54 protein-coding genes and 4 tRNA genes (1 of these 58 running past the window's edge) are annotated in these 56348 nt (G+C 70.8%); 26 read left to right on the top strand and 32 right to left on the bottom strand.

Annotated features, from left to right (window positions below; translation table 11 throughout):
- Positions 1 to 825, top strand: the 3' portion of a protein-coding gene (locus ACFHWE_RS17420) for an ArsA family ATPase (RefSeq protein WP_416602706.1). It extends 324 nt beyond the left edge of the window; the window shows 825 of its 1149 coding nt (coding positions 325-1149); the start codon falls outside the window, past its left edge; the stop codon is at positions 823 to 825.
- A gap of 3 nt (positions 826 to 828) precedes the next feature.
- On the opposite strand, the gene ACFHWE_RS17415 is transcribed toward ACFHWE_RS17420, so the two are convergent.
- Entirely contained in the window at positions 829 to 1146 is a 318-nt protein-coding gene (locus tag ACFHWE_RS17415; RefSeq protein ID WP_416602705.1) for a WhiB family transcriptional regulator, read from the bottom strand.
- 422 nt (positions 1147 to 1568) lie between these two features.
- Here ACFHWE_RS17415 and ACFHWE_RS17410 point away from each other — a divergent pair, with 422 nt between their 5' ends.
- Positions 1569 to 3941 carry a transglycosylase domain-containing protein gene (locus ACFHWE_RS17410; RefSeq protein ID WP_416602704.1) on the top strand — a complete coding sequence of 791 codons (2373 nt, stop codon included), beginning with the start codon at positions 1569 to 1571 and terminating at the stop codon, positions 3939 to 3941.
- Between the two features lie 54 nt (positions 3942 to 3995).
- Here ACFHWE_RS17410 and ACFHWE_RS17405 read toward each other — a convergent pair whose 3' ends face one another.
- The gene (locus ACFHWE_RS17405) at positions 3996 to 4448 is read right to left on the bottom strand and encodes a GatB/YqeY domain-containing protein (protein WP_416602702.1); all 453 of its coding nucleotides are present in this window, start codon (positions 4446 to 4448) and stop codon (positions 3996 to 3998) included.
- 98 nt (positions 4449 to 4546) lie between these two features.
- Here ACFHWE_RS17405 and ACFHWE_RS17400 point away from each other — a divergent pair, with 98 nt between their 5' ends.
- Positions 4547 to 5467: a metallophosphoesterase gene (locus tag ACFHWE_RS17400; RefSeq protein ID WP_416602701.1), complete on the top strand. Its 921-nt coding sequence runs from the start codon at positions 4547 to 4549 to the stop codon at positions 5465 to 5467.
- A gap of 90 nt (positions 5468 to 5557) precedes the next feature.
- Positions 5558 to 5634, top strand: a tRNA-Pro gene (locus ACFHWE_RS17395).
- 178 nt (positions 5635 to 5812) lie between these two features.
- Here ACFHWE_RS17395 and ACFHWE_RS17390 read toward each other — a convergent pair.
- Positions 5813 to 6754 (bottom strand): ATP-grasp fold amidoligase family protein, encoded by a 942-nt coding sequence (locus ACFHWE_RS17390; RefSeq protein WP_416602700.1) that lies wholly within the window; start codon positions 6752 to 6754, stop codon positions 5813 to 5815.
- A gap of 136 nt (positions 6755 to 6890) precedes the next feature.
- On the bottom strand, positions 6891 to 8129 hold the full coding sequence (locus ACFHWE_RS17385) for a PucR family transcriptional regulator (RefSeq protein ID WP_416602699.1): 1239 nt from the start codon (positions 8127 to 8129) through the stop codon (positions 6891 to 6893).
- Between the two features lie 94 nt (positions 8130 to 8223).
- Between ACFHWE_RS17385 and ACFHWE_RS17380 the strand changes: the two genes are divergently transcribed.
- Positions 8224 to 9720, top strand: a complete 1497-nt coding sequence (locus ACFHWE_RS17380) for a flavin-containing monooxygenase (protein ID WP_416602698.1) — start codon at positions 8224 to 8226, stop codon at positions 9718 to 9720.
- On the opposite strand, the gene ACFHWE_RS17375 is transcribed toward ACFHWE_RS17380, so the two are convergent.
- From ACFHWE_RS17375 to ACFHWE_RS17365, 3 genes are read right to left on the bottom strand one after another with little or no spacing between them, the layout of a single operon-like run.
- Positions 9717 to 10103 (bottom strand): RidA family protein, encoded by a 387-nt coding sequence (locus ACFHWE_RS17375; RefSeq protein ID WP_416602697.1) that lies wholly within the window; start codon positions 10101 to 10103, stop codon positions 9717 to 9719. The two genes, ACFHWE_RS17380 and ACFHWE_RS17375, sit on opposite strands and share 4 nt — an antisense overlap.
- 42 nt (positions 10104 to 10145) lie before the next feature.
- Positions 10146 to 11444: an alanine racemase gene (locus ACFHWE_RS17370; RefSeq protein ID WP_416602696.1), complete on the bottom strand. Its 1299-nt coding sequence runs from the start codon at positions 11442 to 11444 to the stop codon at positions 10146 to 10148.
- Positions 11441 to 12727 carry an amidohydrolase family protein gene (locus ACFHWE_RS17365; RefSeq protein WP_416602719.1) on the bottom strand — a complete coding sequence of 429 codons (1287 nt, stop codon included), beginning with the start codon at positions 12725 to 12727 and terminating at the stop codon, positions 11441 to 11443. Before ACFHWE_RS17365 ends, ACFHWE_RS17370 begins: the two co-directional genes overlap by 4 nt.
- Positions 12728 to 12838: 111 nt before the next feature.
- Between ACFHWE_RS17365 and ACFHWE_RS17360 the strand changes: the two genes are divergently transcribed.
- From ACFHWE_RS17360 to ACFHWE_RS17350, 3 genes are all read left to right on the top strand, one after another.
- Positions 12839 to 13804, top strand: coding sequence for a sugar kinase (locus ACFHWE_RS17360; RefSeq protein WP_416602695.1), 966 nt, complete (start codon positions 12839 to 12841; stop codon positions 13802 to 13804).
- A 2-nt stretch (positions 13805 to 13806) separates the two neighbouring features.
- A complete protein-coding gene (locus ACFHWE_RS17355) occupies positions 13807 to 14553 on the top strand; it encodes an IclR family transcriptional regulator (RefSeq protein WP_416602694.1) in 747 nt (248 codons plus the stop codon).
- Between the two features lie 203 nt (positions 14554 to 14756).
- Positions 14757 to 15533 (top strand): oxygenase MpaB family protein, encoded by a 777-nt coding sequence (locus tag ACFHWE_RS17350; protein WP_416602718.1) that lies wholly within the window; start codon positions 14757 to 14759, stop codon positions 15531 to 15533.
- A gap of 6 nt (positions 15534 to 15539) precedes the next feature.
- On the opposite strand, the gene ACFHWE_RS17345 is transcribed toward ACFHWE_RS17350, so the two are convergent.
- Complete coding sequence (locus tag ACFHWE_RS17345; RefSeq protein ID WP_416602717.1) at positions 15540 to 18455, bottom strand: AfsR/SARP family transcriptional regulator; 2916 nt, start codon at positions 18453 to 18455, stop codon at positions 15540 to 15542.
- A gap of 166 nt (positions 18456 to 18621) precedes the next feature.
- On the bottom strand, positions 18622 to 18822 hold the full coding sequence (locus tag ACFHWE_RS17340; protein ID WP_416602693.1) for a hypothetical protein: 201 nt from the start codon (positions 18820 to 18822) through the stop codon (positions 18622 to 18624).
- A 427-nt stretch (positions 18823 to 19249) separates the two neighbouring features.
- Here ACFHWE_RS17340 and ACFHWE_RS17335 point away from each other — a divergent pair, with 427 nt between their 5' ends.
- From ACFHWE_RS17335 to ACFHWE_RS17325, 3 genes are all read left to right on the top strand, one after another.
- A complete protein-coding gene (locus ACFHWE_RS17335; RefSeq protein ID WP_416602692.1) occupies positions 19250 to 19756 on the top strand; it encodes an NUDIX hydrolase in 507 nt (168 codons plus the stop codon).
- 168 nt (positions 19757 to 19924) lie between these two features.
- The gene (locus tag ACFHWE_RS17330) at positions 19925 to 20362 is read left to right on the top strand and encodes a hypothetical protein (RefSeq protein WP_028648554.1); all 438 of its coding nucleotides are present in this window, start codon (positions 19925 to 19927) and stop codon (positions 20360 to 20362) included.
- A 136-nt stretch (positions 20363 to 20498) separates the two neighbouring features.
- Positions 20499 to 21317 (top strand): DUF2786 domain-containing protein, encoded by an 819-nt coding sequence (locus ACFHWE_RS17325; protein WP_416602716.1) that lies wholly within the window; start codon positions 20499 to 20501, stop codon positions 21315 to 21317.
- 208 nt (positions 21318 to 21525) lie between these two features.
- Here the strand turns inward: ACFHWE_RS17325 and dnaN are convergent, their stop codons facing one another.
- Entirely contained in the window at positions 21526 to 22671 is a 1146-nt protein-coding gene (gene dnaN / locus ACFHWE_RS17320) for a DNA polymerase III subunit beta (protein WP_416602691.1), read from the bottom strand.
- A 137-nt stretch (positions 22672 to 22808) separates the two neighbouring features.
- Here dnaN and alc point away from each other — a divergent pair, with 137 nt between their 5' ends.
- Positions 22809 to 23933, top strand: a complete 1125-nt coding sequence (alc, locus tag ACFHWE_RS17315) for an allantoicase (protein ID WP_416602690.1) — start codon at positions 22809 to 22811, stop codon at positions 23931 to 23933.
- Between the two features lie 85 nt (positions 23934 to 24018).
- Positions 24019 to 24107, top strand: a tRNA-Ser gene (locus ACFHWE_RS17310).
- A gap of 157 nt (positions 24108 to 24264) precedes the next feature.
- Here ACFHWE_RS17310 and ACFHWE_RS17305 read toward each other — a convergent pair.
- The 5 genes from ACFHWE_RS17305 to ACFHWE_RS17285 form a co-directional block, all read right to left on the bottom strand.
- Positions 24265 to 24942 (bottom strand): GAP family protein, encoded by a 678-nt coding sequence (locus tag ACFHWE_RS17305; protein WP_416602689.1) that lies wholly within the window; start codon positions 24940 to 24942, stop codon positions 24265 to 24267.
- Between the two features lie 66 nt (positions 24943 to 25008).
- Entirely contained in the window at positions 25009 to 25491 is a 483-nt protein-coding gene (locus ACFHWE_RS17300) for a DUF1269 domain-containing protein (protein WP_416602688.1), read from the bottom strand.
- Positions 25492 to 25619: 128 nt separating this feature from the next.
- Positions 25620 to 26549, bottom strand: a complete 930-nt coding sequence (locus tag ACFHWE_RS17295; protein ID WP_416602687.1) for a universal stress protein — start codon at positions 26547 to 26549, stop codon at positions 25620 to 25622.
- 85 nt (positions 26550 to 26634) lie between these two features.
- On the bottom strand, positions 26635 to 27564 hold the full coding sequence (locus tag ACFHWE_RS17290) for a universal stress protein (RefSeq protein WP_416602686.1): 930 nt from the start codon (positions 27562 to 27564) through the stop codon (positions 26635 to 26637).
- 85 nt (positions 27565 to 27649) lie between these two features.
- A complete protein-coding gene (locus tag ACFHWE_RS17285; RefSeq protein WP_416602685.1) occupies positions 27650 to 29227 on the bottom strand; it encodes an AAA family ATPase in 1578 nt (525 codons plus the stop codon).
- Between the two features lie 178 nt (positions 29228 to 29405).
- On the opposite strand from ACFHWE_RS17285, the gene ACFHWE_RS17280 reads away from it, so the two are divergent.
- On the top strand, positions 29406 to 30380 hold the full coding sequence (locus ACFHWE_RS17280; protein ID WP_416602684.1) for an NAD(P)H-quinone oxidoreductase: 975 nt from the start codon (positions 29406 to 29408) through the stop codon (positions 30378 to 30380).
- A gap of 33 nt (positions 30381 to 30413) precedes the next feature.
- A complete protein-coding gene (locus ACFHWE_RS17275) occupies positions 30414 to 30950 on the top strand; it encodes a bacterial proteasome activator family protein (protein ID WP_416602683.1) in 537 nt (178 codons plus the stop codon).
- Between the two features lie 66 nt (positions 30951 to 31016).
- Here the strand turns inward: ACFHWE_RS17275 and serS are convergent, their stop codons facing one another.
- Positions 31017 to 32297, bottom strand: coding sequence for a serine--tRNA ligase (serS, locus tag ACFHWE_RS17270; RefSeq protein WP_416602682.1), 1281 nt, complete (start codon positions 32295 to 32297; stop codon positions 31017 to 31019).
- 141 nt (positions 32298 to 32438) lie between these two features.
- Between serS and ACFHWE_RS17265 the strand changes: the two genes are divergently transcribed.
- Positions 32439 to 32618, top strand: a complete 180-nt coding sequence (locus tag ACFHWE_RS17265) for a hypothetical protein (RefSeq protein WP_416602680.1) — start codon at positions 32439 to 32441, stop codon at positions 32616 to 32618.
- Between the two features lie 139 nt (positions 32619 to 32757).
- Here ACFHWE_RS17265 and pheA read toward each other — a convergent pair whose 3' ends face one another.
- The 9 genes from pheA to ACFHWE_RS17220 form a co-directional block, all read right to left on the bottom strand.
- Positions 32758 to 33705, bottom strand: coding sequence for a prephenate dehydratase (gene pheA, locus ACFHWE_RS17260; RefSeq protein ID WP_416602679.1), 948 nt, complete (start codon positions 33703 to 33705; stop codon positions 32758 to 32760).
- Between the two features lie 10 nt (positions 33706 to 33715).
- Positions 33716 to 34222 (bottom strand): DUF4446 family protein, encoded by a 507-nt coding sequence (locus ACFHWE_RS17255; protein WP_416602678.1) that lies wholly within the window; start codon positions 34220 to 34222, stop codon positions 33716 to 33718.
- A gap of 36 nt (positions 34223 to 34258) precedes the next feature.
- On the bottom strand, positions 34259 to 35086 hold the full coding sequence (locus tag ACFHWE_RS17250; protein ID WP_416602677.1) for a glycosyltransferase family 2 protein: 828 nt from the start codon (positions 35084 to 35086) through the stop codon (positions 34259 to 34261).
- Positions 35087 to 35095: 9 nt separating this feature from the next.
- Positions 35096 to 35449, bottom strand: a complete 354-nt coding sequence (locus ACFHWE_RS17245) for an STAS domain-containing protein (RefSeq protein WP_416602676.1) — start codon at positions 35447 to 35449, stop codon at positions 35096 to 35098.
- Positions 35450 to 35544: 95 nt separating this feature from the next.
- A complete protein-coding gene (locus ACFHWE_RS17240) occupies positions 35545 to 36138 on the bottom strand; it encodes an ATP-binding protein (RefSeq protein WP_416602675.1) in 594 nt (197 codons plus the stop codon).
- A gap of 122 nt (positions 36139 to 36260) precedes the next feature.
- Positions 36261 to 38306: a PAS domain S-box protein gene (locus tag ACFHWE_RS17235; protein ID WP_416602674.1), complete on the bottom strand. Its 2046-nt coding sequence runs from the start codon at positions 38304 to 38306 to the stop codon at positions 36261 to 36263.
- Between the two features lie 88 nt (positions 38307 to 38394).
- Entirely contained in the window at positions 38395 to 38724 is a 330-nt protein-coding gene (locus tag ACFHWE_RS17230; RefSeq protein WP_416602673.1) for a rhodanese-like domain-containing protein, read from the bottom strand.
- Positions 38725 to 38907: 183 nt separating this feature from the next.
- Positions 38908 to 39525, bottom strand: a complete 618-nt coding sequence (locus tag ACFHWE_RS17225) for a TenA family protein (RefSeq protein ID WP_416602672.1) — start codon at positions 39523 to 39525, stop codon at positions 38908 to 38910.
- Between the two features lie 112 nt (positions 39526 to 39637).
- A tRNA-Leu gene (locus ACFHWE_RS17220) sits at positions 39638 to 39720 on the bottom strand.
- A 255-nt stretch (positions 39721 to 39975) separates the two neighbouring features.
- On the opposite strand from ACFHWE_RS17220, the gene ACFHWE_RS17215 reads away from it, so the two are divergent.
- The 8 genes from ACFHWE_RS17215 (at position 39976) to ACFHWE_RS17180 (ending at position 49552) form a co-directional block, all read left to right on the top strand.
- The gene (locus ACFHWE_RS17215; protein ID WP_416602671.1) at positions 39976 to 40701 is read left to right on the top strand and encodes an FhaA domain-containing protein; all 726 of its coding nucleotides are present in this window, start codon (positions 39976 to 39978) and stop codon (positions 40699 to 40701) included.
- Positions 40702 to 40994: 293 nt separating this feature from the next.
- Entirely contained in the window at positions 40995 to 41492 is a 498-nt protein-coding gene (locus ACFHWE_RS17210; protein ID WP_081748757.1) for an FHA domain-containing protein FhaB/FipA, read from the top strand.
- Complete coding sequence (locus ACFHWE_RS17205; RefSeq protein WP_416602670.1) at positions 41489 to 42883, top strand: Stp1/IreP family PP2C-type Ser/Thr phosphatase; 1395 nt, start codon at positions 41489 to 41491, stop codon at positions 42881 to 42883. The genes ACFHWE_RS17210 and ACFHWE_RS17205 overlap by 4 nt, the downstream gene beginning before the upstream one ends.
- A gap of 4 nt (positions 42884 to 42887) precedes the next feature.
- Positions 42888 to 44294, top strand: a complete 1407-nt coding sequence (locus ACFHWE_RS17200; RefSeq protein WP_416602669.1) for an FtsW/RodA/SpoVE family cell cycle protein — start codon at positions 42888 to 42890, stop codon at positions 44292 to 44294.
- 2 nt (positions 44295 to 44296) lie between these two features.
- Positions 44297 to 45763, top strand: coding sequence for a peptidoglycan D,D-transpeptidase FtsI family protein (locus tag ACFHWE_RS17195; protein WP_416602715.1), 1467 nt, complete (start codon positions 44297 to 44299; stop codon positions 45761 to 45763).
- A complete protein-coding gene (locus ACFHWE_RS17190) occupies positions 45763 to 47217 on the top strand; it encodes a protein kinase domain-containing protein (protein ID WP_416602668.1) in 1455 nt (484 codons plus the stop codon). The genes ACFHWE_RS17195 and ACFHWE_RS17190 overlap by 1 nt, the downstream gene beginning before the upstream one ends.
- Positions 47218 to 47306: 89 nt before the next feature.
- Entirely contained in the window at positions 47307 to 49139 is a 1833-nt protein-coding gene (pknB, locus tag ACFHWE_RS17185) for a Stk1 family PASTA domain-containing Ser/Thr kinase (RefSeq protein ID WP_416602667.1), read from the top strand.
- A 158-nt stretch (positions 49140 to 49297) separates the two neighbouring features.
- The gene (locus ACFHWE_RS17180) at positions 49298 to 49552 is read left to right on the top strand and encodes a cell division protein CrgA (protein ID WP_416602666.1); all 255 of its coding nucleotides are present in this window, start codon (positions 49298 to 49300) and stop codon (positions 49550 to 49552) included.
- Between the two features lie 150 nt (positions 49553 to 49702).
- On the opposite strand, the gene ACFHWE_RS17175 is transcribed toward ACFHWE_RS17180, so the two are convergent.
- Positions 49703 to 50617: a rhomboid family intramembrane serine protease gene (locus ACFHWE_RS17175; protein ID WP_416602665.1), complete on the bottom strand. Its 915-nt coding sequence runs from the start codon at positions 50615 to 50617 to the stop codon at positions 49703 to 49705.
- Positions 50618 to 50658: 41 nt separating this feature from the next.
- Entirely contained in the window at positions 50659 to 51183 is a 525-nt protein-coding gene (locus tag ACFHWE_RS17170; RefSeq protein ID WP_416602664.1) for a peptidylprolyl isomerase, read from the bottom strand.
- Positions 51184 to 51424: 241 nt separating this feature from the next.
- On the opposite strand from ACFHWE_RS17170, the gene ACFHWE_RS17165 reads away from it, so the two are divergent.
- Entirely contained in the window at positions 51425 to 52027 is a 603-nt protein-coding gene (locus ACFHWE_RS17165; RefSeq protein WP_416602663.1) for a hypothetical protein, read from the top strand.
- Between the two features lie 78 nt (positions 52028 to 52105).
- Here ACFHWE_RS17165 and ACFHWE_RS17160 read toward each other — a convergent pair whose 3' ends face one another.
- The 5 genes from ACFHWE_RS17160 to ACFHWE_RS17140 all read right to left on the bottom strand — a co-directional run bounded on the left by ACFHWE_RS17160 (position 52106) and on the right by ACFHWE_RS17140 (position 55253).
- The gene (locus ACFHWE_RS17160) at positions 52106 to 52690 is read right to left on the bottom strand and encodes a DUF1707 and DUF4870 domain-containing protein (protein WP_416602714.1); all 585 of its coding nucleotides are present in this window, start codon (positions 52688 to 52690) and stop codon (positions 52106 to 52108) included.
- 178 nt (positions 52691 to 52868) lie between these two features.
- Positions 52869 to 53195, bottom strand: coding sequence for a WhiB family transcriptional regulator (locus ACFHWE_RS17155; protein WP_416602662.1), 327 nt, complete (start codon positions 53193 to 53195; stop codon positions 52869 to 52871).
- A 721-nt stretch (positions 53196 to 53916) separates the two neighbouring features.
- Positions 53917 to 53989, bottom strand: a tRNA-Ala gene (locus ACFHWE_RS17150).
- Between the two features lie 165 nt (positions 53990 to 54154).
- A complete protein-coding gene (locus ACFHWE_RS17145; protein ID WP_014912962.1) occupies positions 54155 to 54277 on the bottom strand; it encodes a DLW-39 family protein in 123 nt (40 codons plus the stop codon).
- Between the two features lie 145 nt (positions 54278 to 54422).
- A complete protein-coding gene (locus tag ACFHWE_RS17140; protein ID WP_416602661.1) occupies positions 54423 to 55253 on the bottom strand; it encodes a helix-turn-helix domain-containing protein in 831 nt (276 codons plus the stop codon).
- A gap of 258 nt (positions 55254 to 55511) precedes the next feature.
- Between ACFHWE_RS17140 and ACFHWE_RS17135 the strand changes: the two genes are divergently transcribed.
- Positions 55512 to 55820 (top strand): hypothetical protein, encoded by a 309-nt coding sequence (locus tag ACFHWE_RS17135; RefSeq protein WP_416602660.1) that lies wholly within the window; start codon positions 55512 to 55514, stop codon positions 55818 to 55820.
- Positions 55821 to 56348 lie beyond the last annotated feature (528 nt).

The raw sequence follows: 56348 nt of genomic DNA, 5'->3' as shown, positions 1-56348 counted from the left end.
CACGCCGACCCCGAGCGGGCGCGGCAGATCCTGGACAACCCGTTCTACAAGACGCTCTCCACCGGCTTCTCCGGCACACAGGAGTACATGGCGATGGAGAAGCTGGGCCAGCTCCGCCGGTCCGGCGACTGGGACCTGATCGTGGTGGACACCCCTCCCAGCCGGTCGGCCCTGGACTTCCTGGACGCGCCCAAGAGGCTGGGCCGGTTCCTCGACGGCAAGCTGATCACGTTCCTGAGTGCCCCGGCGGGCAAGGGCGCGTTCCGGGTGCTGGGTTCGGGGTTCGGCCTGGTGGCCTCGGTGGTTGGCAAGCTGGTCGGCGCCCGGTTCCTCGACGACCTGAGGTCGTTCGTCTCCGCCTTCGACACGGTGTTCGGCGGGTTCCAGAAGCGTGCGGAGCAGACCTACAGGCTGCTCCAGGAGCCGGGGGCGGCGTTCGTGGTGGTGGCCGCCCCGGACACCGACGCGCTCCGGGAGGCGTCCTACTTCGCCGACCGCCTGGCCGCCGACTCGATGCCTCTGGCCGGGCTGGTGGTCAACCGTGTCCATCCCCTTCCCGACGGCGGGCGCCTGTCGGCCGCGGAGGCCGAGCGGGCCGCGGAGGCTCTGGGCGGCGGCGAGGGCCACACCCTGGCCGCGGCCGCGCTGCGCCTGCACGCGGAGCGGGTGCGGCTGCGGGCACGGGAGCGGCGGCTGTGCCAGGAGGCGCTGTCCGCGCATCCGGGGCTGCCCGTGGCGGAGGTGGCCGCGCTCGCGGAGGACGTGCACGACCTCGACGGGCTGCGCTCCATCGGCGCCGCGCTGGCCGACCCCGTACGGGCCTGACCCTCAGAGGGCGGCGACCCCGCGGTCACCCACGTAGCGGCCCAGGTCGGTGTAGCCGCCGCGGCGGGCTTCCTCCAGCACGGCCGCCCAGTCCCGGACCCCGGGGTGCTTGCGCAGGAGCGCGCGGCGCTCGCGTTCGGTCATCCCGCCCCACACCCCGAACTCGACCCGGTTGTCTAGCGCGTCGGACAGGCACTCCGTACGCACCGGGCAGCCCCCGCAGATGAGCTTGGCGCGGTTCTGTGCCGCGCCCTGGACGAACAGCGCGTCGGGGTCGATACCCCTGCACCGTGCTCTGGAGGTCCACTGTTCGGTCCGCATGTGCCTACTCCCAATACACGTACGCCGGGCCTGGGGATTCGTGTGACATGAGCGTGTCCGGAAGGCGGTATGCTCCCGCTGCCGTGGGGGATGGCCGCTGAGAGAACCGGTCTCCTTCCGTTCATCGAACGTACGGATCCGAACGCCCCGCCACCAGAACCCGACCGACCCCCTCGACGTCTCACCGGTATGGCCCGCTCGAACCATGGCGGAGGGCCCGGTGGGCCATCGGCCCAGGTCTCCGGACGGTGAAGGTCGCGTCCGTGATCGTGTTCGAGTGCGATAACCATGAAAAGATGATCTGTGGGCAACCGTCCGCTCCCCCAGTGGACGATTCGTCACGCTTACGCACGCTCCGTTCCACATTGCACTGTTTTTAGATGCTCGTGGTCACTTAGTCTGGTGGGGTGGGTCAGGGGACATTGCTTCAAAGAATCAGCCAACTCGTCGTCGTCAGCTCCCTAGCGGGTCTCCTGGTCGCCCTGCTGGTCCTGCCGGCACTCGGCGGCATCGGAATCACCGCGCGGGACGTCGCCAGTGGATTCCTCGATATGCCGAGTGACCTGGAGACACCGCCTCCTCCCCAACGCTCCACGATCTACGACGCCGAGGGCGGCGTCATCGCGGAGATCTTCGACCAGAACCGGGAACTCGTCGCCCTCGACGACGTCTCGCCGGTCATGGTCGACGCGATCCTCGCCATCGAGGACGCCAGCTTCTACGAACACGGCGGCATCGACCTCAGCGGCACCCTCCGCGCGGCCGTCCGCACCCTGGGGGGCGACACCGAGGGCGCCTCCTCCATCACCCAGCAGTACGTGAAGAACGTCCTCATCGAGGCCGCCACCTCCCAGGAGGAGCTGGAGGAGGCCCGTGAGACGACCATCGCCCGCAAGATCCGGGAGCTGCGCTACGCCGTGGCCCTGGAACAGAGGATGACCAAGGACGAGATCCTTGAGGGCTACCTGAACATCGCCTACTTCAGCGACGGCGCCTACGGGGTCGAGTCGGCCGCCCAGCACTTCTTCCACAAGCCCGCCAGCGACCTGGAACTGCACGAGGCCGCCACGATCGCGGGCCTGGTCCGCTACCCCTACCTGTACAACCCCCGCTTCTTCCCCGAGCAGACCGAGGACCGCCGCAACGTGGTGCTCGACCGCATGGTCGCCAGCGGTGCCATCACCCGGGCCGAGGCCGACGAGGCCAAGGCCGTCGAGACGGACTGGAGCGACCTGGACACGGCCCCCAACGGCTGCGTACCCAGCGACCAGCCGTTCTTCTGCGACTACATCGTCCGCGAGATCGAGGCCGATCCACAGTTCGGCGAGAGCGAGACCGAGCGGGCCCGCTGGCTGCGCACCGCCGGGCTGGAGATCCACACCACCCTGGACCCGCAGACGCAGCAGGCCGGCCAGGAGGCCGTCGACGAGTGGGTGCCCCGGGAGAACGAGGCCCGCAAGGTCGCCGCACAGGTGGTCATCGAACCGGGGACCGGCCACATCCTCGGCATGATGCAGAGCCGCAACTACGGCCCCGACGAGAGCCGCCTCGGCGAGACCTCCATCAACTTCACCACCGACGCCTCCCAGGGCGGCAGCACCGGCTTCCAGGCCGGGTCGACCTTCAAGGCCATCACGCTGGCCGCCGCCCTCGACGAGGGGCTGCCGTTCAACACCAGCTTCTCCGCCCCGGGATCGCTGACGGTGACCGGCCAGCGCTCCTGCAACGGCGGCAGGCTCCAGAACTGGCCCGTGAGCAACGCGGGCGACAGCAACGCGGGCACGCTCAACATGATCGGCGGTGCCAAGGCCTCCTCCAACACCTATTTCGCGCAGTTGCAGGCACGGGTCGGCCTGTGCGACGTGATGCAGATGGCGGAGACCCTCGGCCTGCAACGCGCTGACGGCACCAGGTTCACGGAGAACCCCAACACCCTGGCCAACAACAGCTTCACGCTGGGCAGTGAGGAGGTCTCCCCGCTCCGGGTGTCCAACGCCTACGCCACCTTCGCCTCCGGCGGAATGTACTGCGAGCCGCAGGCCATCACCCAGATCGTCGACCACCAGGCGGACGCGACGCTTGAGTTCGCACCCGAGTGCGAGCGGCGTCTGGACCAGAGCGTGGCCGACGGGGTGGCCTACATCCTGTCGCAGACCTTCAACGGCGGCACCACCACCAACGTGCCCATCAGCCATCCCGCGGCCGCCAAGACCGGCACCACCGACGGTTCGGCCGCGGCCTGGTTCGCCGGATTCACCAGGCACATGGCCAGCGCGGTCTTCGTCGGCGACCCGCGCGGACCCCAACAGTACCCGCTGCGCAACATCGAGATCGGCGACCGCTACTTCCCGGTGGTGTACGGGGCGACGATCCCCGGCCCCATCTGGCAGCAGACCATGGAGAACGCCCACGAGGGCCTGCCCGTCGAGCCACTGCCCGGCCCTCCTGCGGAGTTCGGCTCCACACGGCCGCCCCAGCAGCCCACGACGACCAACGAGGCCACCGACACCGGCGGGGTGCCCGACGTCGTGGGTATGGAACAGGCCGCCGCGGTCAGCGCCCTGGAGGCGGCCGGCTACCGGGTGAACGTGTCCGGGAACCCGATCCGCTCACCCGAGCCGGAGGGCTCGGTCGCCGCGGTCAACCCCGACCCGGGCACCCGGCTGCCCGAGGGCGCCACGGTGAACGTGTTCCTGAGCAGCGGCGGCGGGGTCGCCTCCGAGGACTCCGACCCCGAGACGTGGTTCCCGGTGCAGCCGGCCGGGCTCGGCACGACACGGGAGGACAGGGAGTAGGACGGCGGGCGGGGCGCGGAGGCGGCGGGCAGCCGCCCCCGCGCCCCGCGCGTGTCAGGACAGTTGGCGCTTGACCTCGGCGGCCACCCGCTTGCCCTCGGCCCGTCCGGCGATACGCGGGTTGACCACCTTCATGACCTGGCCCATCGCCCGCGGTCCCTCCGCGCCGGTCTCCTCGACCGCGTCGGAGACCAGCGCGGCGAGTTCGTCGTCGGTGAGTTGCTCGGGCAGGTAGTCGGAGATGACCTCGCTCTCGGCGCGCTCGGCCGCGGCCTGCTCTTCACGCCCGCCCTTGTCGAACGCCTCGGCGGCCTCACGGCGCTTCTTGGCCTCGCGGGTGAGCAGCTTGACGATCTCGTCGTCACCGAGGGAGCGCTGGGAGGAACCGGCGGCCTCCTCGGTGGAGATGGCGGCGAGCACCATGCGCAGGGTCGCGGTGCGGACCTGGTCACGCGCCTTCATGGCGGTGGTCAAGTCGCTCTTGAGGCGGTCTTTGAGTTCGGACATGGCCCGATCCTACGGCGGAGCGTCCCGGGGCCACCAACGGTTTGCGCGCGTCGCCCCGCGGTTCTGGGACCATGGAACGGGCCGACGGAAGGGAACCGATGGGTACGGACAGCAGGCGGATCCTACGCGGAATCGGACGCGTGGCCGCCGCCACAACGGCGATCGGCGTGGCGGGCGTGGCCTACGCGTCGGTGATCGAGCGTAACTGGTTCCGGTTGCGCCGGTACGAGCTTCCACTGCTGCCGCCGGGCGCCGACCGGCTACGCGTCCTGCACCTGGCCGACGCGCACCTGACGCCCGGCAGGAGGATGCTCATCGAGTGGATCCGTGGGCTGGCCGAGCACGAACCAGACCTGGTCGTCAACACCGGCGACTCCCTGGGGCACCGGGACGCCGTCGACCCGTTCATCGACGCCCTGGGCCCGCTCCTGGACCGGCCCGGCGCGTTCGTGTACGGCTCCAACGACATGTTCTCCCCGCAACTGAAGAACCCCGCCCGGTACCTGTGGCGCACGAGCCGCGCCGACTACAAGAAGCGCCGGGTCCCGGACCTGCCCTGGCGTGAGCTGGGCGAGCGGATGTCCTCGGCGGGCTGGCTGGACCTGAACAACCGCAAGGGCTCACTCAAGGCCGCCGGTTCCGGCATCGCCCTGGCCGGGGTGCACGACTCCCACATCGGGCTGGACCGCTACGACAAGGTGGCCGGCCCCGCCGACCCCGACGCCGACCTGCGGATCGGGCTGCTGCACTCCCCGGAGCCCGCCAACCTGGACCGGTTCGCCGCCGACGGCTACCAACTGCTGCTGGCGGGCCACACCCACGGCGGTCAGTTGTGCCTGCCGTTCTACGGAACCCTCGTCACCAACTGCGGCATCGACCGCCGCCGCGCGTGGGGCCTGCACCGGTACGACAGCGCGTGGCTGCACGTGTCCGGCGGCCTGGGCACCTCGCCGACCGCGCCGGTGCGGTTCTGCTGCCGCCCGGAGGCGACCCTGCTGGACCTGGTCGCCTCCTCCTGACCCCGGTCGGCCCGCGCCCGGCCGGCCCCACGCCGAGAAAAAGGCGTACCCGAGCACTCCCCATGTCCGTTAGACTTGGGGGCGTTGCTTCGGGGTGTAGCGCAGCTTGGCAGCGCGCTTCGTTCGGGACGAAGAGGTCGTGGGTTCAAATCCCGCCACCCCGACCAGCCAGAACGCCGGTCCTACGGGACCGGCGTTTTGCGTGTAGGAAGCCAGAATGGTCGTTCACCCACACGCTGCAGATGGTCCGCCCTGCCGTCGAGGTTCGCCCCAGGGAGAACCCGGGACCCGAGGTTCGCCTTGAGGCGAACCTCGGGCCGTCGCCGCGCGCCATGGCGGGGCCCCTCAGCGGCGCCACCACGGCGGCGGATACGCGCCCATCGTGACGGCCTCCGGGATCGGCCTCCGGCGGGTGGGGACACGCAGTTCGGCCGCCTCCCAGGCCGCCCCCAGTCGCAGGTCCCACTCCTCACTGAAGTGGTCGTAACCGCCCACCCAGGCGTTGACCTCGCCGACCTGCGGTCCCTGGTCGGTCGCGAACAGGTCGACCCGGGTGAAGGCGTACGGGGAGGCCGTCGAGACGCGCCGGGCCGCCTCCTCCAAGGCCTTCCGGTCCGTCGGCGGTTCCAGCGAGTCATCGATCTTGTCCGTGTGCTTGCCGGTCTCCACCGGGTTCCACTCCGCGTCGTACCACCGGTAGGAGGCACGCACCCCCCGATTGTCCGGGCGAGGGCGTCCGCGCCGCTGGAGGATGAGGGCGATGTCGCCCTGGAACGTGTAGAACTTGAGATCGTCGGGCACCCCGGTTCCCGCGGTGAAGGGCTCTTCGAGAAGCCACACGTCGGAGATCTCACGGCGAAGAGCGACCTTTCCGGCCCGCAGCCTGATCTCATCCAGGCTGCGGCTCCTGTCGGTCAACCGGTCGTAGTAGCTCTTACCGTCCGGTTCGAGGACCATGACACCTGCGGCGCTGCACCCCTCCAGCGGCTTGAGCACCACGGGGCGCCGAAGGTGTTCCTCGGTCAGGTTGTCGATTCCTTCGAGGACCGTGTGCACACGGGCGTGCCCAACGCCGATCCGGTCCAGGAGGAGATACGCCCCGAGCTTGGTGGTGGCCCGGTAGTACTCGGCGTCCGGAGCCAAGTCCCGTTTCTGGAGGAGCTCACGGCACTTGTAGGCGAAACTGGCCGCGCTGCGGTTGTGGTCGAGTTTGGCTTCGGACGGCACTGCACCGGTATCGGTGGCGCGTAGGGCCTTCGTCCCTGCGTGGCTGGTCGGGGCGCTCAAGGCGGTCTCCAGAGCATGGGGGATATGAGCATGTATGGGCGGATCGACTTCCGCAAGCAGATCCTATGTGTGACACACAACATCGCGGGCTCCGTTCCCATACGGTACTGCGGCCATCAGCAGGGGACGGGGGCCCTCACGCCTCCCCTCGCCAGCGGAGCACCTCCAGGGCGGCGGCCACCGCCACCACGTTGTCGGCGAGCGGGCGCGGCAGCAGCTCGTCGGCCCTGGCCAGCCGCCGCAGCACCGTGTTGCGGTGGGTGTAGAGCCGCCGCGCCGCCGCCGTGGTGCTGCACCGCTCGCGCACGTAGACCTCCACCGCCTCCCGAACCTGCGGGTCGGCCGTGACCAGGTCCCCCAGGGTGTCGGCGACGAACTCCTCCGCCTGCGCGGTGTCGGCGGTGAGCAGTGCGGCGAGCTGGACGTCCTCGTACCGGGCGATCCGCCGGGGCGAGCGGGCCAGCATCCGCTGGGTGGCGGCGGCGTCGAGGTGGCTGCGCCGGAAACCGTCGACACCGGGTCCGGGCCGCCCAAGCGCCACCCGGACCCCGGTCCGGTCGGCGAGGCGTTCGGCCAGCGGCCCCGTCTCGGGCACGGTGGCGACGGGCAGCCACATCCACAGCGAGGCCGCACCGGCCACCACCGTCAGCCGACCCGCCGCACCGGTCGCGTTCGCCAGGGCCTCGGCCACCTCACCCAGCCGCTCCGGAGCCGTCGCCGACCCGCCCCAGACGATCGCGGCGGTGTGCGGACCGGTGAGCCGGTAGCCGAGCCGGGCCTCGGCCCTGGCGCGGCCGATGGGTGCCCCCTCCAGCAGCAGGGCGACGGTCTCCCGGCGCTCGGCGTGCGTGCCCCGGGTGAGCTCGGCGCGCTCACTCTCCATCCGCGCGGAGATCGCGGCGACGGTGTCGTCGATGAAGGTGGAGATCGACAGCGCGGACACGTCCAGCAGCTCACGCAGCTCATCCGGGTCCGAGGTCAGCCCGAAGCAGATCTCCGTCCACCTGCGCCAGACCACCCCCTGTGCGGTCCGGTATCCCCCCAGGGCGTTCTGGTCCAGTCCCCGGCGGACCAGGTCGCGGGCGGCCTCGACGGTCTCCGGCGCGAGGTTGGCGGGCACCCGGCACCCCGGTTCGCGCACGTTGGCCGCCGCCCAGTGCAGGAGGTTGGAGCGGTTGGTGCGGCGCACCCCCTCGGCCAGCACGGGGTCCTCGGTGATGGGCCGCATGCGCTCGCCGCGCAGGGACGCGGCGACGATCTGGTCGACCCACTCCTGGCGCGGGGCCAGCACGCTCTCCGCGCCCCTGCGCATGAGTTCGGCCACCCGGGGGGACACCCGCGGCCACGGCTCCTCGGACACAGCGCTCTGCACCATGGTCTGATCATCCCAGAGCAAAGTGCTGTGGCGTGATCGGGGCCACACCACCGATCCTGGGAGCCCGGCCACCCCCGTCGGAGCGGAGAGGGACATGACCACACACACGCCGACCGAGCACCTGGACGTCGTCGTCATCGGGGCGGGGATCTCCGGGATCGGGGCCGCGCGCTATCTGGCGACCCACGCGCTGTCGAAGAGCTTCACGATCTTGGAGGCCCGGGAGGACCTGGGCGGCACGTGGGACCTGTTCCGCTACCCCGGCATCCGGTCGGACTCGGACCTGTACACCTTCGGCTACGAGTTCAAGCCGTGGCGGGACGAGGACGCGATCGCCGACGCGCCCAAGATCCTCGACTACCTGCGCGAGACGGCACACGAGAACGGTGTGGACGCCCGCATCCGCTACCGGCACAGGGTGCTGAGCGCCTCGTGGTCGTCTGAGCGGGCGCGGTGGACCGTCGAGGCCGAGCGCACCGACACCGGCGACCGGGTCAGGCTGACCTGCGGGTGGATCTTCTGCGGCAGCGGCTACTACGACTACGACGCGGGCTTCACCCCGCGGTTCGAGGGCAGGGAGCGCTTCCGCGGCGAGATCGTGCACCCTCAGCACTGGCCGGAGGACTTCGACTACGCGGGCAGGCGGGTCCTGGTGATCGGCAGCGGGGCCACGGCCGTCACCCTGGTGCCGGCGATGGCCGAGACCGCCGCGCACGTCACGATGCTCCAGCGCACCCCCACCTACGTCATGCCGGTGCCCAAGCGGGACCGGCTCTCCAGCCGTCTGAAGAAGGTGTTCGGGCCGAAGCTGGGCTACGCCCTGGCACGGCGCAAGGGCATCGCCCAGCAGCGCGCCGTCTACGCCTTCTGCCAGAGGTACCCGCAGGCGGCGCGGAAGCTGATCCGCCGGGTCAACACCCGGCTGCTGCCCGAGGGCTTCCCGGTGGACGAGCACTTCAACCCGCCGTACGACCCGTGGGACCAGCGGCTGTGCGCGGTCCCCGACGGCGACCTGTTCCGGGCCATCCACCGGAAGCGGGCCTCGGTGGTCACCGACCGGATCAGCACCTTCACCGAGAACGGGGTGCTGCTGGAGTCCGGCCGGGAGCTGGAGGCCGACGTCATCATCACCGCCACCGGCCTGAACCTGAAGGTGTTCGGGGGGATCGCTCTCACGGTCGACGGCCGGCCCGTGCACCTGCCCGACACGGTCGCCTACAAGGGCATGATGCTCTCCGGGGTACCGAACTTCGCCTACGCCATCGGATACACGAATTCGTCGTGGACGCTGAAGGTCGGGCTGCTGTGCGAGCATTTCTGCCGCCTGCTCGGCCACATGGACGCCCGCGGATACGATGTCTGCCGCCCGGAGGTGTCGGGGCCGGAGATGGCTACGCGGCCGCTCCTGGACTTCTCCGCCGGGTACGTCCAGCGCTCCATCGACGCGCTGCCGCGCCAGGGCGACCGCATGCCGTGGCTGACCTCGTTCTCCTACCACTCCGACGTCAAACTGCTGCGCGCGGACAGCGTCACCGACCCCGAACTGCACTTCTCCCGGGCCGAGGCCGCGCGTCCCTCGGCGGCTCTCTAGCCCTTCGGGGTGTAGAGCACCGCGTCGATCTCGACGGCGAACCCCGGCAGGTCCGCCTGGATGGTGGTGCGCACCGGCGGCTCGTCGCCGAAGAACTCGGCGAAGAGCCCGTTCATCTCCTGGAAGTCGTCCAGGTCGCGCAGGTAGACGCGGGCCTGGACGGCGTCGGCCAGGGTCGCCCCCGCCGCGTGGGCGATGGCGGCGAGGTTGGCGAACGTGGCGCGCGTCTGCTCCTCGAACGTACCCTCCAGGAGGGAGCCGTCCGTCAGGTGCGGGGTGCATCCGGCGACGTAGACGAAGTCCCCGGCGACGACGCCCTGCGAGTAGGGGCCGCCGGGCGGGGCAGCGTCGGGGGTGGAGACGGTCAGCTTCCTCTGGGCCACGGGTCTTCCTTCTCTCCGTTGCGGTGGACGGGCTTCGGGGGGTCAGAACAGGGTGCGGACGGCGTCCACGACGCGCAGTCCGGGGTCGAGCACGGGGATCAGCGGCCACTTGTCGAACACCGTGCACGGGTGGGACAGCCCCAGTTCAACGGTGTCACCGACCCGTGGCGCGCGCTCGTCGTCGGCGTCGAAGTCGCAGAACGCGTGGTGGTCGTTGAGCTTGGCGATGCGCGCCGTGCCCTCCAGCGGGACGCGCTCCCCGCCGCGGAGCAGGGCGCGCGGCAGGGGGAGGTCGATGTCGAAGGACACGTCGCGCTTGCCCGCGCCCAGGATCGCCCGTCCGGGTTCGGGGCGGGAGAGCACACGCGCGTAGCAGGTGAGCGCGGGGACCAGCGGATCGTCGTCGGCCGCCGAGCGCAGTGGTGAGACGCGCTCCATGAACACGTCGTCGTGGGTGACGTAGCAGCCCGAGCGCAGGATCCGGCGGACCGGCAGTGAGAGGTCGAGCTCCCCCGCCAAGGCCTGGTCTGCCAGGTCGGGGAAGGCGCTGCCGCCAGCGGTGACGATGATTTCGTCGGCTTCCGAGAACAGCCCCTCGGCGTCGGCGCCGCGCACGAACTCGGGCAGGCGGTCCAGCCAGGCACGCACCCGGGCGGGGGAGCCGTCGTCGCGGCGCTGGGGGAACACGCCCTCGAAGGCCTCCACCCCGGCCAGGGTGAGGGACGGGATCGCCGCCACCGTCCGGGCCAGGGCCAGCGCGCCGTCCGCCTCGCGCACGCCCGCGCGTCCGCCCTCGGGTCCCAGTTCCACGAGCACCCGCAGGGGGCGCGCCGCCCCGGCCAGGGCCGCCCCCATGGCTTCGGCCCCCTCCGCGGAATCCACCAGGCACAGGACCTCGAAGGCGGGGTCGGCGAGGGCGTCGGCGATCCAGGCGAGCTGGTTCCGTTCGACGACCTCGTTGGCGATGAGGACTCGGGGGGCACCGTGTGCGCGCATGGTGCGGGCCTGGGCGACGGTGGCGGCGGTGAGACCCCAGGCTCCGCGCTCCAACTGGGCCGACCACAGGCGCGGGGCCATGGTGGTCTTGGCGTGCGGGGCCAGGTCGACGCCGCGTGCGGCGCACCAGCGCGCGAAGCGGTAGAGGTTGTGCTCCAGCGCCCTCTGGTCGAGGGTGACGGCGGGCAGCCACAGGTCGTGCAGGGTCAGACCGGCCGCACGGACCTGGGCGGGGCTGAGGGGGCTGGTGGGCAGGGAGCGAGCGTCCACCGGCAGGGCGTCGAGGGCGGCCAGCCGGTCGGCGGGCAACGCGGGCCCGGCGGGGGCCGGGGCGTGGTCGGTCATCGGCGCGCTCCTCCATCGGTGTGCTCCCCGTCTGCGGGGCGCGGGAAGGGTTCGTCGAAGTCCTCGGGGCGGTCCAGGTGCCGCACGGAGTGGCGGACCCGTGATCGGCGCTCGGCCTCGGCGCGTTCCTGGGCCGCGCTGAGCGGCACCCACTCGGGCGGGGACGGTGCGGCGCGTGGCGGCAGTTCCCGGCCGGAGACGTAGGTGGCGGTGTTGGTCAGCCGCAGCGGCGCCTCACGGATCCCGCCGTGCACGTCCACCACGGGGAAGGCGCCGTGTTCGACGTCGAAGACGGCGATGTCGGCGTCCGCCCCGACCGTTAGTGTGCCGCCCGCGAGGCCGAGCGCGCGGGCGGGCCGGACCGTGGCGGAGCGCACCGCCTCGGCCAGGTCCATCCCGGCGGCCACGGCCTTGCCCATGACCGTCGGCAGGTCGAAGGCGGGGCCGTGCACGGAACGGACGTGCAGGTCGGTGGAGACGACGGGGGTGATCCCGGCGGCGAGCTCGGCCTCCAGTACGTCGAAGTCGAACGCGCCCGAGCCGTGGCCGAGGTCGAAGACCACCCCGGTGTCGCGGAGCCGGGACAGGGTGTCGGTGGGCCTGCCCTCGGTAACGAGTCCGGCGGCGACCCCGGTGGCACAGTGGGTGAGGATGTCGCCTTCGGTGAGCAGCGGCGCGATGTCGTCGATCGAGGGCGGTCCATAGCCTATGTGCACCATGAGCGGCCGTTCCAGCCGCCGGGCGAGTTCCACCGCGCGGCGCAGCGGTTCCAGCCCGTGCGCTCCGACGGTGTGGCGGTCGATGCGGGCCTTGACGCCGCGGACCAGGTCGCCGTGGCGGGCGGCCGCGGCCGCGGCGGCGTCCACGTCGAGGTTCTCCAGGACGTGGTGCTCGCCGGTACGGCCGACCAGTCCGAGCCCGGAGACGTTGATCAGCGCGTGGACGCGCAGCGGTGTGGCGTCGGCGACCCAGCGGCGCAGCCCGTCCATCGAGTAGGCGCCGGCGGACCCGGCGTCGACCCAGGTGGTCACACCGGTCCGCCAGGCGAGGGCGTCGGCGTCCAGCCCCCAGTAGGTGGCGCCGTGCCACAGGTGCGTGTGCAGGTCGACCAGTCCCGGCAGGACGAGGCGGCCGGAGGCGTCGGCCGTCCGGACGGCCCGGGAGGCGGGCAGGCAGGGGGCGACGGCGGCGACGCGGCCCGCACGCACGGCGACGTCGGCGGTCCCGTCAAGCCCCGAGGCGGGGTCGATGACCCGGCCGCCGCGCAGCACCAGGTCCCACACACCGACCACCCCCGCACTTTTGTTGCACTATAAGCAACACTGTTGCGTATTTTCCACCGTCAGGAATAGCATTCGGCCGTCGGGCGGGTCAAGCTCCCGCGTGGACCGGGCATGTGGGAGGCCGGAGTGGACGCGCAGCAGCTCGACGCGGTGTGTGTGGGCGAGACCATGGCCCTGCTCGTCCCCGACGGCGACTCACGGGACGGCGCGCCCCTGCTGCGCGCCGAGATCGGCGGCGCCGAGTCCAACGTGGCCGTGCACCTGGCCCGCGCCGGGCACCGCGCCGCCTGGCTCGGCGCCGTGGGCGACGACGCGTTCGGGCGGCTGGTCCGCGATCGGCTGACCGCCTCCGGGGTGCGCTGCCTCGCGCGCACCGACCCCGAACGCCCCACCGGGCTGTACACGAAGGAGCCCGGCCCGGGCGGGGTCCGGGCGCGCTACTGGCGGCGGGGGTCGGCCGCCTCCGCACTCGGTCCCGAGACGGCGGCCGAGGTCCGGCGGCTGCGGCCCCGCATCGTGCACACCACCGGCATCACCGCGGCCCTGTCCGACACCTGCCTCGCGCTGGTCGGGGACCTGCTGTCCGCTCCCTCCGACGGCACCCTGCGCAGCTTCGACGTGAACTACCGCCCCGCGCTGCACGGGGACCACAACGCCGACACCCTGCTCGGCCTGGCACGGCGCTGCGACATCGTCTTCTGCGGCACGGACGAGGCGGCGTCGCTGTGGGGCACCTCCGGCCCGGGCGAGTTGGCCGGCCTCCTGCACGGCCCCGACCTGCTCGTCCTCAAGCAGGGGGCCGAGGGCGCCATGGCCGTCCGGCACGACCGGTCCTGGTTCCAGCCCGCGCCCCGGGTGTCGGTCGTCGACCCCGTCGGCGCGGGCGACGCCTTCGCCGCCGGGTTCCTGGGGCGGCTGCTTGAGGGGGCGGCGGTCCCCGACTGCCTGGCCCAGGGCGCCCGGACCGCTGGGAGGGTCCTGGGGATCACCGGTGACGCACCCGCCCCCGAACCGGGGTACGCGGCGGCCTGGGAGACTGGGCACCGACCCGGCCGCGACCCGCGAGGGAGGGACTGACGGTGTCCACCAGTGTCGAACGGGCCATGCGCATCCTCGTGGAACTCGCGGACGGCCCCACCACGATCAGCGAACTGGCGCGGCGCCTGGACGTGCACCGCACGACCTCCCTGCGGCTGCTGCGGACCCTGGAGGAGCAGCGGTTCGTCCTGCGCACCGACGACGGCGGGTACCGGCTGGGTCCGCGGATGGCCACCCTGGCCGCGGCCGCGCTGGAGGGGTTCGACGTGCGCGGCCTGGCCGCCCGGCACCTGCGGGACCTGGGGGAGGCCACCGGGCAGACCGTCCACCTGGGCGCGCTGGAGGACGGCCGGGTGGTGTACCTGGACAAGGTGGAGTCGCGTCACGCGGTGCGCATGTACTCGCGGGTGGGCGCGCTCGCCCCGGTGCACGCCACAGCCATCGGCAAGGCGATCCTGTCCCGCCTGCCCGAGGACGGGCGCGACGCCCTGCTCGGCCCGCCGCCGTTCGCGCGCTGCACGCCCGCCACCCTGACCGACCGGGCCGCGCTCGACGCGGACCTGGCCCTGGCCGCCGAACGGGGGTGGGCGCTGGACGAGGCGGAACACGAGGAGTTCGTGCACTGTGTGGCGGCACCGGTCCTGGGGGCCGACGGGCGTCCGGTGGCTGCGGTCTCGGTCTCCGCTCCCCGCATGGTGCTGGACCGGGAGGACCTGCTGGCGCTGACCGGGCGGCTCACCGCCACGGCCCGTGACATCAGCGAGGAACTGGGCCGGCGCCGGCCCTGACCGGCACCGCGTCACCCGGCCACCGCCGCCACCGCCTGCCCGGCGATCGCCAGAGCGCCGCCCCACAGCGTGAGCCGCCGGAACGGTTCACCCGCCCGGCGGGCGGGAAGGATCACCATCCGAGCACGTCCCCGCGAACGGCAGACCGCGCACAGGGAGGGCCGTTGCCGCACCGACCCCGGGTAGACCACCCCGCCTCGCCGATGCTCAGAGTCCACTCCGAGGCGAGCCTCTTCCTCGGTTCGGCGTACGCGGTCCTCCTCCAGATCGCCCACCCGGGCGTGGCCCAGGGGGTGTACGACCACAGCGACTTCGCCTCCCGGCCCCTGCACCGGCTGCGCGGCACGCTCTACTACGTGTACGGGACCTCCTTCGGCACCGACGAGGAGCGCGCCCGCGTCCAGGCGATCGTCCGCGCCATCCACCGGAAGGTGCGCGGCCCCGGGTACGACGCCCTCGACCCCGAACTGCTGCTGTGGGTCGCCGCCACGCTGTTCCACACGTGGACGCGCATGTACGAACTGACGGTCAGGCGCCTCGAACCGGGCGAGGCGGCGGCCCTCCTGGACGAGGCCTCCGTCTACGCCACCGCCCTCGGCCTGCCCGCACAGAACTGGCCCGCCACCCCGGAGGGGTTCGACGCCTACTGGCACCGGGCCGTGGCACGGCTGGAGGTGGGCGGACCGGCCCTGGAGATCTCCCGGCAACTGTTCCGGCCGCACAACCGGCTGCTGTGGCCCCTGACCCGCGCGCAGCGGTTCCTCGCGGGCGGGTTCCTGTCCCCGGACCTGCGCGAGGCGTTCCGCCTCCCGTGGTCGGCGCGGCACCAGCGGTGGTTCGACCGGCTCATGCGGGTGGTACGGGCCCTGTACCCGCACCTGCCGAACGCGCTGCGCACGCTCCCGGGCAGGCTCTACCTGCGGTCGATGCGCAGGAACGGCGGCTGGACCCGGCCGCGACGGCGGAGAGCCGTCGCCTGAACGCCCTCAGCCGACGGATTCGAGGCTCAGCAGCGCCGCGCGGGCCTGGTCGGCCTCGCCCAGGCCGAGTTCGGCGAAGGTCCGCTCCGCCGCTTTGAGGAGTTCACGGGCACGGTCGACGGGCACCGCCGGTGCCGGGATCCGCCCCAGGGCGAGGGCGGCGCGGGCCTCGGCGTAGCGCTCGCTCCGCTCCTGCGCCGTGGCGTGGGCCCGCTCCAGAACGACGGTGGCCTCCCCCGGCCGTCCCGCGGCGGCGTAGGTGAGGCCGAGGTCGGTGAGGATCTCCGCGTCGCCGCTCCGGTCGCCGGACTCCTCCGCCAGTTCCAGTGCCGCCGTATGGGCATCGACGGCCTCGGCCCAGGAGCCGGCGGCCCGGTGGGCGTTGCCGAGGGAGTTGTGGACGTAGATCCGGTTGCCCACGAAACCCAGGCGGGCGGACAGTGCCAGGGACTCCTCCAGGTGGCGGAAGGCGTCTGCCAGCTCCCCGAGCCCGGTCCCGGCCTCGCCCATGACGCGTTTGGCGTGCGCCCTGGCCTCGTCCTGGTCCTGGCCCACGGTCTTGGCGATCACCTGTTCCGCGCAGTGCAGGGCCTCCCGGTACTGCCCGAGCGTCTGCCGGAGCACGGCGAGGTTCCCCCACTGGTGGGCCTCCAGTTCGGTGTCGCCCATCTCCACCGCGTAGTCCAGGACCCCCTGGAAGGCCTCCAGGGACTCGCCGAACCGGCCGATCCGCTCATGGACCATGCCGAGGTTGGCCAGGGCCCGGATGATGCCCCGGCGGTCCCCGACCGACTCCAGGAGCACCCTGGCCTTGGTGAGGAAGGCCAGCGCCTCGTCGAAACGGCCGGAGATGTAGTGGGCGATGCCCAGCCCGATGAGCGTCACGGCGCGGCCCCGCAGGTTCCCCTGGTCGTCGCTGGCCTGGAGTGCCCGCTCCTGGGAGCTGATCAGCAGCCCCATGTGCCCGTGGAGCGCGTAGAAGCGCCATACGGAGTCCGCCATCCGCCACGCGTGGTCACCGCTGTCACAGGAGGCGAAGTACTCGATCGTGTCCGCGAGGTTCTCCTGGTGGCGGGAGAACCACTCCTCGGCGTCGGCCCGGCCGGACAGGTCGGTGCGGTGTGTCGTCTCGCGGTCGCGAAAGCGGCTGCCCATGAGCTCGGCCGCGTGCTCGGCCATCGACAGGTAGTACGCGGCCAGGTTCTTCCTGGCTTCCTCTCCGCTACCGGGCTCCAGTGCGCCGCTGCGGCTGAGCGCGAACTCCTTGACGAGGTCGTGCAGGCGGTAGACGTCGCCCTGCGGTTCGTCGAGCAGGCACATCCCCACGAGTTCCTGGAGGGCGTCGTCGGCGTCGTCGAAGGACAGGCCCAGCAGGGTCGCCGCCCCGCCCAGGTCGACGGTGTCCCCGATCATGAGCCCCAGCAGTAGGAAAGTCCGCCGCTGGTCGGCGTTGAGGCTCCGGAACGACAGGTCGATCGCCGTCTCGACGCTCTGCCCCTCCACACGCAGCTCGCGGAACGTGCGGCTCTGGTCACCGAGCCTCCTGGCGACGTGCGCGAAGGACCACTGCGGCCGGCTCAGCATGCGTCCGGCGATCACCCTCAGGGCGAGCGGGAGGCCGCCGCAGATGCGGATGATCTCCCGCGCCTGGTCCGGTTCCTCCCGGACGCGCTCCTCCCCCAGCACCCGGCCCAGGAGTTCCAGGGACGACTCCTCGTCGAACATGCCCAGTGACAGGAAGGAGGCCCCGCTGAGGCCGGAGAGCTCGTTGCGGGTGGTGATGAGCGCCATCGAACCGGGGGAGGACGGCAGCAGGGGGCTGACCTGCGCGTAGCCCATGGCGTTGTCCAGGACGAGCAGGACCCTGCGCCCCATGAGGGTCGTCCGCCACAGGGCGGAGCGCTCGTCCAGGGAGTCGGGCACGGACTCGGGGGCCGTTCCGACGGCGCGCAGGAGCGCCCCCAGAGCGGCGGCCGGGTCGAGGGGCTCCTTGTTGGCCGTGTATCCGTACAGGTCGATGAAGATCTGGCCGTCGGGGTAGCGCGGAGCGCACTCGTGGCCGAAGCGGACCGCTGTGGTGGTCTTGCCCTCGCCGCCGGTCCCCGTGATGACGCAGACCTTGGCGCGGTCCTCGCCCGAGGCCGAGATCTCGTGCAGACGTCGCAGGGCCTCCCGCCGCCCCGTGAAGTCGGGCAGGTCCCTGGGGAGGTCGCTGCGGACCAGGTAGCGGTCGCCCTGGTCCGGCCCCGTCTCGGCCGCGGAGTCCTCACGCAGCATCCGGGCGTGGAGCGAGACCAGGTCGGGCCCCGGGTCCACCCCCAGTTCCTCGGCGAGTCTGGCCCGGAACTCCTCGTACAGCGCCAGGGCGCGGGCCCGTTCGTTGTCACGCCACAGGGCGGTGATGAGCAGGTGGTGCGTCTTCTCCCGGAACGGGTCCTCGCTCACGAGCGGGGTCAGTCGGGAGACCACATCGGCGCAGCGGCCCATTTCGAGGGCGTTGGACGCCCACGAGATCACGGCGGACGAGTGCTCCTCGCGCAGGGGGACGACCACGGTCTGGTCGAGGAAGTCCGATCCAACCCCGGAGAAGGGGACCCCGCGCCAGCAGGACAGTGCCTGTTCCAGGAGTTCGACGGCCCTCTCGGGCTCCGCCGACGAGGCGGCGTCCCTCAGCAGGCGGAAACGGTGGAGATCGACGGCCTCGGCGTCCACATCGAGTGCGTATCCGCCCGGTGTCGTACGAATGTGCCCCGGAAAGGCCCGCCGGAGGTGGGAGATCTGCACCTGGATGACGGATCTGGCGGTCCGCGGGGGGTCATCACTCCACAGGTAGGAGATCAACTGATCGACGGTGACCTCTCGGCGGAAGTGCACCAACAGTGCCCCGAGTACGCAGCACTGACGAGGTCCGCCGACCGAAATCCGTCGTCCGTCGGACCAAGCGGTGATGGGACCAAGAACACCGAATTCCACACAGGAACCCTAGCAAGGGCAAGGGCTTCCCTGTATGGATAAGGGCAGGAAAAAGACTCCGAGTACCCCCCTCTGCACCGGCACTCGGAGTGACTTTTCGGATGCTCGATCCGGTTTATGCGCCTTCCTCGGGCTCCTCCTTGGCAGGCTCACTCTTGGCGGGCTCCTCCTTGGCAGGGGCCCCCTCGCGCGGTTCCGACTGAGCCGGCACGCCTTCCCTCGGGTCGGGGTCGTCCATCGGCCGCATCTTCGCCGCGGGCTCGACACCCGAGATGATCGCGTCGAACTCCTCGTCGACCATCAGCATCTTCGGCACTCGGACTCCTCGTCTCACCGCACTCGTGTAGAGCCGCAGCGCGGCCCTACGCCTTCTGTTCCTACGAAGTACCACGGACCGGCCCCCCTGGGGGTGGAGGGCCACCCGCGGCGGTTCCGCCTGCGACGCGCCACGGGTGGCATGTGTCCAACGAACTCCGGACCGGCAACGAGCCGTCCTCTCGCGGGAGCCGGTCGCGTCGAACGTGCTCCACACTAAGAAGAGGATCTTCCGTCCCGCTTTCAGTCCGCTTTCACCCCCGTCCCACTCGGGGAAGAGGCCGCCCCGGCCACGGGTTCACAGAAGGTGTGGCGGTGTACCACCGCCGCCCCGGGGAAGTCCCCTTCTGGCAGGCGCCATCTCCGGGGTGGAACATGGGGGGAGAACGGACCGGCCCGAGGCCGGCGCGACACGGATGGAGGACTCGATGCTGGACGGAGACGGCAACGGCTGGGTGCACCTGCCAGACGGAGGCCGACGCTGGGGAGTCTACGGAGCCGCAGGGCTTCTGCTCTACTCCACCGACGTGACCGGTACCGGCCATGTCCTCCTCCAGAACCGCGCGCAATGGACACACATGGGTGGAATGTGGGGCATTCCCGGCGGGGCGCGGAACCGCGACGAGACCCCGCTGGAAGCCGCGGTCCGCGAATTCCGGGAAGAGGTCTCGGGAGACCTCGGCGACTTCACCGTCGTCGGCAGCTACGAACACGACCTCACCGTGTGGCGGTACGACACCTTCCTGGCACGCGTCCCCGACCTGCCGCCCTTCGGTGTCGGCAACGCGGAGAGCAACGAGGTCCGCTGGGTCCCCGTCTCCGAGACCGAGTCCCTGCCCCTGCTCCCCGCGTTCCGCACCACCTGGGCGCACCTGTGGGCCGACCTGGCCGCGATCGGTGACCAGGCCGCGCCGGGCACTCCGGCGGCCGGCTGATCGTTGGACGGGAGACGGGGCCGCGTAGGGCCCCGCCCCGGGTGCCGCGGGGGCGCCTCCGGGGTAGATCAGGGACGTGCCCTGATGTCACGGCGGACCCTGGAGCGCATGCTGGAGGAGACGGCCGTGCGAGGACGGGCGTCACGCGATTCGACTGGAGCGGTGAACATGACGCTGGAGCGCGGTAACGCATTCACTCCTGTCGCCTCGGCGACGATGATCTGGCCCTGGGGGGCGTCGGTCGTGGGCGGCTCGGTCGCCGGTGCCCTCTCCTTCCTGATGAACTTCGGCCTAGCCGGTATCCCGGGGGCGGTGACGACCGGAATCTTCTTCTTCGCCCTGATCGGTGGTGTCGGCGGGGTGCTCCGCAAGAAGGCCGACCGCCGGGGCCGCCGGTGGGCGGCGACCTACCCGTTCCGCTACGCGGCGGCTCCGGCCCTGCTCGGCGGCGGCGCCACCGCCATCGTGAGCTATGTCGCATCCGTGATCAGCAGCTTCGCGATCTTCAGCGGGCTGTTCGGCGCCCTGTTCGCCGGTCTGGGCGCGGGCCTGGTCCTGTGGGTCATCATCGGGATCGTCGCCATGGTGGCGGGCGACAAGAACTAGGCCGCCTTCGGGGGCACCACGATGGTGGTCGGGAACAAGAACGCCTAGGCTCGGTGTTTCCCGCCGATGGGCGGAACCACCGATACTCACCTAGGGAGACGACCGGGCGCCGATGACTGAAGCTGCTCGTCAGAAGATGGTCGAGCGGGTCCGCGGGCTTCTCCGCATGGCGGAGGACCCCGCGGTCACCGATGCCGAGAGCCAGGCGTTCACCGCCAAGGCAGCCGAGCTGATGACCCGGCACGCGATCGCCGAGGCCGAGGCCCGGGCCGAACGGGGCGAGGCACCCGACGCCATCAACCGTATGGACTACACGGTCACGGGGGTGGGCGGCCACGGCAAGGCACGGGTCCGCGCCCTCGCGGACATCGCCGCGGCGTACGGCTGCCAGTCGGCGGTGCGCGGCAACAACGCCACCAACGCCGACCGCACCATCATCCTGGTGGGCACCGTGGACGCCCTGGAGGCGCTGCGTATGCTGCTGCCGTCCATCTCGATGCAGATGGAGGCCTCGGCCAGGTTCATGAGTTCGACGCACGTGAGCGATATCCGGGAACTGCGCAACTACACGCGCTCGGAACTGGAGACCGAACGCAAGCGCTACTACCGGTCGTTCGTGCGGGCCTACGGACAGGCCGTGGCCGAACGCATCCGCGACTTCCGTGCCCGGCTCCAGGAGGCGGCCGCCCAGAAGGGGGCCGAGGGCTCCGGCGGTACGGGGGAGAACGGCGGTTTGGAATCGTCCCGCGGAGCGGAACTGGTGCTGCGCGACGACGTTCACCGCGTCAGCGAGGAGTTCCAGCGGCAGTTCCCGCAGTTGCGCAAACACCGTCCCGAACGCACGCACAGCGCGGCCGGGTACCGGGCCGGGTACCGCCGCGGGCGCGAGGCGGAGTTGGGGCTGGGAGCTTCGGTGAACGCCGGTGGGATGTCCACTCTGACTGAGGGCGAATAGCCCAGACCGTGAAGTTATCCACAGGCCGCCCCGACTTGTGGATCTTCGACGTCTTCGCATGTCAAAGCCGTGTCAAGCGGCCTTCCCAGGGAAGACCCGCACCTTTTGAGCACCAATGGCCCTGGGTTATCCACAGGCATTCGAGACGCCTGTGGATAACTTGTGGACATCGGCGGAGAAGTCCCGGAGATCCCGGTTCCGCCCCTGTTCAGGAGAGCCGCAGCGGCTGGACCAGATAACGGAAGGCCGGTGCGGCACCCTCATTGGCGGGCACGTCGGTGATCACCGCGGGTTTCGTCGGCTCGGTGAAATTCAGGTAAGCGGTATCGGTCTCCACCCCGGCGAGACCGTCGATGAGGTAGTCCGGACGGAACGCCACCCGCAGAGGATCCCCCTCGTAGGCGACCCCCATGGACTCGACGGCCTGTGCGTCGTCACCCGACCCCGCCTCCAGCACGGCCTCCCCCGCGGAGAAGGCCAGCCGCAGCGGGGTCCCCCGGTCGGCGACCAGCGCCACCCGCTTGACGGTCTCCAGCAGCGGGCCCACGGCGACCTCCGCCCGCGCGGCGAACTCGGTGGGGAACCAGGAGGCGTACGTGACGAAATCGCTGTCGATGAGTCGCGTGGTCGTACGGCGCTCCCCGTTCTCGAACCCCACCATGCCGTCCGCCGCGCCGGTCGGCCGCCCCTCGCTAGCCGCGAGCGCGATATCGACGTTCGACTTGCTCACCAGGCCGCGCACGATGTCGGCGAGCGTACGGGCGGGCACCAGGGCCGCGGTGTCGATCCCCGCCTCGGCGGGCTGCCACCACATCTCGCGCAGCGCGATCCGGTAGCGGTCGGTCGCCACGAGGGTCAGGGTGTCGCCCGAGAAGTCCATGTACACACCGGTGAGCATGGGAAGGGTGTCGTCCCGGCTCGCCGCGGGTGTGACCTGACGGACCGCCGCCGCCAGCACGTCGGAGGGCGCCGACCCGATCACGCCGGGCATTCCCGGCAGGTCCGGGTAGTCCTCCAGAGGCATCGTGACGAGCGTGAAGCGTGCCGCGCCCCCCGTGACGAGCAGCCTGGGGCCGTCGCTCTCGATGGTCACCGACCCCTGGGGAAGGTTGCGCACGATCTCCGCCAGCAGGCGGCCCGGCACCAGTGCGGCACCCGCCTCCTCGGCCGCCACGTGGACCGACGCCCGTGTGGAGACCTCGTAGTCGAACCCGGACAGGTACAGGGAGGTGCCGTCCTCGGCCACTCGCAGGCGCATCCCCGCGAGCACGGGCACGGCGGGCCGGGTGGGAAGGGCACGAGCCGTCCAGGCGACCGCCTCGGCGAACGCGTCGCGGTCCACTCGCAGTCTCACGCCATTGCCTCCTCATGGTGTCGACACTGGGAAACCTACCCAGAAGGGACGACAAATCCGTGGCCCGGACGTGGACGCGCACGGCCCCGCCCTGGGATCGTGGGGACACCACACGTCCCACAGCCCACGGGAAGAGCATGACGCCACCGGCTTCCGTCGATCCCCGCGACTACAACGCCCGGCCCTACGGGGGCGGGGACCCCTACGCCGACCACAGGCCCGCCACACGCGACTTCTCCGGCCTGACCGACCTCGCCGACCGGCGGCTCGGTGGCTCCGTCATCGCCGCCAACGACGAGTTCTTCGCCGACCGGGAGAACCTGCTCGTCACCGGACCGGCCGTGTTCGACCCCGAGGTCTTCGGCCACAAGGGCAAGGCCATGGACGGCTGGGAGACCCGCCGCCGACGCGGCACCAGCGCCGAACAGCCCCACCCCGCCGACGACGACCACGACTGGGCCCTGGTCCGCCTCGGCCTGCCCGGAACCGTCCAAGGGGTCGTCGTGGACACCGCGCACTTCCGCGGCAACCACCCGGCCGAGGTGAGCGTCGAGGCCGCCCATGTCGAGGGCGCGCCCTCCCCCGAGGCGCTCCTGGCCGCCGAGTGGACCGAGATCGTGCCGCGCACCCCGGTGTACGGGCACGCGGCCAACGACTTCACGACCGCCGTCGAACGGCGCTGGACCCATCTGCGGCTCAAGCAGTTCCCCGACGGCGGGATCGCCCGCCTGCGCGTGTACGGCACACCGGTCGCCGACCCGGCATGGCTGTCCGCCCTGGGCGGGTTCGACCTGGCCGCCCAGGAACACGGAGGAACGGTCGAGGACGCCTCCGACCGGTTCTACTCCCCTCCGGAGAACATCATCGCCCCGGGCCGCTCCGCGAAGATGGACGACGGCTGGGAGAACCGCCGCCGCAGGGACCACGGCAACGACTGGGTGCGCCTCCGGCTCGCCGCGCAGGGTTCGGTCCGCGCGCTGGAGGTGGACACCGCCTACCTGAAGGGCAACGCCGCCGGGTGGGTGACCGTCCTGGGCTGCGACGCCGAGCGCGACCCGGACACGTGGTTCGAGATCGTCGACCGCACGAGGCTGCAACCCGACAGCCCGCACCGCTTCCTCCTCGACACCCCGGTCACCGTCACCCACGTGCGCACCGACGTCTTCCCCGACGGCGGGATCGCCCGCCTGCGCGTGTACGGCTCACTGACCGACATCGGCCATGCCGCCCTGGTCCGGCGCTGGGAGGAGTCGACCGGCTGAGGCCCCGCGGAACGGCCCCTGGGAAGCCAGGTGTGCAAGAGCGGCGCATGCCCTACCATGACTGGCGGAGCGTCGTGCTCCACCAGGAGGGTTCGCATAGCGGCCGAGTGCAGTGCTCTTGAAAAGCACCAAGTCCTTGACGGGGCTTCGTGGGTTCAAATCCCACACCCTCCGCCGCCGAGGTTCGCCCCAGGGCGAAGCCGGGGCCCGAGGTTCGCCCTGAGACGAACCTCGGGCCCCGGCCGTACGTCTCGCTCATCCCCGTCTCCTCACACGCGTTCCCTCCCCAGGACACAGGGATCCGAACAGCCGACGCGTGAGCGGCGGGATATCAGCCCGCCAGGGTGGTCAGGCCCTTGTCGAGGAACACGCCGCCGAAGACGAACAGCAGGGTCATCATGACGGTGTCGTGGCGGGCGACCAGCCAGGTGAGGGCCCGCTCCAGTGCGCGGTCACCGTCGGGGCCCCTGACCAGCGCCACCGCCAGCGGCGTGAGGAGACCGACGGCACCGAGAACAGCGAAGAGGAGCGCGAACGCGGCCGAGCCCCCGGTGCCGAGGCCGCCGACGCCGATGGCGGTGCCCGCGCCGAGGGACATCGCGAGGTTCTTGGGGACCAGGCCCGATATGGCAGCCGCCAGCCCCACGACCTTCACCGGGGTGAGCCCGTTGACGGTGGCGATCCACGCGGGCGGTTCGGGGTCCCCGTCTCCGGAGGAGCGCAGCGAGCTCCGCAGTCTCCGCACGGCGAGGACCAGCATGAGCGTGCCCGCCAGCGACTGCACCGCGCCGACCCAGGCGGGCGGTGCGCCGCCGCCGTACCCCAGACCGGTGAGCAGTGCGACGACGAGCGCGACACCGAACAGCGCGGCCGTCCACGCCGCGATGAACACGACCGCCCTGCCCCTGCCGCCGTCGGCCGTGAGCAGCACGATCACCGCCACGACGGACAGCGGTGCCGCTATGAGGCCGAAGACGAACGGCAGCATGCCGGCGAACACACCGGACACGGCTTCCCCTCTCGACACCTGAGCCGCCGGTGTGCGGCGCGCACCGGCGGCGTGGACGAGGCCGGCTCAGGCGCGCAGCGCCTCGACGAGCTCCTGCTCGTCGTCCTTGGACAGGTTGGTCTGGATGACCTTGGGGTCCAGCGGACGGAAGGCCTCAACGACCCGGTCGGCGGCGTTGATGTCGGTGAGCAGGAACACCGCGGCGCGCCCGTCGTCGAGCTGGGCACCGATCTGCTTGATCATGTCGTCGTCGATGCCGATGTCGGTGAGTTTGCCGGCGACCGCGCCGCTGGCGGCGCCCACCGCCATGCCCAGGATCGGGTTGAGGAAGATCAGCCCGATGAGCGTGCCCCACAGGGCGCCGCCGAGAGCGCCCCTGCCGGTGGTGTTCACCGTCTGGTGGATGCGGGGGCGCCCCTTCGCGTCCTTGTAGGCGTAGGCGCCGTCCTGCAGGCGCAGGAGCTCCTGCCTGTTGAGGCTGGCGGCGATGTCGAGGGCTTCTTCGGCGGTGTCGCGGTCGGCCACGCCGAGAACGATGAGCTGAGCCATGGGTGTACGTATCTCCCGTCATCGCCGGGCCCTCCGTTCGGGCCCGGTCCGGTGCGAGCCTTCCCGCCGCCGTCTCCGGACAAGGCCAACGATCGACAAAGGTCCGGCCGTGCCGCGACCGCCCTCCCCTACTCCTCGTCGGCGTGCTTGGGCAGGATCACCACGGGAACCTTCGACCGGTGCAGCACCGACTGGCTCACTGACCCCAGCAGCAGGCCGAGCACGCTCCCCCGCCCACGGGAGCCGACGACGATCGCGTCCGCGTCCTCGGCGGCGTCCATCAGGGCGTCCGTCGGAGACTTCTGGGTGCGGATCACGCTGACCGGGACGCCAGCCTCGTCGCCCCGTTCGTCGATGACGTCGGCTATCAGCTCGGCCACCATCGACTCCGACTCGCGGTCGAGCACCTCGTCCTGCCTCTGGTATCCCGCAGCGGTCAGCGCCACCGGGTCGTGCGGGAAGACGACCTCCCAGCTATTGACCACGACGAGCTCCCCGGAACCCTCCTTCACCAGGTCCACGGCGAGCCCCAGGGCACGGCGCGCGTGCTTGGACCCGTCCACACCGACCACGACCTTGCCCAGGGCCGTGGTCTTCGGGCTGCCGCCGACAGCGGCGGGCACGGCGACGACTGGGCAGGGCGCGTGCGCGGCCAACCGAACACTGACCGACCCCGCGAACACCGACGCGACCGACCCCATGCCCCTCGTCCCGACCACGATGAGGTCGTGCGGGTGGCAGTGGCGGATGATCGCCAGCGGAGCCTCCTCCAGGTCGGTCATCGTCTTGATCTCCACCGAGGGCGCGATCTCCTCGGCCCGCTTCACGGCCCGGGTCATCACCTGATCGGCCTGGTCGGAGATCTCCTGGGTCGGCTGGAAACGGACCGGCCGACCGTAGGCGGTCACGATCAGCGGCATGCCCAGCGCGTACACGAGTGTGAGCGGCACCCCTCTGCGGTCCGCCTCCACCGCCGCCCATTCCAGGGCCGCGTTGGAGTTGTCCGAGCCGTCGATCCCCACCACCACGTGGGGATGGTGCTCTGTCTGCTTGGTCATGGTCTCCCCCTACGTCTACTCTCAATGATCACCGGAAAAGGGGTGCTGACACGGCAGCGGCACAGGCGGGGTCCTCCGGCCGTTCTCACTCCGTCTCCTCCGAGCGCGGGGGCAGCACCGCCACGGGGACCCGCGACTCGCGGATCACCCCCTGGCTGACCGACCCCATGACCAGGCCGCTCACACCGCCCCGGCCACGCGAGCCGACCACGACCAGATCCGCTCTGTCGCCCGCGGCCACCAGGGAATCGACGGGGTCGGCCTGGGTACGGACCGCGCTGATGTCCACCCGCTCGGTGCGGTCGTCGATCACCTCCGCGAGCACCCCGGCGACGATCTCCTCGGACTGCCGGTCGAACACCTCCTCGTGCGTCTCCCGTATGTCCGCCCCGAGCGCCGTCACGTCCGCGGGCAGCGGCACCTCCCAACTGTTGACCACCTCCACCGAGGCGCCACTGAGCAGGGCCTCGCCCAGGCCGAAACGCAGCGCCCTGCGGGACGACTCCGAGCCGTCCACACCCACGACGATCACCCCCCTGGGTTCGGGCGGCCCGTCCAGGGGTGTGGGCCGGTCCTCATGGGCCGGGACGGCCACCACCGGGCAGGGGGCGTGGGAGGCCGCCCTTGTGGTCACCGAACCGTGGACGATCGCCCGGACGGCCCCCAACCCGCGCGAACCCACCACGATGACGTCGCCGTGCCGCGCCTCGTGGAGCACCGCGTCCGGACCGTCCTCCGGGGACAGCACGGTCACCGCCTCCACCTCCGGACGGATCCTCTGGACCAGGTGGGCGCTGTCGGACAGCAGCTCCCTGCCGTACCTGCGCGCCTCCTCGGCCTCGGTGTCACGGTCCGAAGCGCTGTGGTCCTCCGTAGGCGCACCCAGCCCGTGCACGATCCGCAGGCCCACCCCGCGCCTGGCCGCCGCGTCCGCGGCCCACTCCAGTGCGGCATGGGCCGCGGGGGAGCCGTCCACCCCGACCACGACGGCGTGCCCGCGTTGCTGTTCGCTCATCTTCACAACCTCTCCGTGTCCTCTCCATTCTGGTGACACGGGGGCGTACGGCACCAGAGCCCCGCCCACCGGATCGGCACGGTCGTCAGGCGAACCCCTCCCCCACGCTGGCCGCCAGCATCAGATAGGCGTCCCTGGTCCCGGCGTCGAGCCTGTCCAGATCCACCTCCGCCCCCTCCTCCAGGTGGCCGTCCCACGGCACCCGGACCACCGTCCGGCACCGGCCGGCGAAGTGCCCCTCCAGCCGTTCCAGGTCGACGCTGCTCTTGGAGTTGGGCCGGACCATGGACAGGACCACGGCCGCGCCCCGGACCAGGCCGCCGTACCCGTGCGCCTCCAGCCAGTCCAGGGTGGCGCTGGCGCTGCGCGCCCCGTCCACCGAGGCCGAACTCACGAGCACCACCTGGTCGGCGAGGCCGAGCACACCGCGCATGGCGGAGTGGAGCAGCCCCGTACCGCAGTCGGTGATGCAGATGGAGTAGAAGTGCTCGACGATCCGCGCCACCTCGCGGTAGTCCTCCTCGCTGAACGCCTCCGAGACCGCGGGATCGCGGTCCGAGGCGAGGATCTCCAACCGGCTGGGCGCCTGCGAGGTGAACCCGCGGATGTCGGCGTACCGCGACACCAGGTGGCTCTCGTTGAGCAGGTCGCGGATGGTCGCGGAGGTCTCCAGGCGCACCTTGTCCGAGAGGGTGCCCCGGTCCGGGTTGGCGTCGACCGCCAGGACCCGGTCACCGCGCAGGGAGGCCAGTGTGGCGCCGAGGGCGACCGTGGTGGTGGTCTTGCCGACGCCTCCCTTCAGGCTGAGGACCGCCACGCGGTGGTGTCCGCCGGCGACGGGGGTGCTCGCCCGGGAGACGAGTTCGCGGTGGCGCCGCTCCCGCGCCGACTCCCCTGGGGTGACCAGCCCCAGGGTCATGGTGTGCACGGCCTTGCGCCACCCTCCGTCGGGCCCCTGGCGACGGGTGCGCACCAGGCTGGCGGTGTTGAGCGACTCGGCGGTCTCGCCGCCCTCCCGCAGGGACGGGGCCGGGCGCGGCGGGCTCTGCGGCGGCGCGGTGTCGGCCCGTGGCCCGGCCAACGAACGCGGAGGTACCGGGGTCTGGCCGGTCCAGGGGGTATCGGGCTCAGGAGCACCGTCCGGGGCCTGCACGGTCCCGGACCGCTCCGCGGCCGGACGGGTGGGGGCCGGCGCCGGATCGACGCGTTCGACCTCCAGAGGGGGCAGTTGCTCGGGCTCGGGGACGTCGGACGCCCCCCGCGTCCGGCCGGTGCCGAACGGTTCCGCTTCCTCGGCCCCCGGCCGGACCGGTCGCGGGGGCAGGGACGGGCGCACCGGCTCCGGGCGGTCGGGGAACAGCCGGACCGTGCCGCCGTCCCCGTCCGCGGTCTCCGGCCCCTCACCCGCCTCGGGTTCCACGGGCGGGTCCTCCTGCGGCGGTGTCCGGCCGTCCTCGGGGATCCGGGCGTAGGGCGGCGGGGGCGGGGCCTCGGCCCCCTCGAACCCGCCGAACCACTGCTCCCGGGGGGAGGGGGCGGACGCGGGCCCGGCGTCGTCTGAGGCGCCCTCCCCCTCCCGCGCGCCGTCCGCGGGCGAGTGCCAGAGCGGCTCGTCGCGGGGCCCGGTGTTCAGGTCCGGTCCATCGTGTTCCTTGTGTGCCACCAGAGTGCTCCCCAAGAGGCGTTGAGGGGTGAGAGAGGGTCGACCGGGAGCGGGTTCCGACCAGGAACGCTCCCGGTCCCACTCATACCCGTACGGCACAGGAGAAGCATCCCGTTCGGCGAACATGTGGGCTTGATCCCCCGAACGGGCCGAACACGGCGCGGGTAATCTCGGACCCATGTACGCAATGCGCATCACCGCGCCAGGCGGACCCGACGCCCTCTCCTGGTCCGAGGTCCCCGACCCGGTTCCCGGCCCCGGCGAGGTCGTCGTCGAGGTCGCCGCGAGCGCCCTCAACCGGGCCGACATCGCACAGCGCGAGGGGGCCTACCCCCCACCGCCCGGCGCACCCGAGTACCCGGGCCTGGAGTGCTCGGGAACCATCGCCGCCCTCGGTTCCGGCGCCCACGACTCCGGGTGGGCGGTGGGCGACCCCGTGTGCGCCCTCCTCGCCGGGGGCGGCTACGCCGAACGCGTGGCCGTACCGGTGGGACAGCTACTGCCGGTCCCCAAGGGCGTCGGGACGGTCGAGGCGGCCGCCCTGCCCGAGGCCGCGTGCACCGTGTGGTCGAACCTGGTGCCGGAGGCACGGCTCAAGTCCGGGGAGACCCTCCTGGTCCATGGCGGCAGCAGCGGTATCGGCACGTTCGCCATCCAGTTCGCGCGCGAACTCGGTGCACGGGTGGCCGTCACCGCGGGCAGCGACGAGAAGCTGGACTTCTGCCGTGATCTGGGCGCCGAGACCGCGATCAACTACCGGACCGAGGACTTCACCGAGCGGATGCGCTCCCTGGGCGGAGCGGACGTGGTCCTGGACCTCATGGGTGGCTCCTATCTGGACGCCAACCTGCGGTCCCTGAAGACCGGCGGGCGCCTGGTGGTCATCGCGCTCATGGGCGGCCGCTCCGCCGAACTCGACCTGGGCCGCATGCTCGTCAAGCGCCTCTCCGTACACGCGACCACCCTCCGGTCCCGGCCGGTCGAGGAGAAGGCGGCCATCACCGCCGGAGTACGCGACCAGGTCTGGCCGTTGGTGGAGAAGGGGGCCGTTCGGCCGGTGATCGACCGGACGGTTCCGATGCGGGAGGCGGCCGAGGCGCACCGCATCATGGAATCGAGCGCGCACACGGGCAAGATCCTGCTCACCCTGTGACCGGGTGCCACGACATCCTTGCGAAGGAGACCGATGACGAACGCGGACCACGACGACCAGCCCCGCATCCTGTTGGTGGGCGCCGACCGGGCCGAGGGGGAAGATCACGACGAGGGAAGCGGTGAGCCCCGCTCCCTGACCGACATGGTGGAGCAGCCCGCCAAGGTGATGCGGATCGGCAGCATGATCCGGCAGCTTCTGGAGGAGGTCAAGGCCGCCCCCCTCGACGAGGCCAGCCGGGCCCGCCTCAAGGAGATCCACACCTCCTCCATCAAGGAACTGGAGGACGGTCTCGCCCCGGAGCTCATCGAGGAACTGGAGCGGCTGACACTGCCGTTCGCCGACGGCTCGGCTCCCAGCGAGCCGGAGCTGAGGATCGCCCAGGCCCAGTTGGTGGGCTGGCTGGAGGGGCTGTTCCACGGCATCCAGACGACCCTGTTCGCCCAGCAGATGGCGGCCCGCGCCCAGTTGGAGAACATGCGCAAGGCCCTGCCGCCGGGCCTGTCCGGCCTCCAGGGCTCCGACGGCGGAGGAGACCACCAGGGCATGGCCTCGGGACCCTACCTGTAACCGTTCCCGCGAACGCACCGGAGCCCGCCCCGGACGGGGCGGGCTCCCGGCTTCACTCGGGCGGGATCAGCCCTTCTGCTTCCTCGGCGCGCGGACCGGCTCCAGGACGTCGCGCCCCAGGTAGGGGCGCAGCGCCTCGGGGACGACGACCGAGCCGTCCTCGCGCTGGTGGTTCTCCAGGAGGGCGACGATCCACCGCGTGGTGGCGAGCGTACCGTTGAGCGTGGCGGCGAAACGCGTCCTGCCGTCCTCACGGAAGCGCACGTTGAGCCGCCGCGCCTGGAAGTCCGTGCAGTTCGACGTGGAGGTCAGCTCCCGGTAGGTCTCCTGGGTGGGAACCCACGCCTCGCAGTCGTACTTGCGGGCGGCGCTGGTGCCCAGGTCGCCGCCGGCGATGTCCACCACGCGGTAGGGCAGGTCCAGCTTGTCCAGCATCTCCCGCTCCCAGGCCAGCAGCCGCAGGTGCTCCTCGTCGGCCTGGTCCGGGTGGGTGTAGACGAACATCTCCACCTTGTTGAACTGGTGGACCCGGATGATGCCGCGCGTGTCCTTGCCGTAGGAGCCCGCCTCGCGGCGGAAGCAGGGCGACCACCCGATGTAGCGGTTCGGCAGGGCGTCGGCGGGCAGGATCTCGCCCGCATGGTAACCGGCCAGCGGCACCTCCGAGGTACCGACCAGGTAGAGGTCGTCGGCCGGCAGGTGGTACACCTCGTCCGAGTGCTCACCGAGGAACCCGGTGCCCTCCATGGTCTCGGGCTTGACCAGGACCGGCGGGACCATCGGGGTGAAGCCCGCCTGCACCGCCTGGTTCATGGCCATGGTGAGCAGGGCCAGCTCCAGTTGGGCGCCCACACCGGTGAGGAAGTAGAACCGGGCTCCGGAGACCTTGGCCCCGCGCTCCATGTCGATGGCGCCGAGCATCTCGCCCAGCTCCAAGTGGTCGCGCGGGGTGAAGTCGAAGACCCGCGGTTCTCCCACGGTCTCCATGACCCGGAAGTCGTCCACACCGCCCCCGGGGGCGTCGGGATGCACCAGGTTGGGCACGCGGGAGAGCACGGTGTCGAGTTCGTCGGCGAGCCGGCCGGCCTCCGCCTCCGCCTCCTTGACCTCGGCGGCCAGCGCCTTGGCGCGGGTGAGGAGTCCCTCGCGCTCTTCGGGGGAGGCCTTGGAGACGGACTTGCCCACGCTCTTCTGCTCGGCGCGCAGGGACTCGAACCGGCTCAGCGCCGATCGGCGGTCGGCGTCGAGTTCGAGCAGCCGGTCGGCGAAGGAGGCGTCCTCCCCGCGGGCCCGCTGCGAGGCACGGAGGCGTTCGGGGTCTTCTCGGAGAGCGCGAAGGTCGATCACGCCTTGCAGGTTACCGTCAGCGCTGGGAGACGACGACGCCATTCCCCGCAGTCGCGTCATGGACCGCTCCCCACCTCGTATTTCGTGTGGAGAGCCGGTGGGGCGCGAGCGCCCGCCGACATGACGCGGGGGAGAGTGGACGTGAAGACACTGGCGGAGCTGGGCACGGAGGAACTGAGCGCGCTCCTCGCCGTCCTGGACGACACCCGGCCCCATGACACGGCGCTCCGCCTCGCCCTCTACCGGGAACTGCGCCGCGCCGCCGCCGAGGAGGCCGCACCGGCGAGGCCCCCGCGCTTCCGACCTCAAGGCGTCGGTTGAGGGTGGTGGTGGGCGACGGGCGGGCAGGGCTGCGGCCGGTGGCCGTCCGTTGAGGGTGGTGGTGGGCGACGGGCGGGCGACGAAGACACCGACCTCTTTGGCGCCCGAGCACGTCCCGAGCTGGCGAGGGACCATGGGTTCAGTCCACGTACCCCGCGCGGATCCGAGCCAGCCACTGCTCGGCCTCGGCGAAGTCGGCGTCCGTGGCCGGGCGCGGGCGCAGCGGCGGGTCCGCCTCAAGGGCCTGGTCGTTGCGCGGATAGCTGCCGAGGAACCGGACGTCGCGGCAGACGCGCCGGATACCCATGAGCGCCTCGCCGACACGTGCCTCCGCGACGTGGCCCTCCGCGTCGATGCAGAAGCAGTAGTTGCCGAGTTTGTCCCCGGTGGGGCGCGACTCCAGCCGGGTGAGGTTGACCCCGCGCACGGCGAACTGGTTGAGCAGTTCGACGAGCGCGCCGGGGTGGTCGGTGTTGATGAAGGCCACCAGAGACGTCAGGTCGGACCCGGTGGGTTCGGCCAGGGTTCCGGGCCGGGACAGGTAGATGAACCGGGTGGCCGCGTCGGAGTGGTCGCCGATCCCGGTGGCCAGCGCGCGCAACCCGTACCGTTCGCCCGCGATCGACGCGCAGATCGCCGCGTCGTAGGGCGACCCGGGTTCGGACAGCGAACGGGCGGCGGCGGCCGTGGACGAGACGGCGTGCGTGTCGGCGTCCGGCAGGTTCTGGGCGAGCCAGCCGCGGCACTGGGCCAGCGCGTGCGGGTGGGTCGCCACCCGCTTGACGTCCTGCAGTGCGGTCCCGTCCTTGGTGAACAGGGTGAATTCCACGGGGACCGCCGTCTCCCCGGTGATGACCAGCGGCTCGCCGTTGATCAGTTCGGCGATGGTCGCGGTGACCCCGCCCTCGACGGAGTTCTCCAGGGGCACGACACCGGCGTCGACGGCTCCGGAGCGGACGGCGTCGAAGACTGAGGGGATCCCCTCACAGGCGATGCGGGCGTTGTCGGGCGCCTCGGGGCGCAGGTCGCGCAGCGCGGCTTCGGTGAAGGTGCCCTCGGGCCCGAGGAAGGCGTAACGGTTGGGCATGATGTTCCAACTATACGGACCTGAGGTCGGAGGTGTCCTCATCGGATGCGCTTTCGCCCGCCTCCCGCCGCCGCGAGACGACCACGGCGTCCTGCTCCGTCACCGGGAAGGATCGGGACACCGTACCGACACCGTTGCCCAGGCGCGCGGAGCGCACCACCCGGCACTCCTCCGGGCTGAGCAGGCTGTCCGCCTCTCCGGCCCGGATCTCCTTGGCGTAGGTGCGGGTCTCGGTCCGCCCGTTGATCGAGGTGAGGACCACACCGTCGCCCTCACCGTTGAGCAGGGCCAGGGAGAACGACCGTGCCCCCGACATCTCCTCCAGTGCGTCGTAGCGCAGGAGAGCGACGTCGCGCACGGCACGCGGATCGACACCGGAGGCACCGTCCGGAGCCGTCGGCACGGGCATCCGGCGTTCCTCACCGAGCCTCCTGGCCGTGACGAGTGCGGAGGCGCCGAGCAGGAGGCCGCCCACGCCCACGATGATGCCGAGAGAATTCAGGAGCAAAGTGAACACTGTGCGATCGTATCGCTACACACAGCTCTCGCACGGTTAATCGCGGCGATATCCACGGGACGGTCGGCCGACCTCTCGCTCGGGTTCACCCCCGGCCGCACGCCCCCGGGCCCGGCCCGGCCGCCGCCGTACCGTCGGGCGGAGACCGCGTACCGCCAGCGCCCGGGCGACGTCCGCGAACTGCCGTGCCCGGTGCGCCTGGGCCCGCAGGTCGGTTCCGGTCGCCCTGTGCTCCAACCGCACCTCGACCTCCAGTACACGAAGCCCCGCGCGCAGCACGTCGATGGTCAGTCCGGTCTCCACACCGAAGCCCGAAGCCAGGGGGCGGGCCGCCTCGAACGCGGCGCGGGTCAGGCAGCGCTGCCCGCTGAGGGGCTGTTCCGGCTCCCAGCCGGTGGCCCTGAGCACGCCGGCCCGGGAGAGCCGTACGACGAAGCCGTGCCCGCCCAGACGCAGGCGGGTGGCGGGGAACAGGGCGATCGTCATGTCGGTCCGCCCGTCCAGGACCGGGGTGATCAGGGGTGCCGCCCGCGCGGCGGTCTCCCCGAGGTCGGCGTCGAGGAAGAGGAGATGGCGGGGCGGGGCACCGGGTTCGGCGAGATCGGCGGAGCGCACCCCGGCGGCGCCCGTCTCCATGGCCGCGCCCTTGCCCCGGTTGCGGCCGTGGGCCAGTACACGGGCGCCCGCCCGGCGCGCCACCTCAGAGGTGGTGTCGGCGGAACCGTCGTCCACGACCACGACCAGGTCGACCCCGGGCAGCGCGCGGGCCGCACGGATGGTGGCGCCGATGCGATCCGCCTCGTCCTTGGCGGCGATCACCACGGCGACCCCGCCGCGGGAACCGCCGTTCTGCCCCTGGCGCACGGCCGCCCGCTAAGGGGCGTTGCCGGTTCCGGCGGCCACCGGCAACGCGTCCAGGTCACGGTGGATGGTGAAGACCTCGTCCAGCCCGGTGACCTCCAGGACCTTGCGGACAGCCGCCTTGGGCGCCACCAGTTCCACATCGCCCCCCTTGCCGCGTGAGCGCTTCATGGCGGACAGCAGCACGCTGATGCCGGTCGAGTCGCAGAACTCGGTCCGCGACATGTCGACGACCAGCCGCCGCGCACCGTCGTCCAGAGCCCCGATGAGGCCGCTGCGCAACCGGGGTGCCGTGTACAGGTCGATCTCGCCGCTCACGGTGACCACCGCGACGTCGCGAGACCGGCTCGATATCTTCAGCTCCACAGTCGTGACTGTAGCGTCACCGTCGACCCCCCGGCCACCTTGTTGACGGTGTTTCGCGACATCGGTCCTGTTCCTCCGGGTCCCAGAGGGCTCGATCAGAGCAGGGCGCCCCACGCCGGGGAGCTCTCGCGGACGCGCAGCCGCAACTCGACCATGTCGTCAGCCGACGGGTCGGAGCAGACGACGGCGGAGCGGCTCTCGCCGACCTCCGACCGCAGCGGCGCGATGTCGGCGGGGGCGATATCGAGCACTGCCCACACCGTGGTCGTGGTGGCGTCCATCTCGGTCCCCCAGCGCCCGGCGAGTGACTGCACGATCCCCAGGCCCCGGCCGCCCAGCCCGGACACGGACGGCCGCGCCACCCGCGGCATGCTGCTGGAACCGCCGTCGCGGACCATGATCTCCACCCATCCGCCGTCCTCGGACCGGCGGTCCACCCGCACACGCCAGGCGACCCCGACGGTGTCCGCGGGGGTCGGCAGCGGGGAGGCGTGGCGCAGGGCGTTGCTCACGAGTTCGCTGACGATGAGGGAGGCGTCGTCGACCCGGTCACCGCCGATGCCCACGGCGCGCAGGTCGCTGCACAGCCTCTGCCGGGCTCCGGTCACGCTCAGGGACGCGTAGGGAAGCGTGACGCTCCGCTCGACCGCGGACGACCGGTCGTCGAGTGGTGTGTGGTGTCCTGACACAGCTTTCGTCCCTGAGCGTTCGTGCTTGGTCGGGCCGCGCGGAACCCGCCCACGTACGGGGCGAATTCCACCGGGGTGGAAATGCCCCGATCAGGTCAGGTGGAAACCCACAGTGACGTGAATCAACGTCGACGGCTCGCGTGTCGGCCACCGGATCGCTGGTGTGGCAAGGCTTCGCGGCTTTTCGACTTTTTTGTGGTTTCTTGTACCTCGCGAGGCCCGGGTGGGGGCGTATCCGTGGGCGGGCTCGCCCGAACCGCCCCCTCCGACGGCTTCCCGGAGCCGACCGCCACCGCTTCCGCCGTCTGGTCTCCGCCCCGGAACGCGGGGACGGTGAACCGCAGCCGGGTACCGTCCGTCCTCCGCCTCGCGGTCACGTCCCCGCCCTGTTCCCTGGCCAACTGGCGGACGATGTACAGTCCCAGCCCGAGCCCCAGGCCACCAACACCGTCCCGGCCGTCGCGCGCGCCCCTGCGCACGAACCGCCCGAAGACCCGCTCCTCGTCGCCCGGGGCCAGGCCCACCCCCTGGTCGTCGACCACGATCACGACCTCGTCGCCCTCCTCCCAGGCGCTGACACGCACGGTCCCGCCCTCCGGGGAGAACTTCAGGGCGTTGTCCAGGAGCTGGTCCATGACCATGCCCGTGGCCAAGGGGTCGCCGACGGCCCAGGCCAGCCCCTCCCCGGCCGATAGTTCAACGGTGTGCCGCTCCGACAGGGTCCGGAAGGTCCGGACCACCCCCTGGAGCAGCGCGGGCAGGTCGAACGGGGACCGCTGGACGTCCAGCGCGCCACGGGACGCCGCGGACCCGAGACGGAGCCGTTCCACCAGGGAGACCAGTGACGCCGACCGGGCGGCGATCGTCCCGATGGCCTCCCGCTGGGCCTCCGCGCTCAAGCGCTCCCACTTGCGGGCGAGCGTGGTGGCGAACCCGTGGATGACCGTGATCGGGGTGCGCAGCTCGTGCCCGGTGGTGGCCAGGAAGAACTCCTGCTCCTCCTCCATCGCCTTCTGCGCCGTGATGTCGCGGAAGTCCACCACCCACTCGTGGGTGCGCGGGACTCGCGCCATCAGGATCTCCAGCCAGCGTCCGCCCCTGATCTTGTGCTTGACCGGCATCCCGTGCGCCGCGGGCAGCGGGAACGGCGGATGCCGCCCCTCCACCGCCTCCGCCGAATAGCCCGTGAGCTCCACCGCCGACCGATTCCACTTGCGGATCCGGCCGCTGAAGTCCAGGACCGCGATCCCGTCCGCGCTGGAGTCGGCGACCACCTGCTCGTGGACGCGCTGGAGGTCGAGCTCCTCGTAGGCCATCGCGTTGCCGATCGCCACCCCGGCATGGGCCGCTAGCAGCTCCAGCAGTTCCAGCTCGATGTAGCCCACCTTGCGCCGACTGTAGAGCGCGTACAGGGCGCCGTAGGGGCGGCCGTGCACGTTGGACACGGCCAGGCCGATCGTGTGCAGCCCGGGCAGGTCCGCCCACACCAGGTCCTGCAGTCCCCGAGTGTCCTCGTTGGCCAGCAGAACGGACTTGCCGCTGCGCAGCAGCTCCCCGAACAGACTCGTCTCCAGAGGGGCGCTGTAGCCCTGCAGCCCGTCGGACAGCTCGGTGAGGCTGACCAGCTCCACCCGGTCCTCGTTGAGGAGGACGAACCCGCCGGCGTCGGCCCCGGTCAGCTCGGTGATGCTCGTGGAGATCCGGTCAAGCACCGATTTCAGGCTGAGGTCGGAGTTGATGTCCACGACCACGTCGGTGAGGCGGCGCACGAGCCGGGCCCGCTCCGTGGCCGCGGACTGGACCTGCTCCTCGCTCTCACACGGCGTGATGACCAGGACCCAGCCGACCGCACCGCCTCCGTCCCCGGGCACGCGGCTGGCACTGCTCCGGACGTCGATGACGACCCCGTCCCGGCGCACACGGCGTGTGAGGACCGAAAGGGGCGCCCCCGCGCGCACCTGTTCGAGCACCGCGCGGTGCTCGGCCGCCAGGTCCGCCGGGACGATCGGCAGCTCGCCGCCGACCACCTCCCGTTCCTCCCAGCCGAACATGCGCTCGGCCGCGGGGTTCCAGAGGGTGACACGGAGCTCGCCGTCGATACCGACCACGGCGTCCGCGGACGCGGCCAGCACGGCTTCGGCGCTGAGGGGCGCGCGCTCGGAACTCACCTCGTCATAGTGCCACCCGGAGGCCCCCACTGCGGGAGCTTCGCACAATCCGTTCAAAATCGACGCTCGAACGCCCTCCCTGGGACACTCAGACCACCCTGGGCTCCTCACCCGACTCCGCCACCATCTCCAGACCGGCGTGCTCCCACGCCTGCATCCCCCCGGCCACGTTCACCGCGTCCCACCCGGCCTGGTTGAGCGCCATCGCCGCCTGGGCGGAGCGCCCGCCCACGCGGCAGACGACGTAGACCTTCGTGTCCTTGGGCACCTCACCCGCGCGCTGACCGAGCAGACCGAGCGGGATGTGCACCGCTCCGGGGGCGTGCCCCGCGCTCCACTCGTCGTCTTCCCTGACATCGAGTAGACAGGCACCCTCGGGCACCTCCGTGACACCCGCCTCGGGTACACCACCGAACATTGAACGACCCCTTGACTCACGGACGGACGGCAAGAAGGGAGAGGCCGTGCCTACACCTGCACCGCACGGGGGTTCCCCGTCGGGTCCGGGGACGGAAGGTGTCGGGGCCTCCCCTGGCAACGACCGTACCCGGCACCGCGTCCACCGAGGTCGGCGACGGCGGCGGTCGGCCGCCGCCGTCGCTCAACGGGAGTAGGGCGTGTCCCAGAAGGCCACCTCGTGGCGCATCCCCTCAAGGAAGAAGCGCTCGGCGCGTTCGGGGTCGGGGCCGGCCTCCTCAAGGCGCCGGGCGTAGTGCTCGGTCAGCGTGGTGAACTCCGGATCGGCGTAGGTGTCGATCCAGCGCGCGTAGCGCGGGTCCTCGGGGCGGACCTTCTTCGCCAGTTCCAGGCCCAGCATGTTGTAGCCCCACATGCAGGGGTACACGGCGGCGAGCCCGTCCCTGTAGTCGGCCGCGGCCTCCAGGAGCCAGGAGGTGTAGGCCGCGCAGGCCGACCCCTTCTCCTTGGTGGACAGGTCGGCGCCGAACTCCCCCGCCAGGGAGCGGTGCAGCTCCAGTTCCCCGTTGAGGGTGGCGTGGGCGATGCCCACCAGGTCGGCCAGGTGGTCGTCCGGGGCCTGCCAGGCGAGCCGGGAGAACGCCCGTGCGTAGTCCAGGAGGTAGAGGTGGTCCTGTTCGAGCCAGTAGCGGAACGCGCGCTCGTCGAGGTCGCCCCGGGCGATGCCCGCGACCGTGGGGTGGGCCAGTTGCTCGTCGACCAGGGGGCGGCCGATCGTGTGGAGTCGTTCGATGATGCTCACGGCCGCAGTGTGCCACCGCGCGGGCGGCGGGGGTCCGGCGGGGCGGGTCCGAACGCGGGAAGAGACTCGGCGGTGGCCCCTTGAGGGGCCACCGCCGAGTCTGAACAGCTCGTGGGCGAGGAGGGATTTGAACCCTCACGTCCTTTCGGACACACGGACCTGAACCGTGCGCGTCTACCGTTCCGCCACCCGCCCGGGTGAACGTGATTCACTTGTAGTGCCGGGCTCCCAGGGCTTTTCGGCCCTCCTGCCTGGCGACATCGATAAGGCTAGCACGGTCTGAACGCGGCTCGCACACGCTTTTCGGTCCCCTGGGGCCGACTCCTCTCCCGGGTACACGTGAAACCGGGAGCACTCGGGCCCGGTTACGATCGTCTACACATACGGAGTGGAGTACAAGGGAGGTACCTCGTGGGAGTGCTCCAACGCTTCGAACGCAGGCTTGAGGGCATGATCGAAGGCACCTTCGCTATGGCCTTCAAGTCTGAGCTCCAACCTGTCGAGGTGGCGAGCGCCGTTCAGCGGGAGATGGACGAGCGGGCGGCGATCGTGGCCCAGGGGCGCACCCTGGTGCCCAACGACTTCATCGTCGAACTCGCGGCCAGCGACAAGGAACGGCTGGAGGTCTACGCCGACAGCCTGGGACAGGAACTGGCCATGCTTGCCCGCGACTACGCGACCGAGCAGGGCTACTCCTTCGTCGGGCCGGTGCGGGTCCACTTCAGGTCGGACGACGGGCTCAAGACCGGGCGCTTCCGTATCCGGTCCGGAGTGGTACGCGGCGCCATCCTGGGCGACGAGGGCATCAACAAGCCCGCCAGGGACCCGGGCTACAACGCGGGCCAGCGCCAGGCGGGCCAGCCGCGGCTGATCATCTCCCCCGGCGGTGCGACCGCCGAGGGCAGTCTCTCCAGCCACGGCAGCCAGCAGGCCTTCGAGCTGACCACCCCGGTGACCCTGCTGGGGCGCGGCACCGACTGCGACCTGCGCCTGGTCGACAACGGGGTGTCCCGGCACCACGTGGAGATCCGTTTGGAGGGCGACGACGCGGTCCTCGTCGACAAGAACTCCACGAACGGGACCTTCGTCAACGGCCAGCAGGTGCAGCAGGCCCGTCTGGTGGACGGGACGCGGATCAGCCTGGGCCGGACCACCATGACGTTCCGGCGGGACTGACCGGCGGGGACCGGATTCTCGACCGATCAGGCCCGGGAGAGGCGCAACCTTTGGCCGACTGCCGACGTCTGACTGGTCGAAATCCGGTGGTACATGCGCCACCGCTGTCGGATCTGTGCCTGGGACGGTAGTCTCCCGCGGAGACCTGACCATATCGGGCAGACTGGCCACGGCCGCGGGGCCGTGAACCAACGACCTTGACAACTCACCGAGCCGAAGGTGGGGCAGACACGGTGGCGGTGCCGACGGGCGCCACCCCGGCCGAAGCACGACAGGGGCTGAAGAGCGGTTCGATGTCCAACTTGACCCTCATACTGATCAAGATCGCGTACCTGGCGGTGCTTTGGCTGTTCGTCCTCATGGCGGTCGGCGTGATCAGCACTGACCTTTTCGGCCCCTCCAAAAAAAAGAAAAAGAGCCGAAAACAGCGGCCCCGGCCGCAAGGGCGCCCCTCCCCGCAGGGGGGACCCCCGCCGCGGCCCCAGCGCTCGCGCCGGAGTGAGCCCACCGTCCTGGCCGTGACCCAGGGGTCCCTCAGCGGCACCACCGTCGACCTGTCCAGGCAGCCGATCCTCATCGGCCGCGCCCCGGACTCGACCCTGGTCATCACCGACGACTACGCCTCGGGCCGCCATGCCCGTGTCTACTCCGACCAGGGCCGCTGGTTCGTGGAGGACCTCAACTCCACCAACGGCACCTACCTCGGCCAGCAGAAGCTGAGCCGCCCCCAGCCCATCACGGTGGGTCAGCCCATCCGTATCGGCAAGACCGTCCTGGAACTGCGCAAATGACAATCGCTCTCCGATACGCGGCGTACTCCGACGTAGGATGCCTCCGCGAAGGCAACGAAGACTCCGGCTACGCCGGCCAGCACCTCCTCGCGGTGGCCGACGGCATGGGCGGTTACGCGGGCGGTGAGGTGGCCAGCTCGATCGCGATCTCCGCGATCCGCCGCCTCGACACCGGGACCACCCAGCCGGAGGAGATGACCGAGGCCCTCCAACGGGCCGTCGAACAGGCCAACTCCTCACTGGCCAAGCGGATCCTCCAAGAGCCCCGGCTCGAGAACATGGGGACCACGCTCACCGCGATGCTGTGGTCGGGGCCCCGGGTGGCGCTCATCCACATCGGCGACTCGCGGGCCTACCTGCTCCGCGGGCCCCGGTTCGAGCAGATCACCCACGACCACACCCTGGTGCAGACCCTCGTGGACGAGGGCAAGATCACCGAGGAGGAGGTCGCAACCCACCCCCAGCGCTCGCTGATCCTGCGCGCTCTCGACGGCAAGAGCCCGGTCGACCCGGATATCTCCATCAGCGAGGCCAAACCGGGCGACCGGTACCTGCTGTGCTCGGACGGCCTGTCCGGGGTGGTCCGCAAGGAGACCATCCACGAGACCCTCGCGACCGAGGCGGACCCGCGTGTGGCCGCCAAGCGGCTCATCGAACTGGCCATCCGCGGCGGCGGACCGGACAACATCACCGCCGTCATCGCCGACGTCATCGAGACCGAGACCGAGCGCCCCACCGCCAACTCGCAGGTGGTGGGCGCCGCCGACCAGCGCCTCGACCTCGAAGGCCCGCCGGACGACGCCACGAAGGCGCAGGAGCAGTACACCGCCGGCGACACGGCGGAGATGGAACGGGTCCCCGCCGACACCGCCCCAGGGGCTCCGAAGGGGGCCCGCGGCGGACGGCAGCGGGGGGGCAAAGCTCAGGAGTTCGAGTACCGGCGCCGCCGCTGGTGGCCCATGGTCCTGGTCTTCCTCGTCGTGGTCGGCGCCGTGGCGGGCGGTGCCTACTACTTCGGCCGCCAGTACATCGACGGCCAGTACTACCTCGGCCCCTCCGCCGACGGCGAGACCGTGAGCCTCTACCGCGGCATCGACACCGACATCGCGGGCTTCAGCCTCTCGGAGGAGGTGGAGTCCTCCGAGGTGCGCCTCGCCGACCTCACCGAGTCCACCCGCAGTTCGGTCCAGAACACCATCCCGGTCGACAGCCCCGCCCAGGCGCAGGAACGGCTCACCACGCTGAGCGAGGAGACGGCCGAGGAGGCCGACCGGAGCGAGCCGGAGCCGGAGGCGAACACCGCACCCGAGCCCTCCGCGGAGCCGGGCGACGAAGCGGCCGACATCGGTACGCCGGCCACGTCGGCCGACGGTGCCGAGGAATCGGGGTGACCCCTTGAGCACGGACACGACCGAGGCACCCACCGCGCTCCCCCCGATCAAACGGCGCAACGCCGAGCTGGTCCTCATCCTCCTCGCCGTGGTCCTCACGATGACGGCGCTGGCGCTCTCGGGCCTCAACCTCAACGGCCGGGTGCCGAGCGCGATGTGGACCTACGGCCTCATCTTCGCCGCCATGTCACTGGCCATGCACGTGGCCCTGCGCTTCATCGCGCCCTACGCCGACCCGCTGATCCTGCCATGCGCGCTGTTCCTCAACGGGATCGGCGTCGCGATGATCTGGCGTCTGGACGCCGCCGACTCCGGCGAGATCGAACACGCCGGTGTCGGCATGCAACTGATCTGGGCGGCGGTCGGCATGGGGCTGGCCATCGCCCTGCTGTTCTTCCTGCGCGAACCGCGGGTCCTCCAGCGCTACACCTACCTCAGCGCACTCATCGCCATCATCCTCATCGCGCTGCCGATGATCCCCGGCCTGGGCATCAGCGTCTACGGCGCCCGCCGCTGGATCGGCTTCGGCCCGTTCTCCGTCCAGCCCTCGGAGTTCGCCAAGATCGCCCTGGTCATCTTCCTGTCGTCGTACCTGGTCACCAAGCGCCAGGTGCTGTCACTGGCGGCCAAGGAGATCAAGGTCGGCCGGTTCAAGATCTTCGACCTCCCACGGCCCCGCGACTTCATGCCGATGGTGGTCGGCTGGGTCGTGGCCATCGGCCTGCTGGTGATCACCAAGGACCTCGGTACCTCCCTGCTCCTGTTCGGCACGTTCCTGGGCATGCTGTACGTGGCCACCCAGCGCTCGTCGTGGGTGGCGATCGGGCTGACGGTCTTCCTCCTGGCAGCGACGCTGGCGATGCAGATCTTCTGGCACTTCCAACAGCGCGTCGACATCTGGTTCAACGCCTTCGACCGGGAGGTCTACGACCGGGTCGGCGGCAGCGGACAGCTCGTCGACGGACAGATCGCCATGGCCTACGGCGGCATGTTCGGCACCGGCCTGGGTGGCGGACAGGCACACAACATCTTCGCGGCGGACAGCGACTTCATCCTCGTCTCACTCGCGGAGGAGCTCGGCCTGACCGGGCTGATGGCGATCCTCGTGGTGTTCTTCATCCTCGTCGAACGGGCCATGCGCATCGCCCTGGCCTCCAAGGAACTGTTCATCAAGATGCTCGCGAGCGGCATCGGCTTCGTCATGTGCTTCCAGGTCTTCGTCGTGCTCGGCGGGATCACCCGGATCATCCCGCTGACCGGTATGACGACACCGTTCCTCGCGGCGGGCGGTTCCGCGCTGATGGCGAGCTGGCTGATGATCGGCCTGCTGCTACGGATGAGTGACAACGCCCGGCGCCCCGCGCCGCAGGCGATCCAGGACGAGGGAGCCACCCAGGTGATCAGCCGATGAAGATGAACACCTCCATCAGGCGCCTCAGTGTGTTCGCCATGATCCTGTTCGGCGCGCTGATGGCCCAGCTCACCTACATCCAGGGCTTCCGGGCCGAGGCGATCATGGACAGCCCGCTCAACCGCCGCCAGTACACCGAGCGGCTCACCGAGCAGCGCGGACCGATCGAGATCGCGGGGGAGTCCGTCGCCTTCTCCGAGGACATCTCCGGCGAGGACGAGTCGGCCCGCTACCAGCGGGTCTACACCGGTGGCAGCCTCTACACGCCGATCATCGGCTCGTTCCGCCCCTTCGGGGCCTCCGGTATCGAGGCGACGCACAACGCGCTCCTGGACGGCTCCGACGAGCGCCTGGCCGTGCGCAACTTCCGCGACATGATCACCGGCCGCGAGCCGGAGGGTGCCCGCGTGCAGCTCACGGTCGACCCCGCGGTGCAGCAGGCCGCGTTCGACGGACTGCGGGCCGGCGGCCACACGGGGGCCGCGGTGGCGATCGACCCGCAGACGGGCGCCGTCCTGGCCACCGTCTCCAACCCCTCCTACGACCCCAACGACGTCGTCAGCATCACCGACACGCAGACCGCGGTCACCAACTTCGTCAACATGGAGAACGACGCGAGCCAGCCGCTGCTGAACCGCGCGTTCAACGAGCGCTACCCTCCGGGTTCGACGTTCAAGCTCGTGACCGCGGCCGCGGCCATCGAGTACCTGGACGCCACGCCCGACAGCGAGCAGGACGCCCCGGACGTCCTGTCGCTGGGCGTCGACCTGCCCAACGCCACGCCCGGCGGCACGTGTGACGACGACGGCGACGGCCTGGACACCCTGGCCCACTCGATCCAGATCTCCTGCAACACCTCGATGGCCAACTGGGCGATCGACATCGGCGGCGCCAACCTGTCCGAGCAGGCCACCGCGTTCGGGTTCAACCCCCCGGAGGACGACCCCCTGGAGGTGCCCATGGGGGTCACCCCGAGCCTGGCCCCGGCGGAGCAGGACCGCAACACGCTGGGCCGGACCGGCATCGGTCAGGGCAACGTCGAAGCCACCCCGCTCCAGATGGCGATGGTGGCGGCCGGCATCGCCAACGGCGGCGAGGTCATGCACCCCTACTTGGTGGACACGGTGATGGACGCCGACCTGTCCGTGGTCACCGAGACCCAGCCGGAGGTCTACTCCGAGGCGGTCAGCGCCAGCACCGCCGAGATGCTCACCGAGATGATGGTCCTGGTCACCACCTCCCCTGGCGGGTCGGGCACCAACGCCGCCATCAGCGGTATGGAGGTCGCCGGCAAGACCGGTACCGCCGAGACCGGCAGCGACCTCGGCACCCACAACTGGTTCATCGGCTTCGCCCCCGCCGACGACCCGCAGATCGCGGTAGCGGTCGTCATCGAACACGGCGGCGGCAGCGGTGGGAGCCTGGCGGCTCCGATCGCACGCCAGATGATGGAGGCAGTGGTTCTCTAGTGAGCGACTACGAGCCCTCGCGCAGGGGCGGTTCCGACGAGCTCATCGGAACCGTCCTGAGTTCGCGCTACCGCTTGGAGGAGCAGATCGGCTCCGGCGGGATGGGGACGGTCTGGAAGGCCGCGGACACCCTGCTGAACCGGCCCGTGGCGGTGAAGCTGCTGCACCTGTCCCAGATGGCCGAGCCCACCTCCCGTCAGCGATTCCGCACCGAGGGCAGGATCACCGCCGGGCTGTCCCACCCCGGGATCGCCCAGGTCTACGACTACGGCGAGGAGGACGGCCGCGCGTTCCTCATCATGGAACTCGTGGTGGGCGCGCCCCTGTCCGAACTGCTGCGGGACCAGGGCCACCTGAACGCGGACGAGACCCTCGACCTGGTGTGCCAGGCGTCCCAGGCCCTGGCCGCCGCCCACGCCCGCGGCGTGGTGCACCGCGACATCAAGCCGGGCAACCTGCTGGTCACCCCCAAGGGCCGCCTCAAACTCACCGACTTCGGTATCGCCCGGGGGGACATGTCGGTGACCCTGACCCAGACCGGAATGGTGATGGGCACCGCGCAGTACATCTCGCCCGAGCAGGCGTCCGGGAAGCCGGCGAGCGCCGCTTCGGACCTGTACGCGCTGGGTGTGGTGGCCTACGAGTGCCTGGCGGGGCAGCCGCCCTTCACCGGGGACAACCCGGTGGCGCTGGCTCTGGCGCACACCCGGGACGAGCCGCCGGAGCTTCCCGAACACGTTCCGCCGGAGGTCGACGACCTCGTCTCCGCCCTGTTGCTCAAGGACCCGGAGGAGCGCCCGGCGTCGGCGAGCGAGGTGGCCCACATGGCCGCCGTCCTGCGGTCGCACTCCGGGGCCGGTCCGCCGACGCCCGCCTCCGGTGTGGGCCCGCTGGCCCGCACCGCCGTGGTGTCCGCAGTTCCCGACACCGACGGGGTCCGCCGAACCGCTGGTCGGCGGGTCCTCGCCTCTGATCAGCGGGAAGACTCGGCTAGGCTGGCCGGGACGTCCAACTGGAGGGGGCGGCTCCCCGTCGTCCTCGTGGCAGTGGCGGCCACCGCGATCGTGGCCGCGGCCATGATGGCGGGCCTGCTGTCCGGCGACCCCTCCGGTTCCGAGCCGGTCGGCGAGGTCAGCGAGGACCGCTCTCCGGTGGAGGTCTCCTCTCCCGACCCCTCGGGCGGCGACGAGGAGAACGCGTCGCTGGACCCGCCGAACCGGGGTGGGTCCCAACAGGAGTGGCCCTCCGAACCGGACGGCCCCTCGCCCGAGGGGGAGAGCCCTGCCCCGGAAGGTGAGCAGACCGGTGGGACCACCGGCCCGAGCGGTGAGCCGACCGGCCCCGGAGAGGAGGCGTCCCCGCCGGACGAGGAGACCGATGATCCGGTCCCGTCCGACGACCCGGAGCCGGATCCGTCCCCAGATGGCACGGGGGGAACCGGCAGCAACCTCTAGAGTTCATGACCAGACAGTGAGCGGGTGACGCTCAGGATAGGCGGCGGCCGAGAGACGGCCACCGGAAGACACGAGGATGAGTAGACGACATGTCCCAGCCCCGGCTCCTAGGTGGACGCTACGAACTCGACGCCGTCGTCGGGCGCGGCGGCATGGCCGAGGTCCACCGCGCGCGCGACCTCCGTCTCGACCGTCTCGTAGCGGTGAAGACCCTCCGGCACGACCTGGCCCGCGACCACGTGTTCCAGGCCCGGTTCCGCCGCGAGGCCCAGTCCGCCGCCTCCCTGAACCACCCGGCGATCATCGCGGTCTACGACACCGGCGAGGACGTGGTGGGCGGGGTGTCCCTCCCCTATATCGTCATGGAGTACGTGGACGGGCGCACCCTCAAGGAACTGCTCGACGACGACCGGCGCCTGCTCCCCGAGCGCTCGGCGGAACTGGTCGACGGCGTCCTCAAGGCGCTGGAGTACAGCCACGACAACGGGATCGTCCACCGCGACATCAAGCCCGCCAACGTGATGCTGACCCGCAACGCCGAGGTCAAGGTGATGGACTTCGGCATCGCCCGCTCGATGGGCGACGACCAGGCCACCATGACGCAGGCCTCGCAGGTCATCGGTACCGCGCAGTACCTGTCCCCGGAGCAGGCGCGCGGTGAGCGGGTGGACCCGCGCAGCGACCTCTACTCCACCGGTTGCATGCTCTACGAGCTGCTCACCGGACATCCCCCCTTCACCGGCGACTCACCGGTGTCCATCGCCTACCAGCACGTGCGCGAGGACCCTGTGCCGCCGACGGAGGTGGACCCGCAGATCCCCGGCTGGCTGGAGGACGTCACCCTCCGGGCGATGGCCAAGGACCGTGAGGAGCGCTACCAGAACGCCGCGGAGATGCGCGCGGACATCCAGCGCGGCCTGGCGGGTATGCCCACCCAGGCCGGTACCATGGCGATGGCCGCCGCCGCGGCCACCACGAACCTGCCCCCGGCCGAGGGCGGCTACGACGGCTACGACGACGACTACGGTCGGGGCCGCTACGACGATGACGGCTACGACCGCTACGGGGACCGGCGCGAGGCCAACCCCTGGAAGACGGCCCTGTGGGCGCTCCTGGCCGTGGGTGTGGTCGCCTCCCTCATCCTGGCCTTCTTCCTGTTGAGGGGTGGCGGTGAGCCCTCGGAGGCCGAACTGGCCGCCGTCCCCGACGTGATCGGCAGCACCGAGGACGAGGCCCGCGCCACGCTGGACGAGGCGGGCTTCACCGACATCAACGACGAGGGCGTTCCCGACGAGGCGGAGCCGGGGACGGTCGTGGGCGTCGACCCGGGCGAGGGTGAGGAGATCCCCCTCGACCAGGAGATCACGCTCCAGGTCTCGGAGGGGCCGGAGGCCCAGGAGATCCCGGACGTGTCCGGCCAGCCCCGATCGCAGGCGGAGAACACCCTGGACCAGGCGGGCTTCGGAAACGTTACCGTGGAGGAGCGCGCCGACGCCGAGGTGGCCACGGGCGCCGCGATCGGGACCGACCCCGCCGCGGGTGAGTCCGCCGCTCCGGACACGGCGATCACGCTGTACGTCTCCTCCGGGCCCGAACAGGTGGAGGTGCCCGACCTCAACGGCATGAGCCGGGCCCAGGCCAACCAGGCCCTCGAACAGGTCAACCTGACCATGGAGGTCCAGGAGCAGGAGGACCCCAGCACGCCGCCGAACACGGTCATCGGCCAGAACCCGCAGCCGCGCCAGATGGTGGACGAGGGCTCGACCGTGACCGTCACGGTCGCCGTGCAGCCCGTCCCGACCCAGCCGACCATCCCCACCCAGCCCACGGAGGGCGGCGGGGACCAGCCCCCCACGGAGGGCGGCGGGGACCAGCCGGGCGATGGGGAGGACCAGCCGAGCCTCTTCTTCCCGAACGGCTGACGCGCGGACGTACCAGGCCGGTGGCCGTGCCCCCTCGGGGGCACGGCCACCGCGCTGTCGGTGGCGGTGGCCGCGGGGGCGGGCGGTGTGACGGAGGCCCCTGCCGGGGCGTAGACTGTGGACCGTTCTGAACCGCCCATCGCACTGGAGCAGCGACCGTGCCCAAGTCCCGCAACGATCGCAAGAAGAAGGCCGTTTACACGCCGCCTCCTTCGAAGGAGAAGCCCAAGGTCAGTCCGCGGTGGCTGGTGCCGACCATGCTGGGTTTCTTCATCGCGGGCATCGTCTGGATCGGTGTCTACTACATCGCCGGCGAGTCCATCCCGTACATGCGGGACTGGGACAACTGGAACCTGCTGATCGGCTTCAGCGGCATCATCGCGGCCGTCGTCCTGTCCACGCGCTGGCACTGACGCAGCCGCTTCCCATGTTTTCCACAGGGTTATCCACAGGTTGTGGGTAACCGTGTTCGACGTACCCACCGCCGTGGCGGTTCGGCTGGTGCGCGTACGACGCCGACGGCCCCGGACCTGTGTCCGGGGCCGTCGGCGTCTGCGGCGGGATCAGACCCCGGTGATCGCCGGGACGAGGAGCAGTAGGGCAGCGAGCACCACGGCCAACAGCACCGTCAGCAACGTGTGGACGGCCGTACGAGCCCTGGCGCCCGCCCGGTCCCCCGGCACGTAGGCGAAGACGGTGCCCAGTACCAGACCCGCCGCCAGCCCGCCGATGTGGGCGGTCCAGGAGATGTTCGGGACGAGGAAGGTCGCCACCAGGTTGATCACCAGCAAGACCCCGACCATGCGCAGGTCCGCCCCGATCCGGCGCCCGAGAACGAACACCGCGCCCAGAAGCGCGAAGCCCGCGCCGGAGGCCCCCACGGCGAACTGGTGCGGTTCGGCCAGTGCGGTGAGCACCGACCCGGCGAGGGCTCCCAGCAGCCACAGCGCCAGGAAGCGTCCGTGTCCCAGCCAGCGTTCCAAGGGGGTGCCGAACAGGTACAGCAGATACCCGTTGAGCAGCAGATGGAACACGCCCCCGTGCAGGAACGCGGCCGTGATCAGCCGATACCACTCCCCGGCCAGGGCTCCGAGCACGTCGCCGTTCTCGGTGACCCCCAGACCCAGCATGCCGAACCCTCGGATCAGGGGAGAGGCTCCGGCCGAGCCGATCGGAGTGGCCGTCGCCATCTGGGCGAGGTAGCCCACGGCCATGAGACCCAGCAGGGTCCACGTGACGTAGGGCCGGCCGACCACCCCGCCGCCGAAGACGGTCCGGGGCCGCCGGGTCCGGCGCCTGCCCTCCGCGACACAGTGCGGGCACTGGAAGCCCACGGCCGCCTCGACCATGCAGTCGGGGCAGATGGGCCGCTCGCACCTGGAGCAGCTCACCCCCGTCTCCCTGCCGGAGTGCCGGTAACAGGTACGCGGGGCCGCGGGTTCGGGGGTCGCTCCGGAGGGCGGTTGCGACGCGGTCATCAGTGCTTTCCCACTCCTCTGGGTCTGTCCACGACCGCCCCCTACCGGGTGATCTCGACGCTGTTGATCACGACGTCCTCACGCGGGCGGTCCTGGGCGTCGGTCTCGACGGTGGCGATCGAGGAGACGACGTCCTCCCCCTCGACGACCTCGCCGAAGATCGTGTGCTTGCCGTTGAGCCAGTGCGGCTTGTCCACCGTGATGAAGAACTGCGAGCCGTTCGTGCCCGGGCCGGCGTTGGCCATGGCGAGCAGGAACGGGCGGTCGAAGCTCAGGTTCGGGTGGATCTCGTCCTTGAACTTGTACCCGGGGCCGCCGCGGCCGTTGCCGAGCGGGTCACCGCCCTGGATCATGAAGCCGTCGATGACCCGGTGGAAGACCGTACCCTCGTACAGGCTCTTGTCGGACGGCTTACCCGTGGTGGGGTCGATCCACTGCTTGGAACCGTCGGAGAGGCCGATGAAGTTGGCCACCGTCTCCGGTGCCTCCTCGTCGAACAGCTTGACGACGATGGTTCCCTTGGAGGTGTTCAGCCGAGCGGTGGGCTGACCCTTGGATTCCGACACCTTCAGTGCCTTTCGATCGTGTGCGTTGACGTGATCACGTTACCCGTCCTACCTTCTCCCTTTCCCTGTTCTCGGCGATGTGTGGACGACCGACTCCACCCGAACCATCCCTGGCCGGTGTCGAAGCGCCGGACTCAGACGGAGAGGACGTAAGTTGAGATAACACCCGGATCACGGGTAAGGACGTGGGGACCGCCCCAGGGCGGGAACGAACCTGTGAACGACCAAAGGAGCTGACGACGTGTCCATCACTTCCAAGCGCCGCAAGGCACGCAAGGAGGCGGATGCCACCATCATCCGTCTACAGGAGTTGGCCAGGGGGCAGGCCGACCGGTTCGGCCCGTACGCGGACCAGGCACGCGACCAGGCGGCCCTGAGAGTCCTCCAGGCGCGCGGCTGGACCGCACCGCGACTGGAGACGGCGGCGCACCGGGTCGAGGACACGGTGGCGCCCAGGGTGGCGGAAGCGCTCACCGCCGCCGCACACCGGGTCGACCCCGGAACGCGGGCCATCAAGAGGACCAAGCTGAGGAGGGCCGCCCGCCGCGGCACGTCTCGGGTCCCCCGCGTGGCGATCATCGGAGGCGTGGCCGTGGTCGGCGGCGTGCTCGTGTACTCGCTCGTCCGGCTGCGCCGGGCGTCCCAGGACGCGGAATGGCAGGAGCACCTCGACCAGGCGCGCGAGCAGGTCCGTGAGACCCGAAACCACCTGGAGCAGAAGGCATCGGCCGCGGCGGACAAGGCGGCCGAGGCCGCCCGGTCCACGACGGCCAAGACCAAGGAGAAGGTTCGTGCCGCCACCGGTCAGGACAGGGCGGACAGGAACGGCGGACCGACGAGCTGAGCCACGGGGGCGCGGACCGGGAAGGACGGGTCCGTGCCCCACCGGGCGCCGAACGCGCGGCAGGGCCGGGGCGGGGCGTCAGTCGTCCTTGAGGACCCGGAACATCAGGGGATACCGCCACTGCCTCCCGGTGAGGGTCGCCACCCCCGCGACCGCCGGCAGGACGGTCCAGGCCAAGGCCACGTAGACGAGCACGAGCAGTGGCGCGATGAGCCAGAACAGCAGCCCGGAGACCACTGCCGTGATGAGGCAGAAGAGCTGGAAGTTCAGCGCCTCCATCGCCTGCCGGCGGACGTACGGGGAGCTCTTGTCGCTGACCAGGAACAGGACCATCGGGACCACCAGGGGGAAGAAGTAGTTCCCCACGTGGCCGCCCGCGGCGATGACCCGCTCCGCGGGTGTGCTCTGCGGCCGGTCCGAGTCCCGCTCCGGGTCCCGGGCGACCCGCGGGGCCGGTCCCAGGTCGCGGGTGAGCGGTTCGAGGTCCTCGTGGAACTTGGCCAGCATGGCGAGTTCCAGACGCTCCTCGAACTCCCGCTCGTCGAGCTGCCCCAGGCTGTAGGCCTCCCGGAGGGCCTCGCCCACGGCATCCCGGTCCGCGTGTGTGAGACGAAGTCGCGGCCGTTCCCCGGAACGGCCGACCGGGTAGCGACCTTCCTGCACCACCACATCCACTCCCTGCGCCGACGGGAGCACGGCCCCGGTCTCTCGAAGCGGCCGTGCTCCCTCCATCATCGGCCATCGAAGGGATGGCGTACATCCGGGCAGACCCTGACCGATCCCTGACATCGGGCCGGTGCCCGGCGGGGTTCGGGGCTCCCCCTCCCCGAACGGCCGCGGACTACCCGCGGGCGGCGACCCGCACTCCGCGGTCGTCGTCCACACGGGTCCGCTCCTCCTCGTAGCGGCGCTCGGCGCTGGTGAGCAGGCCGTGCCAGTCGGTGACGTCCTTGCGGCGGCGCAGGAGGGCCCGGCGCTCGCGCTCGGTCATCCCGCCCCAGACACCGAACTCGATGCGGCTGTCCAGTGCCTCCGCCAGGCACTCGGTCCGCACCGGGCAGCCCCGGCAGATCAGTTTGGCACGGTTCTGCGCGGCGCCCTGTACGAAGAGGGCGTCGGGGTCGATCTCCCGACATTTGGCTCGGGCAGCCATCTTCTCATTCCACATGTTGCCCCACTCCCAAGATCAGCATGTGCAGTGATCGGAACATCCGTCAGCCGGCGCGTCCGCCGGCGGGAGAGGAGAAGCGGGCCGTTCCGAGGACGGTGCACGAGGCCGTGCGGGGGCCGCACGGTTCGTCTTCGGGGGTTGATCGTTTCGGCACGCTGTCTTCCTCGTTGTCGTTGGTGTCGAAACTACGGATCGTCCCAGTCCACCAACAGTCCCCAAGTGGCCTATTTCTCATCTGGTCCACTCGGACCATTGCACTTTGGGGGAGTGTCATCATACACACACGGAGAGTCATCTCATCTGGTGGCAGCAGCCCACAGGCCCAGAAATCTACAGAAATTCGACATAACTGTGGTGACCTGGTGTTTCCCTCCATGCCAGGAGAGGAGGCCCCCAACAGCCCTAGGCCAAGGGCATCAGAGCCACGTTCGCCACCCCACCCGAACGGACTATGTCAGACCCGGACCGAACACGAAGAGCAACCCATTCATCGAATAATGACCAAGGTTATTAATTCGGGCATTACGGGCGTTGCTCCGTCTGCCCTTACTGACGGAGGTCCCGCGCTCACGGGACCTCCGGCCGCCCGGGCAGAGAGGACGTACGGAAGCGGGAGACGGCCACCAGGACGACCCGAATGCGGTGCGCAACACAAAACGGCCACCCAGGCGTTCGCCTGGGTGGCCGTCGTTACGTCTTCGAACTGGGAAAAGACGAGTGGAGCCAAGGGGAGTCGAACCCCTGACCTCCGGTATGCAAAACCGGCGCTCTGCCAGCTGAGCTATGGCCCCTGGACCCACACAGAGCATACCTTCATCCGAAGGCGCCCTCGGTCATGGATGGAACCACGTCTCAGGGACCCGCGGCACAAAGGCGTGGGTCGCGCCACGGGTACCGGCCCACCCACGTCCTCGTGTCACATCTGGACGAGCCCCTGAAGGCGCGTCCAGTCCTGTTCAGCTCTCGCTGGCCGCCGTGGCCTCGGTCCACAGGTCGAGCTCGGCGCGGTCCGCCTGGATCTTGCGGTAGACGGCGAAAGCCCCGAGGGCCACCAGCGCCAGAACGATGATCTTCTTCACTGTCTGGACCCTTCCGTTCGTCCGGTTCGTGCGGCTGCCCCACCGCTCGGCGGGTACCACAGAGAACTTTACGAGGTTGACACCACGAGACTAGCAAGCAATCCGGGGCGGTTCCCGCCGCAGTGGACCGATTCACGCATCCGGGTCAGGTCAACAGCGCCATCCGCCGAAGGATCCCGGTGGTCGCCGCCGGAGAGGCCGCGATCCGGGTGAGTTCCCCCCATACCCGCCGACAGGCCCCCACCTGCTCCTCCGCCTCGACGATCGCCCCTCCCGAGGTCGACTCCACATAGGCAAGCGCGGCTTCGTCATCGTCGAACTCCAGCACGGAGAAGGGGCCCGCGATACCGGGGTGCGGGCCGGCCGAGGTCGGGATCAGTTGGAGGGTCACCCGTTCGAGAGCGGCCGCCTCCAGCAACCGGGTCGTCTGTGCCCGGAGCAGGCCCCGGTCCGAGGCGGTGCGCTGGAGCGCGTCCTCCTCCAGGACCGCGTGGTACCGGAGTGACCCCCCGGGTTCCAGGAGCTCCTGGCGCTTGAGGTAGGCCGCCACCATCCGCTCGCCCTCCCCGTCTGCGTACCCCAGCGCACCGGCGACGAGAGCCGTGTACTCGGGCACTTGGAGCAGGTCCGGCACCAGGATCCCCGCGTACACCTGAACGGCTGCGGCTCCCGCCTCGTTGCCGACGTAGGCGGACGGCAGAACGTCTTCGTACTGCGTCCACCACGGCCGCAGACGCGACTCCCGCACCAGGGTGAGGATCGCCTCCCTCCGGCCGCCCGTGACGCCGTACAGGCGCAGCAGAGCCGAGATCTCCGTGACCGACGGCCACTTGCGGATGCCGGTCTCGATGTGGCCGAGCTTGGCCGGTGACCACTCCAGCTCCGTGGCCACGTCGCCGAGGGTCATACCTGCCTCGACACGGTGGCGGCGGAGCTCGGTGGAGAGGCGTCGACGACGGACCGTGGGGCTGCTCATAAGCACGATTCCAATCGCGCAGACGAAGGTGTGCCCTCAGCGAAACACGGCCCCTAGCGTCTAGCAATGCGTTTCTACAAAACAGCCCCGGATTCGCCTCGGGTGAGGATCAACAGGCACGACAGTCTGCCCATCCTTCACAGGAGCCCCACCTGCAGCCGCTTCGGGAAACTGCGACCGCAGAGATCTCACTCGACGGGGAGAGAGCGGGAAGCACGTACGATGGGCATGCGATCCCGCACATGTAGAGGACATCCATTGAGCTACCCCATTGACGACGCTGAGCAGTTGATCGCGAACGCGGAGGCCCAGATGCCTCCGAGCACCCGGTCCCGTCTCATCGCGAAACTCCGCATGGGGAAGCACATCGACGACGCGGCGGCCGAGCTGGAGACCAGCGCCAAGCAGGTCTTCTCCACCGCACGTATCCTCAAGCCCTTCGGCGAGCAGCTCGACGCCACGCTCACCGAGCAGCGGGACCCCTCCCTGCCCCACGGCACGGTGACGGGCTACAACAAGCGCTGCCGGTGCCCCGAGTGCCGGAGCGCACTCCACCAGCGGGTCTAGGAGCCCGCTCTCGTGGCCGAAGGCGGTCAAGACGCTTACCTGCGCTAACACCACGTTCACGGACTCTTCGCCAAGCAATCTCGTGGTACAGGCTTATAGATCCCCAGTTTGGGGACTTTCCTGAACATGAACGAGCATGTGGACTGGTCAGCGATGAGCGACGAAGACTTCGTGGCGCTGCTGAGGCAGCTCATCGAGGTGCCGGAGGTCGACGAGGAGAAGTAGCCCCCTCTCCCCGGACACGGGGGCGAGCCGTTCCGCGGTCCCCCTGGTCCTCTCACACACGCCCCGTGGTCCCCACCGCGGTGCGCTCTGTCCCGGCGACGGGACACTACTGCCACGGGCTCCTGTCGGCAGCGCGGGGAGCCCTGTGGTTCTCCGGCCATGCCGGGGAGGGCCCGAGGGGCTGGTACGTGCCAGCGGATGGCTTTGCTCGCTGCGCCCAAAGCTATTCACGATTGCACAAGCCCCGGCAACAAAAAAGAAAGAACCGGAGCCGCCCCCACAAGGAACGACCCCGACCCCTTC

The sequence above is a fragment of the Nocardiopsis sp. LOL_012 genome, assembly GCF_048060475.1.
Taxonomy (GTDB): domain Bacteria; phylum Actinomycetota; class Actinomycetes; order Streptosporangiales; family Streptosporangiaceae; genus Nocardiopsis.
The sequence above is the reverse complement of the archived record's forward strand: the minus strand, read 5'-3'. Positions and strand labels throughout refer to the sequence as shown.

Coding starts and splice junctions, on each gene's coding strand:
- ACFHWE_RS17415 (WP_416602705.1), bottom strand. CDS start 1,146: ATGCGGACCGAACAGTGGACCTCCAGAGCACGGTGCAGGGGTATCGAC.
- ACFHWE_RS17405 (WP_416602702.1), bottom strand. CDS start 4,448: ATGTCCGAACTCAAAGACCGCCTCAAGAGCGACTTGACCACCGCCATG.
- ACFHWE_RS17400 (WP_416602701.1), top strand. CDS start 4,547: ATGGGTACGGACAGCAGGCGGATCCTACGCGGAATCGGACGCGTGGCC.
- ACFHWE_RS17385 (WP_416602699.1), bottom strand. CDS start 8,129: ATGGTGCAGAGCGCTGTGTCCGAGGAGCCGTGGCCGCGGGTGTCCCCC.
- ACFHWE_RS17380 (WP_416602698.1), top strand. CDS start 8,224: ATGACCACACACACGCCGACCGAGCACCTGGACGTCGTCGTCATCGGG.
- ACFHWE_RS17370 (WP_416602696.1), bottom strand. CDS start 11,444: ATGACCGACCACGCCCCGGCCCCCGCCGGGCCCGCGTTGCCCGCCGAC.
- ACFHWE_RS17360 (WP_416602695.1), top strand. CDS start 12,839: ATGTGGGAGGCCGGAGTGGACGCGCAGCAGCTCGACGCGGTGTGTGTG.
- ACFHWE_RS17350 (WP_416602718.1), top strand. CDS start 14,757: ATGCTCAGAGTCCACTCCGAGGCGAGCCTCTTCCTCGGTTCGGCGTAC.
- ACFHWE_RS17335 (WP_416602692.1), top strand. CDS start 19,250: ATGCTGGACGGAGACGGCAACGGCTGGGTGCACCTGCCAGACGGAGGC.
- ACFHWE_RS17330 (WP_028648554.1), top strand. CDS start 19,925: ATGACGCTGGAGCGCGGTAACGCATTCACTCCTGTCGCCTCGGCGACG.
- ACFHWE_RS17325 (WP_416602716.1), top strand. CDS start 20,499: ATGGTCGAGCGGGTCCGCGGGCTTCTCCGCATGGCGGAGGACCCCGCG.
- alc (WP_416602690.1), top strand. CDS start 22,809: ATGACGCCACCGGCTTCCGTCGATCCCCGCGACTACAACGCCCGGCCC.
- ACFHWE_RS17300 (WP_416602688.1), bottom strand. CDS start 25,491: ATGGCTCAGCTCATCGTTCTCGGCGTGGCCGACCGCGACACCGCCGAA.
- ACFHWE_RS17295 (WP_416602687.1), bottom strand. CDS start 26,549: ATGACCAAGCAGACAGAGCACCATCCCCACGTGGTGGTGGGGATCGAC.
- ACFHWE_RS17290 (WP_416602686.1), bottom strand. CDS start 27,564: ATGAGCGAACAGCAACGCGGGCACGCCGTCGTGGTCGGGGTGGACGGC.
- ACFHWE_RS17280 (WP_416602684.1), top strand. CDS start 29,406: ATGTACGCAATGCGCATCACCGCGCCAGGCGGACCCGACGCCCTCTCC.
- ACFHWE_RS17275 (WP_416602683.1), top strand. CDS start 30,414: ATGACGAACGCGGACCACGACGACCAGCCCCGCATCCTGTTGGTGGGC.
- pheA (WP_416602679.1), bottom strand. CDS start 33,705: ATGCCCAACCGTTACGCCTTCCTCGGGCCCGAGGGCACCTTCACCGAA.
- ACFHWE_RS17230 (WP_416602673.1), bottom strand. CDS start 38,724: ATGTTCGGTGGTGTACCCGAGGCGGGTGTCACGGAGGTGCCCGAGGGT.
- ACFHWE_RS17215 (WP_416602671.1), top strand. CDS start 39,976: ATGATCGAAGGCACCTTCGCTATGGCCTTCAAGTCTGAGCTCCAACCT.
- ACFHWE_RS17210 (WP_081748757.1), top strand. CDS start 40,995: ATGTCCAACTTGACCCTCATACTGATCAAGATCGCGTACCTGGCGGTG.
- ACFHWE_RS17205 (WP_416602670.1), top strand. CDS start 41,489: ATGACAATCGCTCTCCGATACGCGGCGTACTCCGACGTAGGATGCCTC.
- ACFHWE_RS17195 (WP_416602715.1), top strand. CDS start 44,297: ATGAACACCTCCATCAGGCGCCTCAGTGTGTTCGCCATGATCCTGTTC.
- pknB (WP_416602667.1), top strand. CDS start 47,307: ATGTCCCAGCCCCGGCTCCTAGGTGGACGCTACGAACTCGACGCCGTC.
- ACFHWE_RS17175 (WP_416602665.1), bottom strand. CDS start 50,617: ATGACCGCGTCGCAACCGCCCTCCGGAGCGACCCCCGAACCCGCGGCC.
- ACFHWE_RS17155 (WP_416602662.1), bottom strand. CDS start 53,195: ATGTGGAATGAGAAGATGGCTGCCCGAGCCAAATGTCGGGAGATCGAC.
- ACFHWE_RS17140 (WP_416602661.1), bottom strand. CDS start 55,253: ATGAGCAGCCCCACGGTCCGTCGTCGACGCCTCTCCACCGAGCTCCGC.